Origin of the sequence: Acidovorax sp. (genome assembly GCF_046314175.1) — a bacterium.
In the GTDB taxonomy this organism is placed as follows: domain Bacteria; phylum Pseudomonadota; class Gammaproteobacteria; order Burkholderiales; family Burkholderiaceae_C; genus Acidovorax.
In genome coordinates this window covers 1-55,873 of the sequence record NZ_JBKBXG010000013.1, presented here as the reverse complement: position 1 = coordinate 55,873, position 55,873 = coordinate 1, and the positions used below count along the sequence as shown (strand labels likewise).

The 55,873-nt window shown below is 64.7% G+C and carries 53 protein-coding genes and 1 pseudogene (1 of these 54 cut by a window edge); 19 read left to right on the top strand and 35 right to left on the bottom strand.

Translation table 11 applies throughout. The annotated features are described in order from the left end of the window. The 5 genes from leuS to ACK4OE_RS05515 all read right to left on the bottom strand — a co-directional run. A protein-coding gene (leuS, locus tag ACK4OE_RS05535; RefSeq protein WP_409883609.1) for a leucine--tRNA ligase crosses the window boundary here: on the bottom strand, positions 1-1,063 show its start. 1,661 nt of this gene lie to the left of the window's left edge; 1,063 of the gene's 2,724 nt are visible here — the first part of the coding sequence; it begins with the start codon at positions 1,061-1,063; its stop codon lies off the left edge, out of view. A gap of 124 nt (positions 1,064-1,187) precedes the next feature. Then, entirely contained in the window at positions 1,188-1,637 is a 450-nt protein-coding gene (locus ACK4OE_RS05530; protein WP_409883606.1) for an ExbD/TolR family protein, read from the bottom strand. Positions 1,638-1,660: 23 nt separating this feature from the next. After that, complete coding sequence (locus tag ACK4OE_RS05525) at positions 1,661-2,344, bottom strand: MotA/TolQ/ExbB proton channel family protein (protein ID WP_409883604.1); 684 nt, start codon at positions 2,342-2,344, stop codon at positions 1,661-1,663. 14 nt (positions 2,345-2,358) lie between these two features. Beyond that, a complete protein-coding gene (gene dapB / locus ACK4OE_RS05520; RefSeq protein ID WP_409883602.1) occupies positions 2,359-3,207 on the bottom strand; it encodes a 4-hydroxy-tetrahydrodipicolinate reductase in 849 nt (282 codons plus the stop codon). Positions 3,208-3,283: 76 nt separating this feature from the next. Beyond that, the gene (locus ACK4OE_RS05515; RefSeq protein WP_409883600.1) at positions 3,284-3,844 is read right to left on the bottom strand and encodes an outer membrane protein assembly factor BamE; all 561 of its coding nucleotides are present in this window, start codon (positions 3,842-3,844) and stop codon (positions 3,284-3,286) included. A gap of 88 nt (positions 3,845-3,932) precedes the next feature. Between ACK4OE_RS05515 and fur the strand changes: the two genes are divergently transcribed. Beyond that, positions 3,933-4,349: a ferric iron uptake transcriptional regulator gene (gene fur, locus ACK4OE_RS05510; RefSeq protein WP_409883598.1), complete on the top strand. Its 417-nt coding sequence runs from the start codon at positions 3,933-3,935 to the stop codon at positions 4,347-4,349. Positions 4,350-4,542: 193 nt separating this feature from the next. On the opposite strand, the gene hprK is transcribed toward fur, so the two are convergent. The 4 genes from hprK to ACK4OE_RS05490 form a co-directional block, all read right to left on the bottom strand. Then, positions 4,543-5,499, bottom strand: a complete 957-nt coding sequence (hprK, locus tag ACK4OE_RS05505; RefSeq protein ID WP_409883596.1) for an HPr(Ser) kinase/phosphatase — start codon at positions 5,497-5,499, stop codon at positions 4,543-4,545. Between the two features lie 37 nt (positions 5,500-5,536). After that, positions 5,537-6,004: a PTS sugar transporter subunit IIA gene (locus tag ACK4OE_RS05500; protein WP_409883594.1), complete on the bottom strand. Its 468-nt coding sequence runs from the start codon at positions 6,002-6,004 to the stop codon at positions 5,537-5,539. A 123-nt stretch (positions 6,005-6,127) separates the two neighbouring features. Beyond that, positions 6,128-6,463 carry a ribosome hibernation-promoting factor, HPF/YfiA family gene (hpf, locus tag ACK4OE_RS05495; protein WP_409883592.1) on the bottom strand — a complete coding sequence of 112 codons (336 nt, stop codon included), beginning with the start codon at positions 6,461-6,463 and terminating at the stop codon, positions 6,128-6,130. 224 nt (positions 6,464-6,687) lie between these two features. Then, on the bottom strand, positions 6,688-7,914 hold the full coding sequence (locus tag ACK4OE_RS05490; protein WP_409883590.1) for an MFS transporter: 1,227 nt from the start codon (positions 7,912-7,914) through the stop codon (positions 6,688-6,690). Positions 7,915-8,196: 282 nt separating this feature from the next. Between ACK4OE_RS05490 and ACK4OE_RS05485 the strand changes: the two genes are divergently transcribed. Next, on the top strand, positions 8,197-9,120 hold the full coding sequence (locus ACK4OE_RS05485; RefSeq protein WP_409883589.1) for a phosphoribosylaminoimidazolesuccinocarboxamide synthase: 924 nt from the start codon (positions 8,197-8,199) through the stop codon (positions 9,118-9,120). A gap of 23 nt (positions 9,121-9,143) precedes the next feature. Here ACK4OE_RS05485 and ACK4OE_RS05480 read toward each other — a convergent pair whose 3' ends face one another. Then, positions 9,144-9,980 (bottom strand): META domain-containing protein, encoded by an 837-nt coding sequence (locus ACK4OE_RS05480; RefSeq protein WP_409883588.1) that lies wholly within the window; start codon positions 9,978-9,980, stop codon positions 9,144-9,146. Positions 9,981-10,043: 63 nt separating this feature from the next. Beyond that, a complete protein-coding gene (trxA, locus tag ACK4OE_RS05475) occupies positions 10,044-10,952 on the bottom strand; it encodes a thioredoxin (protein WP_409883586.1) in 909 nt (302 codons plus the stop codon). 330 nt (positions 10,953-11,282) lie between these two features. Between trxA and purE the strand changes: the two genes are divergently transcribed. From purE to ACK4OE_RS05455, 4 genes are all read left to right on the top strand, one after another. Continuing rightward, positions 11,283-11,777, top strand: a complete 495-nt coding sequence (gene purE / locus ACK4OE_RS05470) for a 5-(carboxyamino)imidazole ribonucleotide mutase (protein ID WP_409883584.1) — start codon at positions 11,283-11,285, stop codon at positions 11,775-11,777. Then, positions 11,774-12,943, top strand: a complete 1,170-nt coding sequence (locus ACK4OE_RS05465; protein WP_409883582.1) for a 5-(carboxyamino)imidazole ribonucleotide synthase — start codon at positions 11,774-11,776, stop codon at positions 12,941-12,943. The genes purE and ACK4OE_RS05465 overlap by 4 nt, the downstream gene beginning before the upstream one ends. A gap of 16 nt (positions 12,944-12,959) precedes the next feature. Next, a complete protein-coding gene (locus tag ACK4OE_RS05460; protein WP_409883580.1) occupies positions 12,960-13,976 on the top strand; it encodes an L-threonylcarbamoyladenylate synthase in 1,017 nt (338 codons plus the stop codon). Positions 13,977-14,049: 73 nt separating this feature from the next. Next, positions 14,050-15,003 (top strand): SGNH/GDSL hydrolase family protein, encoded by a 954-nt coding sequence (locus ACK4OE_RS05455; protein WP_409883579.1) that lies wholly within the window; start codon positions 14,050-14,052, stop codon positions 15,001-15,003. 120 nt (positions 15,004-15,123) lie between these two features. Here the strand turns inward: ACK4OE_RS05455 and ACK4OE_RS05450 are convergent, their stop codons facing one another. The 3 genes from ACK4OE_RS05450 to dacB form a co-directional block, all read right to left on the bottom strand. Continuing rightward, positions 15,124-16,422, bottom strand: a complete 1,299-nt coding sequence (locus tag ACK4OE_RS05450) for a lipase family protein (protein ID WP_409883577.1) — start codon at positions 16,420-16,422, stop codon at positions 15,124-15,126. Positions 16,423-16,547: 125 nt separating this feature from the next. Beyond that, complete coding sequence (locus ACK4OE_RS05445) at positions 16,548-16,817, bottom strand: SemiSWEET transporter (protein ID WP_409883574.1); 270 nt, start codon at positions 16,815-16,817, stop codon at positions 16,548-16,550. A gap of 67 nt (positions 16,818-16,884) precedes the next feature. Beyond that, positions 16,885-18,348, bottom strand: coding sequence for a D-alanyl-D-alanine carboxypeptidase/D-alanyl-D-alanine-endopeptidase (gene dacB / locus ACK4OE_RS05440; protein WP_409883572.1), 1,464 nt, complete (start codon positions 18,346-18,348; stop codon positions 16,885-16,887). 78 nt (positions 18,349-18,426) lie between these two features. On the opposite strand from dacB, the gene ACK4OE_RS05435 reads away from it, so the two are divergent. The 5 genes from ACK4OE_RS05435 (at position 18,427) to corA (ending at position 22,699) form a co-directional block, all read left to right on the top strand. Next, positions 18,427-19,443 carry a DMT family transporter gene (locus ACK4OE_RS05435; protein WP_409883570.1) on the top strand — a complete coding sequence of 339 codons (1,017 nt, stop codon included), beginning with the start codon at positions 18,427-18,429 and terminating at the stop codon, positions 19,441-19,443. Further along, on the top strand, positions 19,440-20,153 hold the full coding sequence (tsaB, locus tag ACK4OE_RS05430) for a tRNA (adenosine(37)-N6)-threonylcarbamoyltransferase complex dimerization subunit type 1 TsaB (RefSeq protein ID WP_409883569.1): 714 nt from the start codon (positions 19,440-19,442) through the stop codon (positions 20,151-20,153). The genes ACK4OE_RS05435 and tsaB overlap by 4 nt, the downstream gene beginning before the upstream one ends. Positions 20,154-20,158: 5 nt before the next feature. Then, on the top strand, positions 20,159-20,665 hold the full coding sequence (gene rimI, locus ACK4OE_RS05425; protein WP_409883567.1) for a ribosomal protein S18-alanine N-acetyltransferase: 507 nt from the start codon (positions 20,159-20,161) through the stop codon (positions 20,663-20,665). Between the two features lie 58 nt (positions 20,666-20,723). Next, a complete protein-coding gene (locus ACK4OE_RS05420) occupies positions 20,724-21,530 on the top strand; it encodes a uracil-DNA glycosylase family protein (protein WP_409883564.1) in 807 nt (268 codons plus the stop codon). A 182-nt stretch (positions 21,531-21,712) separates the two neighbouring features. Then, positions 21,713-22,699: a magnesium/cobalt transporter CorA gene (corA, locus tag ACK4OE_RS05415; protein ID WP_409883562.1), complete on the top strand. Its 987-nt coding sequence runs from the start codon at positions 21,713-21,715 to the stop codon at positions 22,697-22,699. A gap of 288 nt (positions 22,700-22,987) precedes the next feature. Here the strand turns inward: corA and ACK4OE_RS05410 are convergent, their stop codons facing one another. The 8 genes from ACK4OE_RS05410 to ACK4OE_RS05375 form a co-directional block, all read right to left on the bottom strand. Further along, a complete protein-coding gene (locus ACK4OE_RS05410) occupies positions 22,988-23,755 on the bottom strand; it encodes a 5'-methylthioadenosine/adenosylhomocysteine nucleosidase (protein ID WP_409883560.1) in 768 nt (255 codons plus the stop codon). 72 nt (positions 23,756-23,827) lie between these two features. Beyond that, positions 23,828-25,507 carry a long-chain-fatty-acid--CoA ligase gene (locus tag ACK4OE_RS05405; protein ID WP_409883558.1) on the bottom strand — a complete coding sequence of 560 codons (1,680 nt, stop codon included), beginning with the start codon at positions 25,505-25,507 and terminating at the stop codon, positions 23,828-23,830. Positions 25,508-25,600: 93 nt separating this feature from the next. Further along, positions 25,601-27,013, bottom strand: coding sequence for a Re/Si-specific NAD(P)(+) transhydrogenase subunit beta (gene pntB, locus ACK4OE_RS05400; RefSeq protein WP_409883556.1), 1,413 nt, complete (start codon positions 27,011-27,013; stop codon positions 25,601-25,603). Between the two features lie 34 nt (positions 27,014-27,047). Further along, on the bottom strand, positions 27,048-28,646 hold the full coding sequence (locus ACK4OE_RS05395) for a Re/Si-specific NAD(P)(+) transhydrogenase subunit alpha (protein WP_409883554.1): 1,599 nt from the start codon (positions 28,644-28,646) through the stop codon (positions 27,048-27,050). Positions 28,647-28,706: 60 nt separating this feature from the next. Further along, the gene (locus ACK4OE_RS05390; RefSeq protein WP_409883553.1) at positions 28,707-29,438 is read right to left on the bottom strand and encodes a hypothetical protein; all 732 of its coding nucleotides are present in this window, start codon (positions 29,436-29,438) and stop codon (positions 28,707-28,709) included. Between the two features lie 203 nt (positions 29,439-29,641). Continuing rightward, positions 29,642-30,706, bottom strand: a complete 1,065-nt coding sequence (gene fba / locus ACK4OE_RS05385) for a class II fructose-bisphosphate aldolase (RefSeq protein WP_409883551.1) — start codon at positions 30,704-30,706, stop codon at positions 29,642-29,644. 92 nt (positions 30,707-30,798) lie between these two features. Next, positions 30,799-32,199 (bottom strand): histidine kinase dimerization/phospho-acceptor domain-containing protein, encoded by a 1,401-nt coding sequence (locus ACK4OE_RS05380; RefSeq protein WP_409883549.1) that lies wholly within the window; start codon positions 32,197-32,199, stop codon positions 30,799-30,801. Then, the gene (locus ACK4OE_RS05375) at positions 32,196-32,900 is read right to left on the bottom strand and encodes a response regulator (protein ID WP_409883548.1); all 705 of its coding nucleotides are present in this window, start codon (positions 32,898-32,900) and stop codon (positions 32,196-32,198) included. Before ACK4OE_RS05375 ends, ACK4OE_RS05380 begins: the two co-directional genes overlap by 4 nt. Positions 32,901-32,977: 77 nt before the next feature. Here ACK4OE_RS05375 and ACK4OE_RS05370 point away from each other — a divergent pair, with 77 nt between their 5' ends. Further along, a complete protein-coding gene (locus ACK4OE_RS05370; protein WP_409883546.1) occupies positions 32,978-33,724 on the top strand; it encodes a phosphatase PAP2 family protein in 747 nt (248 codons plus the stop codon). Positions 33,725-33,796: 72 nt separating this feature from the next. On the opposite strand, the gene pyk is transcribed toward ACK4OE_RS05370, so the two are convergent. The 3 genes from pyk to ACK4OE_RS05355 all read right to left on the bottom strand — a co-directional run bounded on the left by pyk (position 33,797) and on the right by ACK4OE_RS05355 (position 37,551). Next, entirely contained in the window at positions 33,797-35,233 is a 1,437-nt protein-coding gene (gene pyk, locus ACK4OE_RS05365; protein WP_409883544.1) for a pyruvate kinase, read from the bottom strand. A 111-nt stretch (positions 35,234-35,344) separates the two neighbouring features. Further along, entirely contained in the window at positions 35,345-36,157 is an 813-nt protein-coding gene (locus tag ACK4OE_RS05360; protein WP_409883542.1) for a CPBP family intramembrane glutamic endopeptidase, read from the bottom strand. A 2-nt stretch (positions 36,158-36,159) separates the two neighbouring features. Then, positions 36,160-37,551, bottom strand: coding sequence for an aminopeptidase P N-terminal domain-containing protein (locus ACK4OE_RS05355; protein ID WP_409883540.1), 1,392 nt, complete (start codon positions 37,549-37,551; stop codon positions 36,160-36,162). A 230-nt stretch (positions 37,552-37,781) separates the two neighbouring features. Here ACK4OE_RS05355 and ACK4OE_RS05350 point away from each other — a divergent pair, with 230 nt between their 5' ends. After that, a complete protein-coding gene (locus ACK4OE_RS05350; protein WP_409883538.1) occupies positions 37,782-38,546 on the top strand; it encodes a hypothetical protein in 765 nt (254 codons plus the stop codon). Between the two features lie 13 nt (positions 38,547-38,559). On the opposite strand, the gene ACK4OE_RS05345 is transcribed toward ACK4OE_RS05350, so the two are convergent. After that, positions 38,560-39,336 (bottom strand): nucleotidyltransferase family protein, encoded by a 777-nt coding sequence (locus tag ACK4OE_RS05345; protein ID WP_409883536.1) that lies wholly within the window; start codon positions 39,334-39,336, stop codon positions 38,560-38,562. Further along, positions 39,333-39,722 carry an S-adenosylmethionine decarboxylase family protein gene (locus ACK4OE_RS05340; RefSeq protein WP_409883534.1) on the bottom strand — a complete coding sequence of 130 codons (390 nt, stop codon included), beginning with the start codon at positions 39,720-39,722 and terminating at the stop codon, positions 39,333-39,335. Before ACK4OE_RS05340 ends, ACK4OE_RS05345 begins: the two co-directional genes overlap by 4 nt. Positions 39,723-39,845: 123 nt before the next feature. On the opposite strand from ACK4OE_RS05340, the gene tkt reads away from it, so the two are divergent. The 3 genes from tkt (at position 39,846) to ACK4OE_RS05325 (ending at position 45,907) form a co-directional block, all read left to right on the top strand. Further along, positions 39,846-41,900: a transketolase gene (gene tkt, locus ACK4OE_RS05335; RefSeq protein WP_409883533.1), complete on the top strand. Its 2,055-nt coding sequence runs from the start codon at positions 39,846-39,848 to the stop codon at positions 41,898-41,900. An 81-nt stretch (positions 41,901-41,981) separates the two neighbouring features. Beyond that, entirely contained in the window at positions 41,982-42,980 is a 999-nt protein-coding gene (gene gap, locus ACK4OE_RS05330; protein WP_409782232.1) for a type I glyceraldehyde-3-phosphate dehydrogenase, read from the top strand. Between the two features lie 395 nt (positions 42,981-43,375). Beyond that, the gene (locus ACK4OE_RS05325; RefSeq protein ID WP_409883632.1) at positions 43,376-45,907 is read left to right on the top strand and encodes a membrane-bound PQQ-dependent dehydrogenase, glucose/quinate/shikimate family; all 2,532 of its coding nucleotides are present in this window, start codon (positions 43,376-43,378) and stop codon (positions 45,905-45,907) included. Positions 45,908-45,946: 39 nt separating this feature from the next. Here ACK4OE_RS05325 and ACK4OE_RS05320 read toward each other — a convergent pair whose 3' ends face one another. Further along, on the bottom strand, positions 45,947-47,125 hold the full coding sequence (locus ACK4OE_RS05320; RefSeq protein WP_409883532.1) for a mechanosensitive ion channel family protein: 1,179 nt from the start codon (positions 47,123-47,125) through the stop codon (positions 45,947-45,949). 430 nt (positions 47,126-47,555) lie between these two features. Here ACK4OE_RS05320 and ACK4OE_RS05315 point away from each other — a divergent pair, with 430 nt between their 5' ends. After that, the gene (locus ACK4OE_RS05315) at positions 47,556-47,933 is read left to right on the top strand and encodes a DUF4398 domain-containing protein (protein WP_409883531.1); all 378 of its coding nucleotides are present in this window, start codon (positions 47,556-47,558) and stop codon (positions 47,931-47,933) included. Between the two features lie 98 nt (positions 47,934-48,031). Further along, the gene (locus ACK4OE_RS05310; RefSeq protein WP_409883530.1) at positions 48,032-48,973 is read left to right on the top strand and encodes an OmpA family protein; all 942 of its coding nucleotides are present in this window, start codon (positions 48,032-48,034) and stop codon (positions 48,971-48,973) included. Positions 48,974-49,055: 82 nt separating this feature from the next. On the opposite strand, the gene ACK4OE_RS05305 is transcribed toward ACK4OE_RS05310, so the two are convergent. After that, positions 49,056-50,075, bottom strand: coding sequence for an aldo/keto reductase (locus ACK4OE_RS05305; RefSeq protein ID WP_409883529.1), 1,020 nt, complete (start codon positions 50,073-50,075; stop codon positions 49,056-49,058). Between the two features lie 109 nt (positions 50,076-50,184). Next, on the bottom strand, positions 50,185-50,430 hold the full coding sequence (locus tag ACK4OE_RS05300; RefSeq protein ID WP_409883528.1) for a hypothetical protein: 246 nt from the start codon (positions 50,428-50,430) through the stop codon (positions 50,185-50,187). A gap of 267 nt (positions 50,431-50,697) precedes the next feature. Between ACK4OE_RS05300 and ACK4OE_RS05295 the strand changes: the two genes are divergently transcribed. Then, positions 50,698-52,011, top strand: a complete 1,314-nt coding sequence (locus tag ACK4OE_RS05295; RefSeq protein ID WP_409883526.1) for a flavin-dependent oxidoreductase — start codon at positions 50,698-50,700, stop codon at positions 52,009-52,011. 144 nt (positions 52,012-52,155) lie between these two features. On the opposite strand, the gene ACK4OE_RS05290 is transcribed toward ACK4OE_RS05295, so the two are convergent. The 5 genes and pseudogenes from ACK4OE_RS05290 to ACK4OE_RS05270 form a co-directional block, all read right to left on the bottom strand. After that, positions 52,156-53,109, bottom strand: coding sequence for a Gfo/Idh/MocA family oxidoreductase (locus ACK4OE_RS05290; RefSeq protein WP_409883524.1), 954 nt, complete (start codon positions 53,107-53,109; stop codon positions 52,156-52,158). 16 nt (positions 53,110-53,125) lie between these two features. Continuing rightward, positions 53,126-54,037 (bottom strand): class III extradiol dioxygenase subunit beta, encoded by a 912-nt coding sequence (locus ACK4OE_RS05285; protein WP_409883631.1) that lies wholly within the window; start codon positions 54,035-54,037, stop codon positions 53,126-53,128. 99 nt (positions 54,038-54,136) lie between these two features. Next, positions 54,137-54,505 (bottom strand): annotated as a pseudogene (ligA, locus tag ACK4OE_RS05280) (protocatechuate 4,5-dioxygenase subunit alpha); the annotation flags it as partial. Between the two features lie 2 nt (positions 54,506-54,507). After that, positions 54,508-55,434 carry an amidohydrolase family protein gene (locus ACK4OE_RS05275; protein ID WP_409883523.1) on the bottom strand — a complete coding sequence of 309 codons (927 nt, stop codon included), beginning with the start codon at positions 55,432-55,434 and terminating at the stop codon, positions 54,508-54,510. An 83-nt stretch (positions 55,435-55,517) separates the two neighbouring features. Beyond that, the coding region (locus tag ACK4OE_RS05270; protein ID WP_409883522.1) for a 4-carboxy-4-hydroxy-2-oxoadipate aldolase/oxaloacetate decarboxylase at positions 55,518-55,873 on the bottom strand (356 nt) is incomplete at its 5' end.

Sequence of the window (55,873 nt, the reverse complement as noted above, 5' to 3'; positions counted from 1 at the left end):
CGCGCTCGTCGTGTGCGGGCACGCCCATCACGGCGCCGTCGCCATAGCCCATCAGCACATAGTTGCCCACCCAGACCTCGACCTTTTCGTCGGTGAGCGGGTGGGTGACAAACAGACCCGTGGCCATGCCCTTTTTCTCTTGGGTGGCCAGCTCGGCTTCGGTCGTGCCGCCGCTCTTGCACTCTTCAATGAACGCCTTGAGCGCGGAATTCGTCTTGGCGGCATGGGCCGCCAGCGGGTGCTCGGGCGCCACGGCGCAGAACGTCACGCCCATGATGGTGTCGGCGCGCGTGGTGAAGACATACATCTTGCCGTCGCCAATCAGTGCGCCGTCATCACCTTTGATGTCGTGCGTGAAGGCGAAGCGCACGCCCTCAGACTTGCCGATCCAGTTTTCCTGCATCAGCTTCACGCGCTCGGGCCAACCGGGCAGCTTGTCGCCGGTCACAAAGTCGAGCAGCTCTTCGGCGTAGTCGGTGATCTTGAGGTAGTAGCCGGGGATTTCACGCTTTTCTACGGTGGCACCGGTGCGCCAGCCCTTGCCGTCAATCACCTGTTCGTTGGCCAGCACGGTCTGGTCCACCGGGTCCCAGTTCACCACCTGGGTCTTGCGGTAGGCAATGCCCTTTTCCAGCATCTTCAAAAACAGCCACTGGTTCCACTTGTAATAGGTGGGGTCACAGGTGGCGACTTCGCGGCTCCAGTCGATGGCCAGGCCCATCGCCTGCATCTGCTTTTTCATGTACGCGATGTTTTCGTACGTCCACTTGGCAGGTGGAACGCCGTTTTTCAGCGCCGCGTTTTCGGCGGGCAGACCGAACGCATCCCAGCCCATGGGCATCAACACGTTGTGGCCGTTCATGCGCAGGTAGCGCGTGAGCATGTCGTTGATGGTGTAGTTGCGCACATGGCCCATGTGCAGCTTGCCGCTGGGGTACGGCAGCATCGAGCAGGCGTAGAACTTCTTCTTGTTGTTGTCTTCCGTCACGCGGTAGGCGTCGGTGGCGGTCCAGTGGTCGTGCGCGGCGCGCTCGACGTCTTGGGGAGAGTATTTGTCTTGCATGAGGGCTCGGGGGTGAGAGAAGTGGGCAGCCGCGGGGCCGCGCTGGGGCGATTTTAGGCTGTCATGCCCGCGAACCGGCTGGCCAGCGGGACGAGCGCCTTACGGGCAGCGTCAAACAGACGCCTCAGGGTGCTTTGGCAGGAGCCGAGGGCGCACCAAGCGCTTGGGGTTCGGCTACAAAACCGATGCGCTGCAGCCCGGCCAAGTGGGCCGCACCCATGACCTCGACCACACGCCCATAAGGCACTGCAGCATCGGCGCGCAGTTGCACTTCGGTATCGGGTCGCTCGGCGCCGATGCGACGCAGGCGCTCGGCCAAGGCGGGCTGGGACAGCGGTTGATCGTCGAGAAAGGCCTGGCCGGTCGCATCGACCACCAGCGTGACGAACTGCGGCGCAGCCCCGGGCGTGGCGCCCTCGGAGCGTGGCAGGTCGAGCCGGATGGAACTGGCCATCAACGGCGCAGTGAGGATGAAGATGACCACCAGCACCAGCATCACGTCCACCAGCGGCGTCATGTTGATGTCGCTCATGGGCTGTGACCCCTTGGTGCGTTCGAGTCTTCCGAAGGCCATGGCTGTAGTCGAACGCTTGGAACTCAGGACTTCAAATCGGCGGGCTGCGTCGTGTCGATGAGCAGCTCCCGCAAATCACGCGCAAAGCCTTCCAGGTCGGCTTCGATGCGCCCGATCAGGCGGCCAAACACGTTGTAGGCCAGCACGGCGGGGATGGCCACGGCCAGTCCGGCGGCCGTCATCACCAACGCCTCGCCCACGGGGCCGGAGACTCGGTCGATGGTGATCTGCCCGGCACCCGCCATGGCAGTGAGCGCATGGTAGATGCCCCACACGGTGCCCAACAGCCCCACGAACGGCGCGGTGGAGCCCACCGTGGCCAGCAGCACTTGACCAAACTGCAGGCGCCCGAGCACCTCATGCAAGGCATCGCGCAGAACGCGGGTGAGCCGCTGCGACAGGCTGCCTGCGGCGGCCAGGGTGGCCTGCCCGGCGGGGCTGGAATAGCTTGCTATTGAATTTGCAGCAACAACCAGAGGCAGGACAAGCGCTGAGCGGTCAAATGACTGCAAACGCTGCGCCGCAACGTCGATGGAAGGTGCCTGCCAGAACGCCGCCGTACAGCGAGCCACATCGGCACTGGCCTGGCGCATCAACCGCAGCTTCCAGACGATGACAACCCAGCTGGCCACCGACATGGCCAGCAGTACAAGGGCCGTTCCCTGCGTGACGGCGTCACCCTGGCGCCACCAGTGGAGTGCGTCCATGGAGTGCCGCCGGCCTAGTTGCTGTTGTTCAGACCTAGCACGTCAAACATGTCAAACATGCCCGTCTTGTACCCGGCCAGGAAGCGCACCGCCCGCAGGCTGCCTTGCGCGTAAGTCGCCCGGCTGGAAGATTTGTGCGTGATCTCGATGCGCTCGCCGATGCCCGCGAACAGCACGGTGTGGTCGCCCACGATGTCACCGCCGCGGATGGTGGCAAAGCCGATGCTGGACGGGTCGCGCTCGCCCGTCACACCTTCGCGGGCGTACACGGCGCATTCCTTCAGATCGCGGCCCATCGCATCGGCAATGACCTCGCCCATCTTGAGCGCGGTGCCCGAGGGCGCGTCCACCTTGTGGCGATGGTGGGCCTCGATGATCTCGATGTCATAGCCCGTGGCCATGGCCTTGGCGGCCATCTGCAGCAGCTTGAGCGTGACGTTGACGCCCACGCTCATGTTGGGCGCCATGACGATGGCCGAACTCTCGGCAAATTGGGCGATGGCCGCCTTCTGCTCATCAGAAAACCCCGTGGTGCCGATGACCACCTTGACACCGAGCTGGCTGCATACCGCCAGATGGGCCAGCGTGCCTTCAGGACGCGTGAAGTCGATGAGCACGTCCGCATTCTTGAGGCCGGCGGCAATGTCTGCCGTGATGGCCACGCCGCTGGCATGGCCCAAAAACGCGGTGGCGTCCGAGCCAATGGCAGGGCTGGCCGCCACGTCCAGCGCACCGGCCAGCACGCAGTCGTCACTGGCGCGAATGGCCTCGATCAGCATGCGGCCCATGCGGCCCGACGCACCCGCAACGGCCACGCGGCAGGGAGTGATGGCGGTCGCGGCGGGCAAAGTTGTCCCTGTCATGAGAGTCCTGTACGTTGGGTACGTTGAAGGGGCAGCAGGCGGGACAAGACCCGCGCTGCGTGCGGGGCCGCAAAGGTCAGCGCTTGGGCGCTTCGAGCGGCGGGTAGCTGATGGATGCGGGCTCCAGCGGTGCAGCGGTTGGCGCCGTAGTGGGGCGAGCCGATGCTGGGTACTTGGCCAGTTGCTCCGGCGTTGCCTCCAGCACCGGCACTTTGCCCTTGGCGCCCCGTGAACCCAGGGTGGCCACAAATTCGGTCTCGGTGGGCATTTCGTCGCCCTCGGAACGCTGCAGCACATCGCCGGTGAAGAACACTGTCAGCTTGCGGGTCTGGAGGTCTTCGTTAGGACGCTTGAGGGTGAACACGTATTCCCAGCGGTCTGCATGGAAGAGGCTGGTGACCAACGGTGTGCCAAGGATCTCACGCACCTGCTGACGGCTCATGCCGGGCTGCAGGGCTTCAACCTGTTCGCGCGAGACGAAGTTGCCTTGCACGACGTCCACCTTGTAAGGCTTGACCAAGCTGGTAATGCGGTTACTGGCGCCATCGAAGCTGCTGCAACCCGCCAGGGCAGCCAAGCTGGCACCGATCAACAGGACCAGGCCCAGACGGGCGCTGCAACGGGCTTTGACGGGCATGGATAAAAGGGCTGAGGATATGATCGCCCCATTGTAGCGGCTGACCTTGCGAACCCGAGGAGGAGGCCCGTACCCGAAGGAGCATGCCATGACCAATATCGACGAACTCAAAAGCACGGGACTCAAGGCCACGCTACCCCGCCTCAAGATTTTGGAGATCTTCCAGAAAGGCGCGCAGCGCCACATGACGGCGGAAGACGTGTTCCGCGTGCTGCTGGAAGAGCGCTCGGACATTGGCCTGGCCACCGTGTACCGGGTGCTCACACAGTTCGAGCAGGCGGGCATCCTGATCCGCAGCAATTTCGAGAGCGGTAAGGCGGTGTACGAGCTCAACGAAGGCCAGCACCATGACCATTTCATCTGCACGTCCTGCGGCAAGGTAGAAGAGTTTTACGACCCCGAGATCGAAAAGCGCCAGCAGATCGTGGCCAAGGCCAAGGGCTGGGTGGTGCAGGACCACACCATGGCTTTGTATGGCCAGTGCGCCAGCTGCGCAAGTAAATAGCCCCCCCCCTGGAAACTAGCTCCCCCTGAGGCGCTTCGCGCCATCCCCCTGAGGGCGACGCACCCGGTGGCCCGGCAAAGCCGGTTCCACGGGTGCGCGGGCCTTGGGGGGGCGCCAGCTTGGTGAAACCAAGGTCAAAAGCGGCACGAGCGCTTATCCAGCAAGCGCTGACAGCTATCAAACACGCAGCAGTCTAACCACCGGTGTCGCGTTCCATGGCGCGGCGGTGCCGCTCCACAAACTCCTGATAGGTATCAATTCCGCGCAGTTGCAAGATGGTGTTGCGCACGGCGGCTTCCACCAGCACGGCGATATTGCGGCCAGCCACGACCTGGATCACCACCTTGAGCACGGGCACGCCCAGCACGTCTTGCGTGAGCGGCTCATACGGCAGGCGCTCGTAGTCGCGCTCCAGCGTTTCCTTGCGCACCAGGTGCACGATGAGTTTGAGGCGCATCTTGCGGCGCACAGCCGTCTCGCCAAAGATCGCGCGGATGTCGAGCAGGCCTATGCCGCGCACCTCCAGCAGGTTTTGCAGCAGCTCGGGGCACTTGCCCTCGATGGTGGTCTGGTTGATGCGAAACAGGTCTACCGCATCGTCGGCCACCAGGCCGTTGCCGCGCGAGATCAGCTCCAGGCCCAGTTCGCTTTTGCCCAGGCCGGACTCGCCCGTGATCATCACGCCCAGGCCCAAAATGTCCATGAACACGCCGTGCATCGTGGTACGGTCGGCAAAGTGCTTGGACAGGTAGGCCCGCAGCACATCGATCACAAACGCCGACGACTCGTGCGTGGAGAACATCGGGATCTGCGCGCGCTCGCACATCGACACCAGGGCGTCTGGCGCCACCTGGCTATCCGCCAGCACCAGGACGGGCGGCTCCAGCGTCACGATGCGGGCAATGCGGCGCTTGCAGTCGTCCGGCGACGCACTGCTCAGGTACGCGATTTCGCGCTCGCCCAGAATCTGGACGCGGTAGGGATGGATGTAGTTGAGGTAGCCGACCAGATCGGCACCAGAGCGCGCAGAGCGCACGGCCACTTCATCAAAACGCCTCTCAGAGGCCCCGAGGCCCGCCACCCATTCCCACTTCAGGGGGCCGCGAAATTCCTCGAAAAGGACATCGGCACTGACAACGTTGGGCTTCACGGCGGGTCAGCGAAAAGAGCGCAGTAGCCGCAAAAAATCAGGCCGCTTGCGTCGACTGCCAGCCAGCAATCATGCCGTGCAGCTCGGCGGCGTCGGTGCAGGCCTTGAGCCTTTCACGCAGCGCAGAGTCACTCAGCAACTCGGCAATCTCCGACAGGATTTCAAGGTGCTTTTGTGTCGCCGCCTCGGGCACCAGCAAAAAAATCAGCAGACCCACCGGCAGTTCGTCCGGCGCATCGAACCCAATGGGGTTGAGCAGCTGAAACACGGCGGCCATCGGCGCCTTGAGGCCCTTGATGCGGCCATGCGGAATGGCTACACCATGGCCCAAGCCGGTCGAACCGAGGCGTTCGCGCGCGAAGAGGCTGTCAGTGATCAGCGCGCGCGAGAGGCCGTGCTGGCTCTCGAACAGAAGACCCGCTTCTTCAAAAGCACGCTTCTTGCTAGTGGCATCGAGGCTCACGAGCACTTGAGCGGAGGGCAGGATGGAGGCGAGTCGGTTCATGGTCAAGGGTAACAATTATGCACATATTGGCAAAAACCCTGACTCAAAAGCCAGGAGCAACAAAAAAACCGCCCAAGGGGGCGGCTGCTGTGCCTGTCAGTCGGCTGACTCAGGGCTGGCTCATCAAGCGTGCATTTCGCGCTTGGCGGCTTCGTGGTGATGGTCTTGCAGGCGATCCTTGTGGCGCACCACCTGGCGGTCCATCTTGTCGACGAGGTCGTCGACCGCGGCGTACAGATCAGCGTGTGAGCTTTCGGCAAACAAGTCGTTGCCCTTGACGTGGATGTTGCATTCCGCTCGCTGCCTCTTTTCCTTCTCCTTCTGCTTCTCTACTGTCAGCAGTACCTTGACATCGACAACCTGGTCAAAGTGGCGGGTGATCCGATCCAGCTTGCTGGTGACGTAGTTGCGCAAGGCGGGGGTAACTTCGAGGTGGTGACCGCTGATCGTCAAGTTCATAAATAAGTCTCCTATGGCTCTCTGTGGAACAAATGCCGCCCTGGATCAGAGGAGCGGCGCGGCGAACTTGCATGCATCCATCGACGTGAGTTCACTATGCCCCTGCCCCCACCGAAAAGCAATCCCATACCGCCCTTGCCTGCTGGGTTATGCCTGGCAAGGTGCCAAGCCGCCCAAATGCGCGCACAATGGTTGAGTTACTACCCAGCCCCCTGCAAACGCACCTATCTTGCAGACGCCGTGGCCCCGCGCAGATGCAGCCTGCCCACCACCACGATGGACAACAGACTGGCGGTGATGCCCACCACAGCGGCCATCCAGTAGTTCTGCACCAGCCCCTGCGCGTCGCGGCTGATCAGCAGTCCACCCACCACCGAAGCCACACCCATGGCAGCCGACTGAACCGATGCGTTCAGCGTCATGAAGGTGCCGCGCAAGGGCGCCTGCGCGGCCGAGGCCACGATGGCCATGCCGGGGATCATCCGCCCGCTCACAAAAGCAAACATCAGCGTAGACACCACCAGCACGCCCCACAGCGGCAGCCCCTCCACAAGCGTGATGCCCAACAAGCAGGGCGCCGCGGCCAGTGCCAGCCAGCGAAACGTGGGCACCTTGCCGCGCCGGTCCGTCAACCCGCCAAAAAGACGGGCCGTGAACAGTGTCGCAACCCCTCCGCACAGGTACGCCCACGGGATCTGGTCGGCTCGAACACCTGCGTTGGTCTGCATGTAAATGGTGATGTACGGGATGACCGTAAAACCCGTAAACATTAGCAACGCCGAGAACAAAAAGGCCCAGCGGTGGTTCGGGTCCGCCAGCACCTGCCCGATGCCGCCCAGCGCGGTTCTGCCGCTGGCCGCGTGTACATGGGCCGTCAACACGGGCATGGTGCGCGCAGCCAAAATAGCCAGCACGCCCACCATCACGGCAATGGCGATAAAGGGCGCATTCCACCCGCCGTGCTCCGCCAGAATCAGGCCCAGCGGTACGCCGGCCACGGTGGACACAGAAAACGAGGTCATGATGATTCCCATGGCCCGCCCGCGCCGCTCGAATGGAACCACATCGGCCACAATGGTTTGCGACAGCGCCGACAGCACCCCACCAAACGCACCCGCCAGAACACGCGCCACCATCAGCGCGCCATAGGTGGGCGCCACGCCACACGCGAGGGTGGCCAAGCCAAACAGCGCATACAGCACCAGCAGCAGGCGCTTGCGCCCGAACCGGTCGATATAGGTCGATGCCAGCAAGCCCGATGCCCCCGCCGAAAGCGTGTAGGCCGAAACCAGCAGGCCGAACTGCGCATCGCTGATGGAGAACAACTGCGTGAACTGAGGCCCGAGCGGCATCATGATCATGAAGTCGAGGATGTGCGTGAACTGGATGCCCGCGAGGGTAAGCAACAGCCACAGTTCGCGGCGTGGGGTGAGAGCGGAGTTGGACGGCAAAGGGTGTCGCCTGCGGCGGCCATGTCAGATGCGGGGCTGCACAGTGTGCCGCAAGGCCGCTCACCACGCAGGGCAGCATGTGCCGGGGATTGTATTGCGCCCGTGTGCCCCCTTCTTCAGCGAGAGACCCTGTCCAACGGGCTAGCGTCGCTGTTGCCACCCTGCGCAAGCTCTGGCCCGGCGCGTAAAATCCTGCGGTTGCGCGGAATCACAGCTTCTGCGACGCCTCCCCCCCGTTTTCCGGCCTGCCTGCAGCGGAACCTGCCCGCCCACACCGACACCATGACCCAGCCCAGCTCCAACGCCCTGCACACCTCTGCCCTGACTTCGCTGCCCCTGCTGGCGCGCGGCAAGGTGCGTGACAACTACGCCGTGGGCGACGACCGCATCCTCATGGTGGCCAGCGACCGCCTGTCGGCGTTTGACGTGATCATGGGCGAGCCCATTCCTGGCAAAGGTGAGTTGCTCACGCAGATGGCGCTGTTCTGGTTCGACAAGCTGGGCCACATCTGCCCCAACCACCTGACCGGCGACGCCCCTGAGAGCGTGGTCACCCCCGCAGAGGCCGATCAGATTCGTGGCCGCTCGATGCTGGTGCAGCGCCTGAAGCCCATTCCGGTGGAGGCCGTGGTGCGCGGCTACCTGGCGGGCAGCGGCTGGAAGGAATACCAGGAGTCGCGCTCGGTATGCGGCGTGCCGCTGCCCGAGGGCCTGACCAACGCCGCCAAGCTGCCCGAACCCATCTACACCCCCGCCGCCAAGGCTGCTGCGGGCGAGCATGACGAGAACATCACGTTCGAGCAGACCGTGGCCATCGTCGGCCCTGAGCTGGCCGCGCAGATCCGCGACCTGAGCATTGCGATCTACAAGGCTGCGGCCGAGATCGCACTGACCAAGGGCATGATCATTGCCGACACCAAGTTTGAGTTTGGCCTGGCACCTGATGGCACCCTGGTGCTGATGGACGAAGTGCTCACGCCCGACAGCTCACGCTACTGGCCGGTGGAAGGCTACGAAGCCGCCCTGGCGGCGGGCCAAAACCCGCCCAGCTACGACAAGCAGTTTGTGCGCGACTGGCTGGAACAGGCCCAGGTCAATGGCAAGCCCTGGGACAAAACCCCGCCCTCGCCCCGCCTGCCTCAGGCGGTGATTGAAAAAACCGCCGCCAAGTACCGCGAGGCGCTGGAGCGACTGACTTCGCAGTAAAGCCAGCAGAGCAATGCTTGCTGTCAGCTCAGCGGCGTTTCGGTGGCCTCAAAGCGCAGCACGGGCTTGCCCTCTGCATCGCGCAGCAGCAGTTGCAAGCCCTGCTGCCGAAAACTCTCAACCAGGGCCAGGGCGCTGAAAAACCGCTCTTCCACGCCGCTGGAATCCAGGCACAGCGCAATATTGGACACCACCCGCCCAAACCGCAGCTGCCCTCCCTGCACCTCATAGTCGGCCAAAAACCGGTTGCACCCGCCCGACCCCGTGGCGCGGGGCTCGTCGGTTTGTAGCACCAGGTGCGGCCCCGGCGCACCCTCCGCAGGCCGGGGCACGGGCTCGCCGTTGATCTCGGCAAGCCGCCAGTACGTCAAGCCGAGCGGCGCGCTGGCCTCCACGCGGGCCAGCTGGGGCAACAGACGCAATAACTGTATGCTCACGTGGCGGTAGGCGGAGTCCTGAGGAACCGGATTGCGCATGTCCGTGGTCCATAGCACGCGCCCTTCCAGCGAAATGGTGGCCCGGACCTCATACCGGCCCTTGTGCACAAACCGTGACGACGGGTAGGGGATGCGGATGGCAAAGGGTGGCTGTCCCGCGGGCTCGCGCCGCTGGCGGCCTAGAACCACGGGCGGCATGTCCGGGTTGGTGACGTCGAGCAGCGTGGCTTCAAAGACCGCCTCGGGGGGCAGGATTACCCGCTCTCGGGTCAGCGCGACGCCGGTGACCACCGCATCCGGCTCTGGCGGACGAGTGGCGCAGCCTGCAAACAGCAGGCACAACACCATCGCTGCACCGAGCTGGACCCTGTAGAGGAGGCGCGTGGACAGGGCCGTCATCACGTCATGCGGGGAGAGGGCCATGCACCGCTCACTTTCCGCACCGCGCTTGAAGGTGACAACAATTGCCCGTGAATACCCAGCAGGTCAGCTCAGCACCACGCTCGACAGGCGGCGGCGATAGGTGGCGACGACCGGGTCATCGGGCGGGATCTGGCCGTCGGCCACCTTCACCTTGGGCGGCTCAATGATTTCAAGGATGGACACGTAGGTCTTGCGCGCCAGCTCTTCGCCCCAGGCTTTGTCGCGCATGAGGATTTCTAGCAGCTCGTCCATGGCGTCCGTCCAGCGCTGGTCGGCCATGAGCCAGCGGGCGCGGGCAAAGCGGGTGTCAAAGTCGCGCTTGTTGGCGGCAATTTTTTCATCAAATTCGGCCCCAGCGCTTTCTCCATAAGCGCTGGCAGCTACAAAATCAAGAGCATCCATCCAGGCTTTGAGGGCGCCCAGCTTGCGCGAGGCGGGCGCCTTGGCAATCACGGGGGCAAAAGCCACCTTCGCATCGTCCTCACGGCCCAGTTGCAGCAACAGCTTGACGTAGTCAAAACGCACGTCGTCGTTGGACGGGTCGGTGACCACGGCGTGCTGCAGCTTCTCCAGCGCGGTGCCGGTGTCGCCTTCGGCCAGGGCTTCGAGTGCTTCTTCTTCCTCGGCTTCGGCCACGACCTCTTCGGCAGTGGGCACGTGTTTGTCGAGAAACTCTCGCACCTGGCCTTCGGGCAGGGCGCCCATGAAGCCGTCCACAGGCTGGCCGTTCATGAGCAAAACGCAGGTGGGAATGCTGCGGATGCCGAACATGCCCGCCAGCTGCTGCTCCTGGTCCGAGTCAATCTTGACGAGCTTGAAACGGCCGTCGTAGGCGGTCTCCAGCTTCTCCAGCACCGGGCCCAGCGACTTGCAGGGGCCACACCAGGGCGCCCAGAAGTCCACCAGCACGGGCACGTTCATAGAGGCGGCAACCACCTCGGCTTCAAAGTTCTCTACGGTGACGTCAATCATGGGGATGGGCCAAGGGCCGGTGTAACGGGTTCGCGCTATTTTGGCCCATCGAAATGTCCGGGTGCCAAGAAGGGGGGCGCAAAAAGTAAAATCGCGGGTTCTACCTACAGCGGTGCAGGCGAGTTAAACCGAGATTGCTCATTAGGACGCAGGTGGTTGGCGAGGCGAGTTGCGAGGCAGTTTGGTCACTGGGGAGGAGCCGATAGCCCCGCTATCGGTGACGAAGCAGAGGCCAAAATGGCCGCAAATCGACCGCCAGACACTGCGTAGGCACGAAGTGCCGCCTAATGAACAATCTCGGTTCAACCCGCCACCTGACACCCCAACACCATGAAACCCATCCAGATCGGCGTGGTCATGGGTTCCAGCAGCGACTGGGACACCATGCAGCATGCAGTGCAAATTCTTGAGCAGTTCGGCATCGCCCACGAGGCCCGCGTGGTGTCGGCCCACCGCATGCCCGACGACATGTTTGCCTACGCCGAGGCCGCTGCGGACAGGGGCCTCAAGGCCATCATTGCCGGGGCCGGGGGCGCAGCCCACCTGCCCGGCATGATCGCCGCCAAGACGACCGTGCCCGTGCTGGGCGTGCCCGTGGCCAGCCGCCACCTGCAGGGGGTGGATTCGCTGCATTCCATCGTGCAAATGCCCAAGGGCATTCCTGTGGCCACGTTTGCCATCGGCACGGCGGGCGCCGCCAACGCGGCCCTGTTTGCCGTGGCACTGCTCGCCAACGAAAGCCCCGAACTGCGCCAGCGCCTGGAAGCCTTCCGCGCCGAGCAGACGGAGGTGGCGCGCAACATGACCTTGCCGCCTGCCGCATGAGCGCCAGCACTAAACCCATCCTGCCGGGATCAACGCTGGGCGTGCTCGGTGGTGGCCAGCTGGGCCGCATGTTTGTGCACCAGGCCCAGGCCATGGGCTACTTCACCGCCGTGCTGGATGCCGACCCCACCAGCCCGGCCGGGCTGGTGAGCCACCACCACATCCAGACCGGCTATGAAGACCCGCAAGGCCTGGCCGAGCTGGCCCGCCTGTCGGATGCAGTCACCACCGAGTTCGAAAACGTGCCCGCTGCCGCTCTGGCCGCGTTGGCCGCGCAGCGCCCCGTGTCGCCCGCCGCCGACGCCGTGTCGGTGGCGCAAGACCGTGCGCGCGAAAAGGCCCACTTTGTGGCCTGCGGCGTGCCCTGTGCGCCGTATGCGGTGATTGAAACGGCTGAGCAACTGGCTGCCGTTTCTTCTGATCTGTTACCCGGTATTCTGAAAACCGCCCGCATGGGCTATGACGGCAAGGGCCAGGTGCGCGTGAAGACCGCAGCGGAACTGGCCGCCGCCTGGGACTCGGTCGGCAACGTACCGTGCGTGCTGGAGAAGATGCTCCCCCTGGCCCTGGAATGTTCGGTGATCGTGGCGCGCGGGGCCGATGGCGCCACCGTGCACCTCCCCGTGCAGCGCAACCTGCACCGCGACGGCATTCTGGCGGTGACGGAAGTTTTTGAACAAAATCTGCCTCTAGCGCTTATCCAGCAAGCGGTAGAAGCTGCGATTTCGATAGCGAACGGCCTTCACTACGTCGGCGTGCTCTGCGTGGAATTTTTTGTGCTGCAGGACGGCAGCCTCGTGGTGAACGAGATCGCCCCGCGCCCGCACAACAGCGGCCACTACAGCCAGAACGCCTGCGATGTGTCGCAGTTCGAGCTGCAGGTGCGCACCATGGCCCGCTTGCCGCTCACGCAGCCGCGGCAGCACAGCCCCGCCGTCATGCTCAACCTGCTGGGGGACCTGTGGTTTGCGCACGGCGACGCTGAGCAGACGCCCCCTTGGGCCGACGTGCTGGCGTTGCCCGGCACGCACCTGCACCTGTATGGCAAGCGCGACGCCAAGCGCGGCCGCAAGATGGGCCACCTCAACATCACCGCCGCCACTGCCGAAACGGCACGTGCCACTGCGCTGAAGGCTGCTGCCCTGCTGGGTATTGCACCGTTTTGATGGCGGCCTCCCCACCATGATCCTTAACGGCACCCAGCCCGAATCCATCGCCGCCGCAGCGCGGGCCGTGCGCAGCGGCGCCCTGCTCGGTCTGCCCACTGAGACGGTGTACGGTCTGGCGGCCGACGCCAGCAGCGATGCCGCCGTGGCGCAGATTTTTGCGGCCAAGGGCCGCCCCAGCGACCACCCGCTGATCGTGCATGTGGCCAACGCCGAGGGCATTGCGCACTTCGCCAGCGAGGTGCCGGGATTTGCGCAAAAGCTGGTGAATGCCTTCTGGCCCGGCCCGCTCACCCTCATCCTGCCGCGCCTGCCCGGTGTGGCAACTGCGGCCACCGGCGGCCAAAACAGCGTGGGCCTGCGCTGCCCCGCGCACCCCGTGGCGCATGCCCTGTTGTTGGCCTGCGCGGCGCCCGGCGAGGACGAGACGCAGGGAGGCCCGCCGGTGTGGGGCGTGGCCGCGCCCAGTGCCAACCGCTTTGGCCGTGTGAGCCCCACCACTGCCCAGCATGTGCAGGACGAGCTGGGCGCCGGGCTGCTGGTGCTTGACGGCGGCCCGTGCGATGTGGGCATCGAAAGCACCATCGTGGACTGCACGCGCGGCGTGCCCGTGCTGCTGCGCCCCGGCGCCATTACACGCGCGCAGATTGAGGCGGCCTGCGGCATTGCACCGCTGTCCAAGGACGACATGCCCGCGCTCACGCCCCGCGCCTCGGGCACGCTGGAAGCCCACTACGCGCCCAATGCCAAGGTCCGGCTGATGGATGCCAAGGCCCTGCAAACCGGCCTGGACCTGCTAGGGGCCGAAGCCGCCCACATCGCGGTCTATGCCCGCGCCGCGCTGCGCACCAAATCCTCCCGGCTTGTCATGCGCCGCATGCCTGACGACGCCATCGCCACCGCCCAGCAGCTGTTCGCCGTGCTGCGCGCTTTTGACGACGACGGCGTGAAACTGATCTGGATCGAGACGCCGCCCACCAGCCCTGACTGGGAAGGCGTGCGCGACCGTTTGCAGCGCGCTGCTGCCGCCTGACCCTGCGCGACGCGCGCTTTACATGCGTTGACGTTGCACCGCTAAACTACCCCCCCCTTTTCTGGAGAAATACATGGCAGCAAATTGGATGCGCCGCACCGTACTGGTCGCCGCATGTGCGTCGGCCGCGTTGCTTGCGGCCTGTGGTTCAAGCACCACCGAATCAGCCATCACCCCCGAGCGCTTTATCGCGTTTGGCGATGCCAACACCGACGTGGGGCAAAAAGGCTCGCTCTACACCGTCAATGATGGCAGCGTGAACAACTGGACGCTGCAGCTGGTGGGCAACTACGGCAAGGCCCTCACGCCTGCGGCGACAGGCGGCAAGAGCTACGCAGTCGGCAACGCGCGTGTGGCCGCCAAGCCCGACGCGACAGGCAACGCCAGCACACCCACCATCACCGAGCAGATCGACACCTTTTTGGCAGGCAACAGCTTTGGTGCCAACGATGTAGTGATTCTGAGTGGCGGTATCAGCGATGTGATCGCCGGCATGGCCGCCGTCAACGCGGGCACCCAAACCGAAGCCGCCATGGTGGCAGCCTCCCGCAAGGCCGGTGAAGACATGGCCGCACAGGTCCGCCGCCTGGTTACCGCAGGCGCAAAGTACGTGGTGGTGGCCGGCACCTACAACCTGAGCAAGACCCCCTGGGCCAAGACCATTGGCCGCGAGGCCCTGCTGGCAGACGCCAGCAGCCGCTTCAACGATGGCCTGCTCGTAGGCATCGTGGACCTGGGCGCGAACGTGTTGTATGTGGACCTGGCCTACTACGTCAACCTGTACGCCGACGTACCTGCCAACTTTGGCTTCAACAACGCGACGGCCGCTGTGTGCACGTCAGTGGACACAACCAACGGCATTGGAATTGGCGCGGGCCGGGTCAACTCGGCTTTGTGCAACAGCTCAACGCTGCTGTCGGGCGCCAATCAGTCCTCGTACGTGTTTGCTGACCCGGTGTATCTGACGCCCTCGGCACATCGCCAGTTTGGCACCTATGCGTATGACCGCCTGAAGGCGCGCTGGTAAATCAGCTGCAGTGGAGCGCTGCTCCCGCTGCAGACTGACAGCAGGCATAAAAAAGCCGACCCCCGGGTCGGCTTTTTGCTGTGCGCCCTGCCCCGCGCAAACGGGGCAGATGCCTTCGGGCTACTTGACGGTTTCAAACACCGCACGGGCCTGCGCATGGCAGAACGGTGGCTCGTAGGTGCCGTGGTAGCTGCCGTAGTAGGCCGCGAACTCGGGGGAGGTGGGGTCCGTGGGCGCCTTGCCGCCAGGGCCGAAGGTGGCCTGGATGGCGGGGTCCACATCCACCGATGTGACGTTGGTGAGGCCTCGGCTGTCAAAGTCGGCCTTCATCACCACCTGGTGGATGGCGGGAGGCACTGTCGGATCGCCCGCGCCGCCGCACAACAGCGTGCGCGCCTTGGGGTTCCAGCCCAGCAGGTCGTTCTTTTTGGCAGCCAGGTACAAGGGGTGGGTGGTGCTGGTTTGCGAACCCTTGATGAAGTCGGACTGGAACACCGCATCACGTGCCTGGTTGGGCGCACCACCGGGCAGCATGCCCGTGGTGACCAGCGTGGTGTAGTTCAGCGTGGGGTTGGGCAGCAGGTTCTCGATGTAGCCCGAGTAGGGAGCCTTGAACGCCAGCTTCACGTCGCTGTAAACATCGCCGTACACCTTTTGCCATGCAGTCACGAGGTACGGCACGAAGAACTGCACGCCCGCAATCGCGTCAGGTATGCGCAGCGACCCCGACATGTTGTAGGGACCTGCAAGATGGGCGCCAGCCACCACATTGAATTCGGTGCCGTAGTCGCGCTCGGCCGAACGATGCGCCGCCATCGACGAATGCCCGCCCTGCGAGTAACCGGTGAACATGACCTTGCCCGACAGGTTGGCGCCCACAGTGCCTGCAGCGTTACGGGCTGCGCGCACCGAGTCGATGACCGAGGTGGCTTCCGAGTCGGCATGCAGATAGGGGTGATAGCTGTAGCCCGACTTGGCAAAACCCAGGTAGTCGGTGGCTACCACGGCGTAACCCTGTGAGGCGTACATGGCGGCCAGCAAAAAGGTCTCGCTGTCTTGCGGGTTGGCCAAGGTGCGCGGCTTTTGTACGTCAGTGCCCTTGGCGTAGGCCACCAAGGGGGCAGCGCTGGTGCAACTGCCTGCGGGCACCAGCATCACGCCCGAGGCGTTCGTGCTCTCGCCGCTTTTGACGCCTACGGTAGCGTAGTTGAGCGACACCACTTTCACATCACATTTGGCTTTGCCGCTGATGGCCTGCAGGCCGCTGGCGGCGGTGCCCGCGTCAATCTGGGCGGCGGTCAGCGTAGTCAACGTGGCTGGCGGGTCGATGAGGGCGCCGCGTGCCGGGTCGTCAGAGCCACCGCAGGCGACAAGCAGGACCGCAGCGGCGGCAACACAGGTAAGGCGGAAATACGTCATGAATGGGACCCTTGGACAGTGAGGAACGACGCATCGTGCGCGCACCTGCACTGCAGCATCCATTGGGGATAACGCGGGCCACACTGCACCGCAGACGCCTAGGCGACAGCTGCCGGCCTGATCCCTCACCGGGGGCGGCGCTCTCCGTATACCAGCTTCATGCCCAAAATGGCACCCGCCAGCACCAGGGTGATGGCGGGTGCCACCACGATGGGCCAGGCCGCCAGCGCGAGGCCATACACCAGCCACAGCGCAATGCCCACAGTGAACACGCTGTACATGCCCAGGGAGATGCCGGTCACATCCCGTGTGCGAAACGTATGCAGCGCCTGCGGCACAAAGCTGCAGGTGGTGAGAGCAGCGGCCAAGTAGCCGATGAGGTCAGAGATGGGCATGGGGCATGGGGCATGGGCGATGGGGCGACGGAAGGCTGCAGACACCGCAGAACGGGCGCAGGATTATTCACTGGTCCCGGGCGGCCCAATCGGTCAGCGCGTCCAGCACAGGGCGGGCGCCACCCGCATTCGCGTGGTTGACCACCGCCACCAGCACATACCGGCGTCCGCTGGCCCCGTGCACATAGCCCGCCACCGCCATGACATCGCGCAGGCTGCCGGTCTTGAGGTGGGCCGTGCCCGCGCGGCTCTGGCTGCGTCGCAGGGTGCCATCCACCCCCGAGATGGGCAGCGAGGCCACCAGCTCCGGCATCACAGGAGACGCCCAGGCCACCTGCAGCATGCGGGCCAGCGCGTGCGCCGTGATGCGCGCGTCGCGGCTCAGCCCCGCGCCGTTGTCGGCCAGCGGTAGCTCCGCATCGCCCATGCGGGCGACCCACCACTGGCGCAGGGCTTCGCGGGCGCCGTCGAAGGTGGCCACACCGTTCTTTTGCAGTGCAAGGGTCAGAAACACATGCTGCGCCATGACGTTGTTGCTGTATTTGTTCACGTCGCGTACCACCTCGGCCAGCGCTGGCGAGGTGACCACAAACGCGGGTTTGAGACCCAAAGGCAACTTGCCCTCGCGCACACTGCCCGTGAGCTTGCCGCCCAGCTCGCGCCACATGCCCTCCACCGCCCGCGCCGCGAAACCGCGTGGGTCGGCGGCAGCCACGGGCCACACCCGCTCCCCACAGGCTGCGGGGTACACGCCTTGGAATCCCACCTTCACCGGGTCGCCCAGCTCTGCCCGCAAGGCTCCACGCCAGTCACCACACTCGGTACCCGCCGCCGCCAGTGCCACGGTGGCCTGGCGCTGCACCCCCGCCAGCGGCGGGTCGTACTGGATGCGCGCCAGCCCGGCCGCGGCATCGGGCACAAAGGTCATCACCGACGACTTGTAGTTCAGCAGCAGCGCGTCGGGCGCAGCGTTGTAGGGGCGCAGGGGCTCGCCGTCAAAACGCGCCGGGTCGTGGTCGGGCACGTCGAACGCGGTGCGGTCCAGCACGATGTCGCCCACGATGACCTGAATGCCCTGGCCCTGCAGGCGGCGCATCAGCAGCCACAGGCGCTCCATGACCAGTTTGGGGTCTCCCTGTCCCTGGATGAAGACATTGCCCCGCAGGCTGCCGTCCTGCACCGTGCCTTGCACGTACACCGGGGTGTTCCACACGTAAGCCGGGCCCAGTTGCTCCAGCGCCGCGTAAGTGGTCACCAGCTTCATGACCGATGCAGGGTTGACAGGCACCTGGGCCCGGTGTGCCAGACGCGCGGGGGTGGGCCCGCCCTGGGTGTCGACCACCACCACCGACAGGGCATCCCGCGGCAGCTTCGCGCGGGCCAGGGCCGCTTCTACCGTGGCGGGCAGCGGGATGGGAGTAACCGGGGCGGTCTGGGCCAGAACGGGCTGTGCCGTGATCGCCACGACGGCCAACACACCCGAAATGCCACGGAGCGCCACTTGGCGCCAGAGGTCAGAAAGAAAGAACATGGCGGGAGTCTATAGCCCACCCTCCGGCAGCCAACCCCGTGGGGAGCGCCGTATAGGCCACACACCGATAATCCCCCGATGCGTCTTTCTCCTCGCGCCATCGGCCTGCTGGCGGCGGTTGTCACCGTCATCATCTGGACAGGCTTCATCGTCATTGCCCGCGCCTCGGCCCAGCGCACGCTCACCCCGTTCGACATTGCCCTGCTGCGCATCACCGGCGCCAGCCTGGTGCTGCTGCCGTGGGGCTGGTGGATGGTGCGACGGCGCAAGGCATCGCAAGGCGTGCAGGCAGCACCCTCCAGCCTGCTGGGCATTTCCCCCTTGCCATTGCGCACCACCGTGCTGCTGGGCACGTTCGGCGGGCTGCTCTACGCGCTGCTGGCTTATTCAGGGTTCTTTCATGCACCCGCAACCCATGCGGCGGTGCTCATGCCCGGCAGCCTGCCGCTGTGGACCGCGCTGCTGGCGGCTGTGGTGCTGCGCGACCACATCACCCCGCTGCGCGCCGCCGGGCTGACGTTGATCGTGGCGGGTGACTTGCTGGTGGGTGGGCGCAGCCTGCTGGCCGCCTTTTCGGGCGGCGATGTGTGGAAGGGCGACGTGCTCTTCATGATGGCCGCCTCGTGCTGGGCCACCTACAGCGTGCTGGCGCGGCGCCATGCGGTGGACGCTGTGCAGGCCACCATTGCGATCACTGCCTTTGCCTGCATGGTGTACGTGCCCGCCTACGCCGTGCTGGTGGCACTGGGCGCGGTGACCAGCCACTTGGCCATCGCGCCGTGGAGCGAGATCGTCTTTCAGATGGTGTTCCAGGGCGGGGGCTCGGTGGTGATCTCGGGCATCAGCTTCACGCGCATGATCCAGCACTTCGGCCCCGTGAAGTCGACCATGATCACCGCGCTGGTGCCCGGCCTCTCGGCCATGGGCGCCGTCGTTTTTCTGGACGAGCCCATGTACTGGAACCTGTTCGCCGGACTGATGCTAGTCACCGCCGGTATCCTGCTGGGCGTGTTGCGCAAAAGCCAGGGTGCCGCGCCCCCCGTCCCTGTGGTGCCTGCCGTGCCGCCCTCGCAACAATCTCCCACCGCTTCATGAATCTGCTCGCCTTTGATACCAGTACCGACACCCTTTCCATCGCCGTTCAGCATGGCGATGCTGTGGTGCAGCACACCGGCCCGGGCGGGCCGCAGGCGTCGGCCAACATGATTCCCGAGGTGCGCCGCTTGCTGGCAGAGGCGGGGCTGTCGTTCGACACGCTGGACGCCATCGTGTTCGGGCGCGGCCCGGGGTCCTTCACCGGCCTGCGCACTGCGTGTGCGGTGGCGCAGGGGCTGGCATTTGGCGCCCGCGGCGGCCTGGGCCTGCCGGTGCTGCCGGTGGACACCCTGCTCGCCCTGGCCGAAGAAGCCCGCCAGCAACATGGCTGCACGCAGGTGGTTGCTGTGCTGGATGCGCGCATGGACGAGGTCTACCACGCACGCTGCGAGTGGCTGGGCAGCGCGAGCGGCTGGCAGACCGATGCCGACTTTGGCCTGGGTGCGCCAGAAACGGTGTTGCCCCCCGCCGGGTGGACAGTGGCGGGCAACGCACGCGCGCCGTACGGTGATCGTCTGGCACCCACCGCCCACCACGTGGCGGCGCTGCCCACCGCCACGGCCCTGCTGCGCCTGGCGCCCGCCCTGTTGGCCGCTGGCGGCGGCATGCCCGCCAGCGATGCGCTGCCCCGCTATATCCGCGATAAAGTGGCGCAAACCACGGCCGAACGCGCCGCCCTGCGCGCCAACCCACCCGCAGCCCAACCCTGACCCGCATGAGCGCTTTACCCACGTCCTCTGACGACGACGCACTGAATAAGCGGCCTGAACTGAGCCTGGAAGCGCGTTTTGAAGCGCTGACGCTCGCACAGCTCGACGCGGTGCTGGCGGTGGAGCATCGTGCCTACAGCCACCCCTGGACGCGCGGCAATTTCACCGACGCACTGGCTTCGGGCTACCAGGCCCAAGTGCTGATGGCCGGGGACCACCTGCTGGGCTACTTTGTAGCCATGATGGGCGTGGATGAAGTGCATTTGCTCAACATCACCGTCACGCCCGAGTTCCAGCGCCAAGGCTGGGCACGGGTGCTGCTGGACGCACTGGCCCTTTGGTCGCGCGGGCGCGGCGCGCAGTGGCTGTGGCTGGAAGTGCGTGCCAGCAATCTGCGCGCCCAGCACATTTACGAGGCCCATGGCTACCGCCGCGTTGGCGAGCGCAAACGCTACTACCCCGCTGACCAGGGCCAACGCGAAGACGCGGTGGTAATGAGCCTGCCGCTGTGATCCACTCGGACACGCTCCTTACTGCCACCCGACAACCGCTACACCACCGCCCGCCTGTATGAGCCTTCACCTTGATGCGCGACAACGCGCCATGCTGCAAGAAATGGGCGTCACCGTATGGGGCCCGCCTGAAGCGGCGACCGCTGCCCCCGTGCTGCCAGGCAGCACGGCCGCTGAACGGGCATCGCCCCTGCCCATGGCAGCCGCGCCAACGCCCGCCGCCCCTGTTGCAGCTCGCCCTGCAGCCCCGGCGGCTGCGCTCAGTGCAGCGCCTGCAACCGCAGGCCACCGCAATCCCCCTGCAACGGCCCCCGCCCCTGCTCCGCCCGTGGCAGCATCAGCCACGCCCGCGCTCAAGCTGCATCCCGCCGTGGCGCTCTACCCCGGCGCCGACCCGGCACAAACGCCCGCCGGGCTGGGTGCAGGCTGGCTCATCGTGACCGAAAGCCTCACCCCCGCCGACCCGCTGGGGGGCGACGCCGGGCGCTTGCTAGACAACATGCTGCGCGCCATGCAACTGCACCGCCACCCGCGCGTTTACCTGGCGGCCCTGGAGCGCGCAGCCCCCGGCGTTGATGCGCAGGGTGGCGACATCACTGCGGCATTGGCCGACACCGTGGCCGCCATTGCGCCTGCGATGGTACTGGTCCTGGGCCATGTGGCCGCCCGTGCGGCGCTGGGCCGCACCGAGCCGCTAGGCCGCCTGCGCGCCGAACCCCACCAGATGGCAGGTTGCCCCGCCGTGGTCACGTACGACCCGGCGTTCTTGCTGCGTTCGCAAGACAACAAGGCGGCCGCGTGGGCCGACCTGTGCCGTGCGCTGGCCACGGTGCGCGCAGCGTCAGCCCCTCGCGCAGAGGGCTGACAGGCACAGCCCTGTCACCATGCGGTGCCATAATCCGCCGCTTGCTTATTTTTACGGAGACAGCTCCTTGGAAACCTACCCCAGTTGGTAGCTTTCAGCTCCCCGGCCTGCTTGACTGCTGTGGGGTTGAAAGCACCCCACGACCTCACACCGCAGACGCCATATAACAAGGGAGTGAGCCCATGCTCAACATCTTCACGCTCGCCAATGGCCGGCTGTTTCAGGAAGAAATCGAGTCCCTGGAAGAGCTGACCCGCTTTCAGCCCATCTGGGTGGACCTGGAAGCCCCCACGCTCGAAGAAAAACGCTGGATCAAGCAGCACTACGGTCTGTCCATCCCCGAGGATGCGATGGACGAAGACATTGAGGAGTCCGCCCGCTTCTACGAAGAAGACAACGGCGAGCTGCACATCCGCAGCGACTTTTTGATCGACGACGACGAAGACCCCCGCTCGGTGCGCGTGGCCTTCATCCTGAACCAGCACAACGCCAACCTCAAAAGCCGGGGCGTGCTGTTTTCCATCCACGACGAAGACGTGCCGGTGTTCCGCCTGCTGCGCATGCGTGCGCGCCGCGCGCCGGGCCTCATCGAAGACGCCAAGGAAGTGCTGCTCAAGCTGTTCGACGCCGACGCCGAATACTCGGCCGACACGCTCGAGAACATCTACGACGAGCTGGAAAAGGTGAGCAAACAGGTGCTGGCCGGCGACGTGACCGACACCCGCGCCGGCGAGGTGCTGGCCGCCATCGCCCGCCAGGAAGACTTGAATGGCCGCATCCGTCGCAATGTGATGGACACGCGCCGCGCGGTGAGCTTCATGATGCGCAGCAAGATGCTCAACTCCGATCAGTTCGAGGAGGCCCGGCAGATCCTGCGCGACATCGAGTCACTGGACAACCACACGGCGTTTTTGTTCGACAAGATCAACTTCTTGATGGACGCCACGGTCGGCTTCATCAACATCAACCAGAACAAGATCATCAAGATCTTCTCGGTGGCCAGCGTGGCGCTGCTGCCACCCACGCTGATCGCCAGCGTGTACGGCATGAACTTCAAGTTCATGCCCGAGCTGGATTGGGCGTATGGCTACCCGTATGTGGTGGCGCTGATGGTGGCCAGTGCGCTGGGGCCTATGTGGTACTTCCGTAAACGCGGCTGGTTGAAATAGGTTTCCCCCTATGGCGCTGCGCGCCTTCCCCCTGAGGGGGACGCCTCCAGCGGCCCGGCAAAGCCGGTTCCGCGGTGGCGCTGGTATTGGGGGCGCGCCGGTTTCACGGCGCGGTGGCGGAACTGGTCGCCGCTGGCGTTACGACTCCCCCGGCCGACGCCCACCCGTTCGGGCTGAGCTTGCCGAAGCCTGTGCAAGGCCGATGGCGGGTTCGGCAGTCAATCCAGCGGAAGTGTGAGTCAAATTGGCATCCAGCGCTTATCCATAAAGCGCTAGTAGCTATCAATTTCATAGTTTCTGCAAAAACGCCAGCACCATGTGCTCGGCGTAGCGGCTGGCTACGGTCGTGACGAAGAGCGGAAAGTCCACGTGCGCGGTGTTGTCGGCGCGGTCGGAAATAGTCCGGGCGGCGGCGAAGGGGATGGCGTAGTCGTGGCACACCTGGGCGACGGCGGCGCCTTCCATTTCTACGGCCAGCACGTCGTGGCCGGCGTCGCGCAGGGCGCTGCGCAGGCGCAGGGCTTCATCGGCGGCGCACACAAAGCGGTCCCCGCTGGCGATCAGGCCGTGGTGGGCGCGGTGCGGGGCGCTTTCTGATGCGCTCCGCAGCGTAGATTTCAAGCCAAATTGGCCGCTAGCGCTTGATACACAAGCGCTAGCCGCTTCCAAAAGAAGAGCAGACAGTGCCACATCACAGACCAGTCGGCTGCGCGCGTAGCCGGGCACCTCCCAGCGCGGGAACAGGGGTGAGGCGTCCATGTCGTGCTGGAGGTAGTCCTGCGCCACCACCACGTCGCCCACCTGCACCCCATCCCCCACGCCGCCCGCGACCCCGGTGAACACGATACGCGCCACGCCAAATCGCTCGACCAGCGCCGTGGCCGTGGTGGCGGCCGCCACTTTGCCAATGCCAGAAAGCGCCAGCACCACGCGCCGGCCCTGCAGGTCACCCAGCCAGAAGGCACGGCCCGCGTGCATCAGGCGCTGGGGGTGCGACAGGTGCTGGACGAGCGAGCTTTGCTCTTCGGGCAGGGCGCTGAGGATGGCGGTGGTCATGGGCTCTCCAGTAAAAACAAAGGCGGCCGAAGCCGCCTGAGGGGTGAACAGGGGCGCGAAGGCCCCGAGGCATCACTTCTTGTCGCGCAGCTCGCGGCGCAGGATCTTGCCCACGGGGGTCTTGGGCAGCTCGGTACGGAACTCGATCACCCTCGGCTGCTTGTAGCCCGTGAGGTTGGCCTTGCAGTATTCCTTGACCTGCGCTTCGGTCAGCGCCGGGTCTTTCTTCACGATCACCAGCTTGACGGCTTCGCCCGTCTTGTCATCGGGCACACCCACCACGGCGCATTCGAGCACGCCGGGGCAGTTGGCCACCACTTCTTCGACTTCGTTGGGGTACACGTTGAAGCCGCTGACCAGCACCATGTCCTTCTTGCGGTCGACGATCTTGAAGTAGCCGCGCTCGTCCATGATGCCGATGTCGCCCGACTTAAAGTAGCCGTCGTTGGTCATGACCTTGGCGGTTTCGTCGGGGCGCTGCCAGTAGCCGGCCATCACCTGCGGGCCCTTGATGGCGATTTCGCCAGGCTGGCCGAGGGTGGTGACTTCGTTGCCCTCGTCGTCCAGCAGCTTCATCCAGGTGCCGGGAATCGGTACGCCGATCGTGCCCGTGAACTCCGTGGCGGTGACGGGGTTGCAACTGGCTGAGGGGCTGGTTTCTGACAGGCCATAGCCTTCGCAGATGGGGCAGCCCGTTTTCTCCAGCCACAGCTTGGCCACCGCGCCCTGCACCGCCATACCACCGCCCACCGAGACCTTGAGGTTCTTCCAGTTCACGGTGTTGAAGTCGGGGTGATTGGCCAGCCCGTTGAACAGCGTGTTGACGGCGGGGAAGCTGTGGAACGTGTGCTTGGACAGCTCCTTGAGCACCGCAGGCAGATCACGCGGGTTGGGGATCAGGATGGTTTTGCCACCGGTGCGCATGCTGAGCATCATGTTCACGGTGAACGCAAAGATGTGATACAGCGGCAGTGCGCAAATGCTGGTCTGCTGCTCGCCTGCGGGCACCTGCTTCATCACGGGGTTGTTCCAGGCTTCGGACTGGAGCACATTGGCGATCACGTTGCGGTGCAGCAGCACGGCGCCCTTGCTCACGCCGGTGGTGCCACCGGTGTACTGCAGCAGGGCGATGTCGTCGGGTTTGATGTCGGGCTTTTTGAGCGTGCCGCGTGTGCCCTGGGCCACCGCGTCGTTAAAGCGCACGGCACCGGGCAGGTCAAACGTGGGCACCATCTTCTTGACGTTGCGCACCACGTAGTTGACGAGTGCGCCCTTCAGCAGTCCCAGCTGGTCACCCATGGCAGCCAGCACCACATGCTTGACCGGCGTGTTGGCAATGCAGCTTTGCAGCGTGGCCGCAAAGTTCTCGATGATGACGATGGCCTTGGCGCCCGAGTCCTTGAGCTGGTGCTCCAGCTCGCGTGGCGTGTACAGCGGGTTCACGTTGACCACCACAAAACCGGCGCGCAGGATGGCGGCCACGGTGACGGGGTACTGCGGCACGTTGGGCATCATGATGGCCACGCGGTCGCCCTTGGCCAGGCCCAGGCCCTGCAGGTAGGCCGCAAACGCGCTGGAGAGCGAGTCGGTCTGGGCGTAGGTCACGTCCTTGCCCATGAAGCTGTAAGCCACCCGGTTGGCGTACTTGGTGAAAGCCTCGTCCATCAGGGCGACGAGGGAGGGGTACTGCGAGGTGTCGATGTCAGCAGGGACGCCTTGCGGGTACGCGCTCAGCCAGGGGCGATCAGTCATTTTCATTGTCTCCTATCGGTTTTATGGGTGTCATGAGAACCGTGCTGATTTTTCAGCACGGTCGTGCTTTTTACTGCGAGGGAATTATGCCTGTCAGCTCTTGAGCGCTGCGAGGACCTCATCGAGCATTTTCTTGGCATCGCCGAACAGCATGCGGTTGTTGTCCTTGTAGAACAACGGGTTGTCCACCCCCGCATAGCCCGAGGCCATGGAGCGCTTCATCACGATCGAGGTGCGAGCCTTCCACACCTCCAGCACCGGCATGCCTGCGATAGGACTGGAGGGGTCATCCAGAGCGCTAGGGTTCACGATATCGTTGGCGCCGATGACCATGACCACATCGGTATCGGGAAAGTCACCGTTGATTTCGTCCATCTCCATCACGATGTCGTAGGGCACCTTGGCCTCTGCCAGCAACACGTTCATGTGGCCGGGCATGCGCCCCGCTACCGGGTGAATGCCAAACCGCACCGAAACGCCCTTCGCGCGCAGGGTCTGGGTGATCTCGTTCACGGTGTGCTGTGCCTGGGCCACCGCCATGCCGTAGCCGGGCACGATGATCACGCTCTTGGCATCGCGGAGCAGCTCGGCGGTCTCGGCACCGCTCACGGGCACCACCTCGCCCTGGGGCTCTGCAGCCTCGCCCTTCTTGGACGGCGTGCCCGCGCCCGAGCCGAAGCCCCCAGCGATCACGCTGATGAAGTTGCGGTTCATGGCGTTGCACATGATGTAGCTCAGGATGGCGCCCGACGACCCCACCAGCGCACCGGTGACGATGAGCAGGTCGTTGGACAACATGAAGCCCGTGGCCGCCGCCGCCCAGCCCGAGTAGCTGTTGAGCATGGACACCACCACCGGCATGTCGGCACCGCCAATCGCCATGACCATATGGATGCCGAACAACAGCGCAATCGCCGTCATCACCATCAGCGGCACCATGCCCTGCTCCACCGTTTCGGCGCGCAGGAACTCCCGACCGAACCAGATCACAACCAGCAGAGCGGCCAGGTTGAGCCAGTGGCGTCCGGGCAGCAGCAGCGGCTTGCCACCGATCTTGCCGTTCAACTTGCCAAAGGCAATCAGCGAGCCACTGAACGTGACGGCGCCGATCAGGATGCCCAGATAGATTTCCACCTCATGGATGGTCTTTTCTGCCCCCTCCAGCTGAATGGAGGTATCGACGTAGCTGGCAAAACCCACCAGGCACGCGGCCAAACCCACCAGGCTGTGCATTAGCGCAACCAGCTCGGGCATCTGCGTCATCTTGACCACCCGGGCGGCAAACAGGCCGATGCCGCCACCAATGACCAGCGCCGCGATGATCCAGGCTATGCCGCCACTGCTGACCCGCGGGCCGAACACCGTTGCCAGCACCGCCAGCGCCATGCCGACCATGCCAAACAGATTGCCGCGGCGCGAGGTTTCGGGGTTGGAGAGCCCGCCCAGGCTCAGGATGAAAAGAATGGCCGCACCCAGGTAGGCCATGTTGGCAAGACTTTGGGACATGTTCTGTGCTCCTTGTTGTTCTTGTTGTGATGGATTACTTGCGGAACATGGCGAGCATGCGGCGGGTGACCGCAAAACCGCCGAACATGTTGATAGCCGTGAGCACAACGGCCGCAAAGGCCAGCCAGAGGATGAGCCCGTCGGGGCGCCCGTTGACCCCTGCCTCGGGCGGCGCGATCTGCACCAGGGCACCAATGGCAATGATGCTGGAGATGGCGTTGGTCACACTCATGAGCGGGGTGTGCAGCGCGGGCGTGACGTTCCACACCACCATGTAGCCGATGAAACAGGCCAACACAAACACGGTGAAGTGGCCAAGGAAGGCCGCCGGAGCGTAGGCACCGATGAACCAGAAGGCCACGGCAGCGACGGCAAACAGGATGGCGAGCGTCTTGGCGGGCAGCGGCGCACGGGCGCCATGGCCATGGCCGCTCTTCTTTTGCTCCACGGGCGCTGCGGCCTTGAGCGCAGGCAAAGGGGCCTGCTTGAGCGGTGGCGCGGGCCAGGTGATAGCGCCTTCCTTGACCACGGTGAGGCCACGGATGGCGTCGTCTTCCATGTTGACCACAGCCACGCCGTCTTTGGCCTTGCACAGCTCCTCGGTCAGGCGCAAAAGGTTGGTGGCATACAGGGTGGAGGACTGCTTGGCCAGGCGCGAGGCCAGGTCGGTGTAGCCCACGATGGTCACGCCGTGGCGCACCACCGCCTCGCCGGGCACGGTCAGCTCGCAGTTGCCACCCTGCTCGGCGGCCATGTCCACAATCACGCTGCCGGGCTTCATGCTCTGCACCATCTCGGCCGTGATGAGCTTAGGTGCGGGTTTGCCGGGGATCAGCGCGGTGGTGATGATGATGTCGACGTCCTTGGCCTGCTCTGCGTACATCTTGCGCTGAGCGGCCTGGAAACCCTCGCTCATGACCTTGGCGTAACCGCCGCCGCCAGAGCCCTCCTCCTCGTAGTCCACCTTGACGAATTCACCGCCCAGCGATTTGACCTGGTCGGCCACTTCTGCCCGGGTGTCGTTGGCGCGCACGATGGCGCCCAGGTTGGCCGCCGTTCCAATGGCTGCAAGGCCCGCAACGCCAGCGCCTGCAATGAACACCTTGGCGGGCGGCACCTTGCCCGCAGCCGTGATCTGGCCGTTGAAGAAGCGGCCAAATACATTGGCCGCCTCGATCACCGCGCGGTAGCCGCTGACGCCGGCTGTGGAGGTGAGCGCGTCCATCTTCTGTGCGCGCGAGAGCGTGCGCGGCAGGCAGTCAATGGCCAGCACAGTGGCCTTCCTCGCGGCGAGTTGCTGCATCAACTCCGGGTTCTGGGCAGGCCAGATGAAGTCGATGAGCGTGGTGCCCTCGCGCATCAGCGCGATCTCTTCGCTGCTAGGCGGGCGCACCTTGAAAACGATGTCCGACGCAGACCACAGTGCTGCCGCATCGGGCAGCACCTCGGCGCCCGCCGCACGGTACGCATCATCGCTAAAGTTGGCAGCCTCGCCGGCCCCCGATTCGATGGCTACCTGGAAACCCAGCTTGATGAGCTTCTCGACCACGTCTGGAACGGTAGCAACGCGCTTTTCAAGCGGAAAGGTCTCCCGTGGCACGCCGATACGCTGCGGGGGGGGGCTAGTCTGCATGTGAGGTCTCCTCTAGTGTCGTAACTGTTTTCCGCCATGCCGCCAGGGAGAGCGCAGGCGCTAAGGCGTAGAAACGGGTGCAGGGAACGGGAACGGCGGGATGGCCAGGAAACCGTCCACCATACCGACGCTCAGGCGCGCAGCCTGGGCAAGGTCCTCTACCCAGCGCTGCGCGGGGCGTCCCGAGGTCAGGAATTCTTCGTTGTTCTGGGTTTTGGGGCGCAGCAGGCGGTGATCCACCAATCCGTCCAGTTCCACCAGCACGCCACCTTCAGTGGCATAGCGATAGCTGAAATAGGAATACGGCTGCTTGAGCGCGATCTGCCGGCTATCAAGCCATGTGACCAGCTCGGGGCTGTTCTTGTCGAGCCACTGGGCACTGCTGGCCCAGCGCTTGAAACGCAGGCAGTCCGCACGAACCGGGCTGCTGGCAGCTGCGTCGTCCACGATCACGTCCCTCTGCTGTGGGCAATAGCCTGACCATGCGACGGGCCGGGTCAGGTCACCGCTGCGGTTGGTCTGCACGCGCAGGACGGCCAACAATTCCCCTTGCGCGCCCCGCAGGCCAACGGCGCGGGTCTGCAGTGGCACGGTAGCGCCGGGGCCTGGCAACAGGGGCAAGGCGACATCGGTGGCCCCCAGGTCTTGCCAGGCACCGGGCGGCAACACCAGGCGCGAGCGACCCACGGAGTATTCCGCCTTGGGCGGCACGGTCATGGGGGCACATGCCCCCAGCATCACGGCGCAAGACAGCGAGAACAGGAACCGAAACTTGGGAATCGTCAAAGTCATGAGGGGGTAGGCCTTTGCACGGCTCGGCCAGCGCATACTGACCACGAGCTTACATGAAGATATTCTTATGGCTGTCGCCTTTGTCTGATGTAGAGGGCGCTCTCCACCCCGCAAAGTCTGACATGCCAACAAAAAAGCCCGGCGATGGCAATCGGCCGGGCTCGGGGCTTGCGCCAGGGATCAGAGTCCCGCCAGGAAATGGTTCAATTTACCACCTGGGCCAGTTCGCCGCTCGCGTACTTGGCGGCCACCACCTGCAGGCTGTGGCCCTTGATCGTGGCGGCCTGTCCTTCGCAGCCGAATTCGAGGTAACGGGCCTTGCACACTTGCTTGGCGGCTTCGCGGGCGGGCTTGAGCCACTCGCGCGCGTCAAACTTTTCCGGGTTTTCAAACAGGAACTTGCGCACCGCGCCGGTCATGGCCAGGCGGATGTCGGTGTCGATATTGATCTTGCGCACACCATGCTTGATGGCTTCCTGGATCTCTTCGACGGGCACTCCATAGGTTTCCTTCATCTTGCCGCCGTACTGGTTGATGATGGCCAGCAGCTCGGCAGGTACCGACGAGGAGCCGTGCATCACCAGGTGGGTGTTGGGAATGCGCTTGTGGATTTCCTTCACACGACTGATGGCCAGGATGTCACCCGTGGGCTTGCGGCTGAACTTGTAGGCGCCGTGGCTGGTGCCGATGGCAATGGCCAGGGCGTCGAGTTGCGTGGCCTTGACGAACACAGCGGCTTCTTCGGGGTCGGTCAGCATCTGGCTGTGGTCCAGCTTGCCTTCGGCGCCAATGCCGTCTTCCTCACCCGCTTCACCGGTCTCCAAGTTGCCCAGGCAGCCCAGCTCGCCTTCGACCGTGACGCCCACCTTGTGCGCCATGTCGACCACCTTGCGGGTCACATCGACGTTGTACTCGAACGATGCGGGCGTCTTGCCGTCTTCCATCAGCGAGCCGTCCATCATCACCGAGCCAAAACCGAGGTCGATGGCGCCTTGGCAGATCTTGGGCGAGGAACCGTGGTCCTGGTGCATGACCAGCGGGATGTGCGGGTAGGCCTCCACAGCCGCCTGGATCAGGTGCTTGATGAAATGCTCGCCTGCATATTTGCGGGCACCTGCGCTGGCCTGCAGGATGACGGGCGCACCGACTTCGTCTGCAGCGGCCATCACGGCTTGAACCTGTTCCAGGTTATTGACGTTGAAAGCGGGGATGCCGTAGCTGTGGGCGGCGGCATGGTCGAGCAGTTCGCGCATCGAAACGAGGGGCATGGTCGTGGTGTCCGTTCAGGGTTGATTGGGGAGGCTTGGGGAGGCGCTGTAAGCCCCGCAATGCGGTGGTAACCGCTTGGTAACCGTCAATTTTAACCGGCGTGGGGCACCGGGTGCCGGGGCAAATCCAGCCGGTAGCAGGTGGTAAAGGGCTTCGGTGCAGGAGCGGGGCCAAACTGCCCCCCGTGAACATCTGCGACCCGGCGCAAGATTTCATGGCCCAGGTGCAGGCTGTCCACCTTGCGCGCCACGCTCTTGGCAGCCCCATCGCCTGACGCACGCGCGCCGTCATCACACACCTGCAGCCAGGCATCTCCCCCGTCAGAGCCACCCACCTGCATGGCAATGTGTGTGCCTTCGGGCGTGTGCTTGAGGGCGTTCTCCACCAGGTTGCGCGCAGCAATGTCCAGTAGCACGGCATGGCCGGCCACATGGAGCGCTGGCGGTACTGATAGCGCAATGTCGTCGCCGCGCTGCCACGCCGCCTGCGCGTAGTCGGCACACACCGTACGTGCCAAGGCACTCAGGTCCACCGGTGCCTTGGCTTCGTGCAGCTCGGCGCGGCTCGCCCGCGCCAGCGCCAGCAACTGGTTGAGCACATGGCCTGCACGCAGAGCGTCCTTTCCGATGCGGTCCACCGCTTGCGTGCGCGCCTCGGCGTCCAGCTCGCCCCCCAGCGCGCTGGCCTGTAGCGCGATGGACGACAGCGGCGTGCGCAGTTCGTGCGCCACTTCGTTGGCGAGTCGGCGCTCGCGCACCATCGCGGCCTGCTGCCGGTCCAGCAGGGTGTTGATGGACGCCACCACCGATTCAAACTCGCTCCACGCATGGCGCGACGCCAGGCGCTGCGTACTGGCAGGGTCAAGGGCAGCCACATCGGCCGACAGGGCGTACAACGGCCGCAACCCCCGCCACAGCGCCAACCCCAGCGCAAGCGACACCACAGGCAGCAGCCACAGACCGGGCTCGATCATCTGCTCGGCAATGTCCTGGGCCAGTTCATCGCGCTCTCGCAGCTCCAGCAACACCATGACCTTGCGAGATCGCGTAGCGTCCCATTGTGAAAAACTGCGCCACACGGCCCCAGGCGTCCCGAGCGTGAGGTTTGCGAACCCTTCAGCATCGGAGAACCGAGGCGCGGGCGATGTTCCACTGTGGGCCAGAAGATGGCCTTGCGCATCCCACTGCGCCACGCTGATGGACTGCTGGTAGTCATGCGACTTGAGCCACGGCGTGGGCGCACGCTGCGTGACCTGCGCGCCCGCCATAACTTCCGTGGCGCGCAGATTCAGAAGCAGTGCGGTCACGCTGGCAAGATGCCCATCGGTCAACTCGTCGGCCTCGTGCACTCCCGTCTGGTAACCGATGAAAACAAAACTGCCCCACACCAACGCAAGGGCTCCCAGCGACCACAGCAGGAGCTGCCGGGTGAGCGATGGGCGCCGCGTCCGCTGACGCACCGGCGTGCGCGACCCGTCGTGCGGCGCCGTCACTGTGGTACGTCCTGGGGCATGAAATAGCCCACGCCGCGCATGGTTTGAATACAGGCGCTGCCCAGCTTTCGGCGCAAGTGGTGGATGTGTACCTCCACCGCATTGCTCTCGATGGCGGCATCCCAGCTGTACAGCCGCTCCTCAATCTGCAGGCGCGAAAGCACGCGCCCGCGCGCCTCCAGCAGCACCAGCAGCACAGAGAACTCCCGGGGCGACATCTCTACAGTCCTGCCCGCTTGTCGCACCGTGCGCGAGGCGGGATCAACTTCGATGTCACCGTGTCGAATCGTCGGTGAAGTACGCCCCGCTGCGCGGCGCAGCAATGCGCGCAGACGGGCGTCCAGCTCATCCACATCAAACGGTTTGGACAGGTAGTCGTCTGCTCCCAGATCGAGCCCGGCGATGCGCTGATGCACCTGATCGCGCGCGGTCACGATAAGTACCGGGGTAGATGGGTCGGGCAGCGCCGCCGACTGGGCGCCAACTGCTGGGGGACTCAACCGCAACCGGCGCAGCAGCTCGCTTCCGTCGCCATCGGTCAGTCCCAGGTCCAGCAACACCGCATCAAACCGTTCGGCGCGCAGCGCGGCCCAGGCTGACACCACGCCATCACAGACATCCACCGCATAGCCGCGCTGCTGGAGGTTGGTGCGCAGGCCGCTGGCTATGCCTGCATCGTCTTCGACCACGAGTATTCGCATACGGCCATTGTCGCCGGGCAAAGCACCGTGCGCATTCCCTTAAGACCGCGTTAAGTGCGCCGTAGCACCATCACGCCATGCCGCCTGTTCCAGTGCCCCTATCGCGCCCCGACCGCCCCCGTGTTCTTCTGTACTGCACGCTGGCCTCCCTGGTCTGCGTGGTGGCCTGGGATGCCGGCGGGCTGGACTTGGCATTTGCACACGCCTTTGGCACCGCGCACGGGTTCCCGATGCGGGACCAGTGGTTTTTTGTGCAAGTGTTGCACGAAGGTGCACGCCGCCTGGGATGGTTGCTGGTGATGCTGCTGGCCCTCAGTGTCTGGTGGCCGCGCGGCGTTCTGCGTCGCATCGATGCCAGCGAGCGCATGCAAATGGCGGTGAGCGCACTGATCGCATTGGCCATGGTGAGCATCACCAAGAACCTCAGCACTACCAGCTGCCCCTGGGACCTGTCGGAGTTCGGCGGCGTGGCACGGTATGCGTCGCACTGGGCGCTGGGCGTGGTGGATGGGGGTGGTGGCCGTTGCTTTCCGGCAGGTCACGCCAGTGCAGGGTTCGCATTTCTGGGTGGCTACTTTGCGCTGCGCCGCCAACAGCCGCGCGCTGCACGCTGGTGGCTTGTCGGCGCGCTGGCGGCGGGGTTGATTCTGGGTGGAGCCCAGCAGGTTCGCGGGGCGCACTTCATGAGCCACACGCTATGGACAGCGTGGATCTGCTGGGTCGCGGGCTGGCTGTGCGACTTGGCGGCATCGGCGCTGCGCTCACGCTGCCCGCCGCCCCCGGACGCCAGACCTCCGGGTGACACCACCCAACGGCTCGCGTGATCACAACTCCACCATCCCAACCCCTCCTTGCCCTCGGGGCTGGCGCGGCGAAAGGCTGACGAAACCCGTGGCTCAGTTAGCGACGCAAATTTTCAGCATATTGGTCCCCCCAGGTGCCCCCATGGGTTCGCCGCAGGTGATGGCGTAAACATCGCCCTTTTGCACGATGTTGCGGCTCTTGAGATGCCCCTCGGCCTGCTCCAGCGCCGTATCGCGGTCAGCGCTGGTGTCCATGAGCAGCGGGCGCACATTGCGGTACATCGCCATCTTGCGTTGCGTGGCCACCTTGGGCGTCAGCGCATAGATGGGGATGTGGATGCGGTGGCGGCTCATCCACAGGGCGGTGGCGCCACTATCGGTCATGGCCACGATGGCCTTGGCACCCAGGTGGTGGGCGGTGAACAGCGCGCCCATTGCAATGGACTGGTCGATGCGCCCAAACGTCTGCCCCGTGAAATCGGCGTCCAGCTGCGGGTCTTCCGCCGCTTCGGCAGCGGCGCAGATGGTGGCCATTTCTTCCACGGTTTCGAGAGGATAGCGGCCTGCGGCCGTTTCTGCACTCAGCATCACGGCGTCGGTGCCGTCCAGCACGGCGTTGGCCACATCGCTCACCTCGGCGCGCGTGGGCACGGGGTTGGTGATCATGCTTTCCATCATCTGCGTGGCGGTGATGACCACCTTGTCCAAGTCCCGCGCCATGCGGATCATTTTCTTTTGCAAGGCGGGCACGGCAGCATTGCCCACCTCTACCGCCAGGTCGCCGCGCGCCACCATGATGCCGTCACTCACGCGCAAGATGGCTTCCAGGTGCGGAATGGCCTCGGCGCGCTCGATCTTGGCGATCAGGCCCGGCTTGTGGCGGTATTCCGATGCGGCCACGTTGCAAAGCTGGCGCGCCATCTCCATGTCGGTCGCGTTCTTGGGAAAGCTCACCGCCACGTAGTCGGCCTGAAAACTCATGGCCGTGCGGATGTCTTCCATGTCCTTGGCGGTGAGGGCCGGTGCGGTCAGGCCCCCACCCTTCTTGTTGATGCCCTTGTTGTTGGACAACTCGCCACCCAGCTTGACGGTGGTGTGTACTTCTTCGCCGCGCACGGCATCAACGATGAGCACAATCAGGCCGTCGTTGAGCAGCAACAGGTCGCCGGCTTTCACGTCGCGCGGCAGCTCCTTGTAGTCCAGACCCACGCCGTTGATGTCGCCCGGCTCGGTGCGCGACGCATCGAGGATGAACTTGGCGCCCGGCTCCAGGTACACCTTGCCCTCGGCAAACTTGCCCACGCGGATCTTGGGGCCCTGCAGGTCGGCCATGATGGCGACCTCGCGGCCCGCGCGCTGGGCAGCGGCCCGCACGGTGGCGGCACGGTCAATATGGTCTTGCGCCTTGCCATGGCTGAAGTTCAGCCGCACCACATTGACGCCTGCACGGATCATGGCCTCCAGCAGCGCCGGGTCGCTCGATGCGGGGCCCAGGGTGGCAACAATCTTGGTGGCGCGGCGGGTAGGCATGGGTTTGTCTCTTTCTCTCGTTCGTGTGGTGGATGTAATCGAATTTCAATTTTCACACGAAGCGGTTACATGCGAGTTACCCCTCGCCCACCGTCCAGGCCCAGCCCGCACTCAGAGCACAGGGTACGACAGCAAATGCGCCAGCACATGCGCGATGAGGGCCGCCTCCAGCCCGTGGCGCGCGTAGAGCCAGCCGGCCACCAAACCAAAGGCCGTGTTGCCCACCAGCACAAACGCAATCACCTGCGGGGTCAGCATCCCGGTCATGGCCTGTGCGGCGGGCAGGTGGCCCACAGCAAACAATACGGCGCTGAACAGCACTGCACCTGCAACCAGCGCTTTGCCCGGCTTGCCCTGCCCGCGCTGCACCACACGCCAGCCCAGCCACAGCAGCAAGGTCATCAGGCCCCAGCGCATCAACAATTCTTCCGTGATGCCACCGTACAGCAGCTTGACCACCAACGGCATGGAGCTGGAGGGGTCTGCAGGCTGCAGCGCCAAGGGTGCCACAAGGGACAGCCCCCACAGCCATGCGGCACCCGCCATCCCGCCCAGCACGCCGGGTTTGCATTGCGCGCTCAACGCCGCTCCCACCGGCTTCCCTCCCATCCATGCGGACATCGCGGGCGCATACAGACCCACCCGGGGAGCCAGCCACACGCCCACCGCTACGGCAATTGCCAGCAGCACCGCAGTCTGCAGCCCACTGAGCAGGACCACTGCCCAAAGCGGCAGCGGCAGCAGCGCCTCATTGGCCTTCAGCGGCGGGAGCAGCGCCCAGACAACGGCCACCACACCCGGCATGCCCAGCAGCCAGAGAGCGCCACCCAGTTGCCACTTGGACGGCAACGCACCAACTGCCGAACCCGCAGAGGCAGCCCCGTGCGCCAACATGGTCTTCTCGACCTCGGTGTCCGTGCGCACGCTCAGGCGCGCATCAGCGCTTCGATCTCTTCGGCCTTGACCGGCACGCCCCGCGTGATCAGCTCACACCCGGTGTCGGTCACGATCGCATCGTCTTCAATGCGAATACCGATGTTGTGGAACTGCTCGGGCACCCCGTCTGCAGGGCGCACATAGATGCCCGGCTCGATGGTAAGCACCATGCCTGGGCGCAGCACGCGGCTGGGGCGGTTGGTGATGGTCTCGCCCGACAACGGGTCTTTGCGCTCGCTCACCTGGCCTACTTCGCCGGGCTCCACGTAGCTGCCGCAGTCGTGCACATCCATGCCCAGCCAGTGGCCGGTGCGGTGCATGTAGAACTGGAAATACGCGCGCTTGTCGATCACATCCTGCGCGGTGCCCACCTTGTTTTTGTCGAGCAAACCCAGGTCGAGCATGCCCTGCGCAAGCACGGCCACCGTGGCGTCGTGCGGGTCGTTGAAGCGCGCGCCCGCCTTGGTGGCGGCCACGGCGGCGTCCTGGCTGGCCAGCACCAAGTCATACAGGGCACGCTGAGGCCCGGTGAAGGTGCCATTGGCCGGAAAGGTGCGCGTGATGTCGCTGGCATAGCCATCGAGTTCACAGCCCGCGTCGATGAGCACCAGCTCGCCGCTGCGCACCGGCGCGCCAGCGGCCTGGTAGTGCAGCACGCAGGCGTTGGCCCCTGCGGCAACGATGGAACCGTAGGCCGGGTACTGCGAACCCGCCTCGCGGAAGGCGTGCAACAGTTCGGCGTCCAGGTGGTACTCCCGCACGTCCTCACCCGCGCGCAGCATGCGGGCTGACCGCTGCATGGCACGGACATGGGCCTGCGCACTGATGGCACTGGCGCGGCGCATGAGGTCCTGTTCGTGCGCGTCCTTGACCAGGCGCATTTCATCGAGTGGTGTGCACAGGTCGTTCTGCAGGGCGGGGCACAGCGCGCCGTAGCGCACGCGGGCGCGCACCGCATTGAGCCAGCCCTCTACCCGCGCGGCCAGTCCGCTGTGGATGGCGAAGGGGTACCACACGCAGCTGCGGTTCTCCAGCAGGCGCGGCAGTTTGGCGTCCAGCTCGGTGATGGAGTGCGCCGCATCCACGCCCAGCGCGGCGGGCGCGGCGGCGGGGCCCAGGCGGTAGCCGTCCCAGATCTCACGCTCAAGGTCTTTGGGCTGGCAAAACAGCGTGCTGCGGCCGTCGTGGCTGATCACAAGGCACGCGCCGGGCTCGGTAAAACCGGTCAGGTAATAAAAGTAGCTGTCGTGGCGGTACAGAAAATCTGTATCGCGGTTGCGCGGGCGCTCGGGCGCTGTGGGGATGATGGCGATGCCGCCCTCGCCGAGTTGGGAGGCAAGGCGGGCACGGCGTTGGGCGTAGAGGGAGGTCTGTGGGCTCATCCGCGCATTTTGGGCCCATCCGGGGACGGGCGGCCCCATTGTGGGTGAATCCCCCTGGCCAAATCCAGCATTGCACAGGCGCATTGCGGGTTGAGGCGATCCCGCTACACCGCCGGGGATTCGTGATCACAGCACCGCTGTGCGCCGTGGCAGACTCTGGCCAGCCTGGGCGCACCGGCTGCCTTGCCGCACCTGGCAGTGCCGACACCTTCACACAGCCTTTGAACACCATGTCCGCTTTGTTCTCCACCCTGCTGAACTTCTTTCTGGCCACTTTGCTGCCCATGCTGGCGCTGGTGTTGACGTGCGCGCTGCTGATCTACGGGGTGTATGTACGCTGGATCGACATACCGCAGAAGTTGCTGCTCGCCCCCCGTGCGCTGCACGTGCTGATTGCGGCGACCCTGCTGTGCAATGTCTGGGTGGGCGTGCGGTTCTACCTGTCGCACAGCGCGCAGCAGGCGTGGCACGACAGCGCCTCGGTCCGCGCCAGCCGCGAGCGCTTTGTGCTGCCGCAGGACTTTCAGTACGGCGAGGTGCTCATCCCCGCCGGCAGCCTCATCAATCGCCGCGACCCGTTCGACAAGGGCGAGCCCAACCGCCCGTTGGCACTGCATGGGCTGGAGGCCGTGCGCTTTGCGCAACCGGTGGAGATCGCCGGGGTGTTGGCCAGTGCGCTGCAAATATTGCCCATGCGCGTAGAGCTGGCGGAGGACCAGCGCCTGGGCCCCGTGTACCGCTATGACAACGCCAGCCAAGGCTGGGTGCCCAACACCGTCATCAAGGGGGTTGCCTGCAAGAAGGGCCAAATCGCGTTATTTCAGGTGCCGCATGTGCCCTACGACGTGCAGGCCGAGGTAGGTAAGCCCGCGCCCGACGGGCCGGATGCGCGGTTTCTGCCCAGCCAGTGGCTGCTGCGCACCTGCGAAAACGGCCCACCCATTGCGCTGGAACCCGCCTACAACAAACCGGCCACCGCTGCTGCAGCGCAGTAGCCTGCGCGGCCACTTACCGGTTGAGTTCGGCCAGCCGCTCCGGCGTCCCCACGTCCGTCCACCGCCCAGTGTAGAGCGAGGCAGACACCCGGCCCGCGTCCATCGCCTGGCGCAGCAACGGGGCCAGCGCGGCTTTGATGCCGCCGGGGTTGCCGGCAGGGATGTCGCACCAGGGCTGCGCAAAAAGCTCGGCGCGCAGCAGTGCGATGGTGCTGTAGGTGTAGCGCGGCGCGGTGTCGTTGGCAGGCAGATTCAGCGCCATGCCGCTGGCCGACAGGCCAAAGTCGCCCCGCAGGTTGTGCGCCGGGTTGGGCACCAGCCACAGGTGGGCCAGATGGTCGCTGGCGGCAAAGGCCTGTACGGCAGCGCTGTCGAACACGAAGTCGGGCGCAAACACATCGCCCGCTGCCAGCCAGAACAGGGGGCCCAGCTGGGGCAACGCACGCGCAATGCCCCCCGCAGTCTCCAGGGCCTCGCCAAAGTCAGCGCCTTCGTGAGAGTATGAAATTGATAGCTGCTTGCGATTATAAGTCAAGCGCTGGAGGCCAAAAACACTTAAAAACTGAGCACTGATCTGCTCCCCCAGCCAGGCCGTGTTGATCACCACCTGCTCCACCCCGGCATCCTGCAGCGCCTGCAGGTGCCACTGCAGCAGCGGCTGGCCTTGCACCTGCAGCAGGGGTTTGGGCGTGCTGTCGGTCAAGGGGCGCATGCGCTCGCCGCGCCCGGCGGCCAGCAGCATGGCAGGGACCTGAGGGGACAAAGGGGATGGAGGGGCGTTGGCGTTCATGCTGCGGACAAGTTGACTTCACCGCGCTGCAGCACATGCCGATCCACGGTGGTGGGTTCGAACAAAGCCAGCAGCGCATCCATCAGCGCGTGCGCTTTGCCCGAATGGTCCGCGCCGAAATTGCACACGTACACATCCAGCGTCACGGCGCGCCGCTCGGGCCAGGTGTGCACACACAGGTGCGACTCTGCTAGCAAAATAGTAGCGGTTACCCCGCCTGGGCCCTGCGCCGTGGCGGGAAACCCATGAAACAACTGCCCCACAGCCTGCAGCCCGGCCGCACGCACGGCGTCCGTGCATGCGCGCCCCAGTGCAGCAGCGTCCAACAGCCAGGCCGGGGCGCAGTGGCAGCCATGAAGATCGGCGGTGAGGTGCAGTCCTTGCATGGCCCGCACTGTAGTGCATCAAACCGCTACGCACGCCGCAGTGCAGGCCTGGTGCCTGGGGCTCGTGGCCGGGCCGGTAAAATGCCGGGTTTCCCCCGAACTTCCACCCTGAACACACCCCCCATGGCCAACACCCAGCAATCCCAACAGATGGCAAATGCAATCCGCGCATTGGCCATGGACGCAGTTCAACAGGCCAATTCCGGCCACCCCGGCGCCCCCATGGGCATGGCTGACATCGCAGTGGGCCTTTGGGCTCGTCATCTCAAGCACAACCCGGCCAACCCCCAGTGGTTTGACCGCGACCGTTTCGTGCTGAGCAATGGCCATGGCTCCATGCTGCTGTACGCGCTGCTGCACCTCACGGGCTACGACCTGCCAATTGGCGAACTGAAGAACTTCCGCCAGCTGCACAGCAAGACTGCTGGCCACCCCGAAGTGGGCATCACGCCCGGAGTTGAAACCACCACCGGCCCGCTGGGCCAGGGCATTACCAATGCCGTGGGCTTTGCTTTGGCTGAAAAACTGCTGGCCAGCGAGTTCAATCGCGAAGGCCATTCCGTGGTGGACCACCACACCTACGCGTTCCTGGGCGACGGCTGCCTCATGGAAGGCATCAGCCACGAAGCCGTGTCCCTGGCAGGCGCCTGGAAGCTCAACAAGCTGATCGCGCTGTATGACGACAACGGCATCAGCATCGATGGCCAGGTCGCGCCCTGGTTTGCCGACAACACCCCCCTGCGTTTTGTAGCCAGCGGCTGGAACGTGATTGGCCCCATCGACGGCCATGACGCCGACAAGGTCGACGCCGCCATCGAAGAAGCCAAGAAGCAGACCGAGCGCCCCACCCTCATCGTGTGCAAGACACACATCGGCAAGGGCAGCCCTAACCGCGCCAACACCGCCAAGGCGCATGGCGAACCGTTGGGTGCTGAAGAGATTGCCCTCACCCGCGAAGCGCTGGGCTGGACCAGCGAGCCTTTTGCGATTCCCGAAGAGGTGTATGCAGACTGGGATGCCAAGGCCAACGGCCAGGCGTTTGAGTCGGTGTGGAACGAGCGTTTTGCCGCCTACAGCGCCGCTTGCCCTGAACTGGCTGCAGAGTTCAAGCGCCGCATGGAAGGCAACCTGCCCGCCAACTTTGCACAAGTGGCCGTGGACACCGTGGTGGCCGCCCACACCAAGGGCGAGACCGTCGCCAGCCGCAAGGCCAGCCAGCTGGCGCTGGAAGCCTTCACCGCCGCGCTGCCCGAGCTGTTGGGCGGCAGCGCCGACCTGACCGGCTCCAACCTCACCAACACCAAGAGCACCCCCAACCTGCGTTTTGACATGCAGGGCAACGTGGTGCAGACCGAGGTCGAAGGTGGCAAGAAGATCGGTGGCCGCCACATCAACTACGGCGTGCGCGAATTCGGCATGGCAGCGATCATGAACGGCATCGCGCTGCACGGTGGTTTCATTCCCTACGGCGGCACGTTCCTGACCTTCAGCGACTACAGCCGCAACGCCATCCGCATGGCCGCGCTGATGAAGCAGCGCGTGATCCACGTGTTCACGCACGATTCGATCGGCCTCGGCGAAGACGGCCCTACGCACCAGTCCATCGAGCACGCGGCCAGCCTGCGCCTCATCCCCAACCTGGACGTGTGGCGCCCCGGTGACACGGCAGAAACCGCCGTAGCATGGAGCGTGGCGCTGTCCAACCGCGACAAGCCCACTGCCCTGCTGTTGAGCCGCCAAAACTTGCCCTACGCACCCAAGCGCGACCTGGGCGACATCAGCCGCGGCGCCTATGTGCTGAGCGAGCCATCGGACGTGGGCCTCAAGAAGAAGGCCGTGGCCGTGATCATCGCCACCGGCTCGGAAGTGCAGCTGGCGCTCAAGGCCCAGCGCCTGCTGGCCGACCGCAAGATCCCTGTGCGCGTGGTGTCCATGCCCAGCACCACCACCTTTGACCGCGAAGACGCCAAGTACAAGAGCAGCGTGCTGCCCGCTGGCGTGCCGCGCGTGGCTGTGGAAATGGGCGTGACGGACGGCTGGTGGAAATACGGCTGCGCGGCCGTGGTCGGCATCGACACCTACGGCGAATCCGCCCCGGCGCCTGTACTGTTCAAGCACTTCGGGTTCACCGAAGAGAACGTTGCGGCCACAGTGCAGGCTGCGCTCAAGCGCAAGTGATTCGGCAAGGGGCCCCGCAGATGATGCGGGCCCCTTGTAGTTTTGGATTTTTGAACATCAACTTTGGAAAGACTCCACGCTATGACGATCAAGATTGGTATCAACGGCTTCGGCCGCATCGGCCGCAACGTGCTGCGCTCGGCCATCCAGAACTTCAGCGACATTGAAGTGGTTGGCATCAACGACCTGCTGGAGCCCGAGTACCTGGCGTACATGCTGCAGTACGACTCGGTGCACGGCCGCTTCAAGGGCGAAGTTTCGGTGGAAGGCAACACCCTGATCGTCAATGGCAAGAAGATCCGCCTGACGCAAGAGCGCGACCCCGCCAACCTCAAGTGGAACGAAGTCGGCGCCGACGTGGTGATCGAATCCACCGGCCTGTTCCTGGACAAGGTCACTGCGCAAAAGCACCTGGATGCTGGCGCCAAGAAGGTCATTCTGTCGGCCCCGTCCAAGGACGACACCCCGATGTTCGTATACGGCGTGAACCACACCAGCTACAAGGGCGAGGCCATTGTGTCCAACGCCTCGTGCACCACCAATTGCCTGGCCCCCGTGGCCAAGGTGCTGCACGACAAGTGGGGTATCAAGCGCGGCCTGATGACCACCGTGCACGCTGCCACTGCCACGCAAAAGACCGTGGACGGCCCTTCGAACAAGGACTGGCGCGGCGGACGCGGCATTCTGGAAAACATCATTCCCTCCAGCACCGGCGCTGCCAAGGCCGTGGGCGTCGTCATCCCTTCGCTGAACAAGAAGCTGACCGGCATGTCCTTCCGCGTGCCCACCTCCGACGTGTCGGTGGTGGACCTGACGGTGGAGCTGGAAAAGGCAGCCACTTACGACGAAATCAAGGCCGAGATGAAGGCCCAGTCTGAAGGGGCTCTGAAAGGCGTGCTAGGCTATACCGAAGACAAGGTTGTGGCCACCGACTTCCGTGGCGACACCCGCACCTCCATTTTTGATGCCGACGCCGGTATCGCACTGGATGGCACTTTCGTGAAAATCGTCAGCTGGTATGACAACGAATGGGGCTATTCGAACAAGTGCCTGGAAATGGTCCGCGTCGTTTCCCAGTGATCGATCTCCGGACGACACTGAAGACGAGTTGACGATAGTGTTGATGAAGAAGAAGTTGAAGAAGAGCTAAGACTGCAACTACCCGTTCAGGCCGACTACCCCACAAGGGCAGTCGGCCTTTTTTTGCGCCGTGCGTTTCGGGCCGTGCGCTTGTGTTCCCTACGGAACAGGCCGCCCGTTTCCTACACCCCACATGCGCGGCCCGACCTAGCATGAGTGCACCGGCCCCGGGCAACGGCACTCCCCATGCACGGCACGTGCAAGCGCGGGGCGCGGCACATGCAGCATGAATCGCCACGTTCCGACCGGTGATCGGGCCGACAGCCCACCACTTTCCACAAAGAAGGGAGCTATCGGTGCAACAACACATTCCTCATTCATGGGCAACGCGTTTGCTGGGTTGGGGCATCGGCCTGGCGGGCTTTGCCACCGCGGCGGCAGGGCTCTGGTTGGCGGTGCTGGGTGGCTCTTGGTACTACCTTGTAGGCGGGATCGCATGGCTGGCAACCGGATGGTTGCTGCTGCGTCGCAGCCCCGGGGCATTGGCTGTTTTTGCCGGCTATGTGCTCGCCACCCTGGCTTGGGCGCTGTGGGAAGCTGGGCTGGACTGGTGGCCCCTCGCGGCACGGCTGGATATTCCGTTTCTGCTGGGGCTGCTGCTGCTCACGCCCTGGGTGCGCCGGGGCCTTGTGGAACGCACGCCCCACAACCCTTCCGCGAACGCTGCGGCATCGTCCCACCACTCCCCTGCGGTAGGACTCAAGAACGGCGCCAGCCGCGTGCTGTGGCTGGCGCTGGCACTGTTTTCCGTGGTGGCTGTGGCCTCGTGGTTTCGCGACCCTCACCGAGTCACCGGCGAACTCGCCCCCGCCGCCGGGGCCACAACCGAGCAAGACGCTCTGCCCAAAGGCGAATGGCATGCGTATGGCCGCACAGGGTGGGGGCAGCGCTATTCACCGCTCGACCAGATCGACCCCGCCAACGTCGCAAGGCTGCAGGTGGCTTGGGAACATCGCACCGGCGACATGCGTGGCCAGCCAGGAGACCCCGAAGAAACCACCTTCCAGGTGACGCCCCTCAAGATCGACAACCGGCTCTTTCTCTGCACGCCGCATCAGTCTGTGATTGCGCTGGATGCCACCACTGGCGCCGAGCTGTGGCGGTATGACCCGCAGATCCAGGGCGAATTGGCCCTGCAGCACCTGACCTGCCGCGGGCTGTCGTATCAACCCGCAACGGGCACCACCGCTGCGCCGGCGACCAACGCATCTGCAACTGCAACTGCAGCCGATGCGAACTCATTGCCGCCCCTGGCTGCGACCAGCGCGCTGGCGCCCGCATCCTCCACGCCCTCGGCAGGGCAGCCCATTGCCGCCCGCTCTGCCCCGACCACCCGCGGCGACTGCGACGCCAAGCTCTACATGCCCACCGCCGATGGCCGCGTGCTTGCGCTGGCCCCCGGTACGGGAGCGGTGTGCACCAACTTTGGCAACGGCACGGGTCAGATCGACCTCTGGGCCAACATGCCCAATGTGAAGCCGGGCTCTTACTACTCTACATCGCCCGTGGTGGTGGCGCGGGGTCTGTTGATCGTGGGAGGGACGGTGCTGGACAACGTGTCCACGCAAGAGGCGTCCGGTGTGATCCGTGCATTTGATGCGGCGACGGGCGCTCTGGTGTGGAACTGGGACGCAGGCAACCCAGAGAACACCGCCCCCCTGCCGGTGGGCGAACGCTACACCCCCAACTCGCCCAACAGCTGGACCATCTCCAGCGTGGACGAGGCGCTGGGCATGGTCTACGTGCCGCTGGGCAACCAGCCGCCAGACCAGTGGGGTGGCAACCGCAGCGATGCGGCCGAGAAATACTCGTCATCGGTGGTGGCGCTCGACCTTGCCAGCGGGCAAGTGCGCTGGGTGTTCCAGACCGTGCGCCACGACCTCTGGGACTACGACGTGCCCTCCCAGCCCAGCTTGATCGACCTGACCGTGAACGGCCAGACTATTCCGGCATTGGTGCAGCCCACCAAACAGGGCGAGATCTTTGTGCTGGACCGCCGCACTGGCCAGCCCGTGCTGCCGGTGACGGAAGTCCCCGCGCCGCAGGGCGCTGCAGAAGGGGACTACACCGCGCTCACCCAGCCCCAGTCCGCCCTGTCTTTTGCACCGCCCGCGCTGACCGAAAAGGACATGTGGGGCGCCACCATGTTCGACCAGCTGGCGTGCCGCATTGCGTTCAAGCGGCTGCGCTACGAAGGCCGCTACACGCCGCCATCGGAGGAAGGCAGCCTCATCTATCCCGGCAACTTCGGCGTCTTCAACTGGGGCAGCGTGTCGGTGGACCCACAACGGCAGACCGTGTTTGCCACGCCGACCTACCTGGCATTCACGTCGCAACTGGTGCGCCGAAAGGACAGCGTCACGCACTACGTGCAGGACAAGGACGGCCCCAAGGGCAGCCTGCCCGCGCTCAATGAAAACGTCGGTGCGCCTTTCGCCGTCAAGATGGGACCATTCACCTCACCGCTGGGCCTGCCTTGCCAGGAACCCCCGTGGGGATACGTTGCTGCGGCAGATTTGACGACGGGCAAAGTCGCGTGGATGCATCGCAACGGAACGGTACGCGACAGCTCGCCCCTGCCACTGCCGTTTCGCATGGGGGTACCCAACCTGGGTGGGCCCATCATGACGGCTGGCGGGGTGGCATTTCTGTCGGGCACGCTCGACAATTACGTGCGCGCGTATGACGTGCGCAGCGGCGACGAGATCTGGCGCAGCCGACTGCCCGCAGGTGGGCAGGCAACGCCCATGACCTACCTGGGTGAAGATGGGCGCCAGTACCTGCTGGTGGTGGCCGGAGGCCACGGGTCTCTGGGCACCAAGGCTGGCGATCATGTCATAGCCTACGCACTGCCCAGACCCCAGTGACCACGCCCCTGTTGACGGATGGCGTTAACCCGTCGTCGTTCAGGTTCGCAGGGGTGCTTTTGCAGCGGCGCTGCCTGGCGCAGGGGTGGCCACTGAGGCTGCGCCTGTTGCAACAACAGGGACCATCCGCGCAGGCGGTGCCTCGGGGACGGTAGCGATGTGCAAGGTGCGTGTTGGGAACGCAAAGCCGACGTCCATCGCGGCAAACTCCCGCATCAGGCCCAGGTTGATGGATTGCTGCAGGTCCATATAGACACCGAAGGCCGGGTCTTTGACGATGTACACCACCTCAAAGTCGAGCGAGCTGTCACCGAACGACTTGAAATGTGCGCGGTCAAAACGCGCTGTGGGCTCAGCCTCTACCAGACGCTTCACCACGCCGGGGATCGCCTCCACTTTGTCTACCGGGGTGTCGTACGTCACGCCAAACGCGAAAACAATGCGGCGCTCCGTCATCGGGCGGTAGTTGTTGATGGTCTGCTTGAGCAGATCGGTGTTGGACATCACCACCTCTTCCCCCTGCAGGCTGCGGATGCGCGTGGTCTTCAGACCAATCATCTGCACCGTGCCGGCCACACCGCCCACCACCACAAAATCACCCACTTCGAACGGCTTGTCCACCGCAATCGCCAGCGACGCAAACAGGTCGCCCAGAATGTTCTGCATGGCCAATGCCACCGCAATGCCCCCCACGCCCAGGCTGGCGATGAATGCGGTGATGTTGACCCCCAGGTTGGACAGCACGGCCAGAAAGATGACGCTCCACAACAGCGTGCGCAGCCCCCACGACATGAGGGTGGCCGACGCGCCCACCTGTGTCATGCCGGTGGAACTGTGGCGGGTCAGATAGCGCTGCACACCAATGCCTATTGCACGCATGCCCCACAGCCCCATCTGCACGGCCACTGCCACAAACCACAACTGGCCTACGCGGCCCGCCCAGCGACCAGGCAGCTCCAAAAAGCTCGCACCCACCAGCACGGCCACCAGAAACATGAGCACGCGGCTGGTCCCTTCCAGCACCTGCACCACCGTCATGGCCGCTGCGCTGTCCGACTGGGTGGCCCATACATTGGCACGCCCGGTGACCAGGTGCAGCACAGCAAGAATGACCGTATAGGTGGCAGTCATCGCCGCCAGAGCAGCCAGCAGGCTCCACAGCGGGATACCGGCAAAAGTGGTCTCTTGGACCCAAATCAGAAAGGTGGATGGCTGCATGCAGAAACGCTCCTCTTCGTTGTGTAGTGATGGTGTGTGGCCGCGGCGCCATTGGCGATCTGGGGGCTGATTGCTTGGCCACCGTGTGGAGCGCCCGCTTGCAAGCGTGTGAACGTACGCACGCTGTGTGACAGCGCAAACGAATCTGTGCCGCAGAACGGGGTATTCAACGAAAGGGACTCACAAGGGTGCGCTGTGGCTGTGCGCACTTTGATCGAGACAGCGAAAGGGTGAGAGTTCCCGCTAATTCACCGAGCCGTTTGGCGCTTGCAAGTCTTCGTAAGACATACCTCACAGCAGTACAGATGCACGGACTACGCCTGACGGCACGTCGCACCCCAACAATGGACCGACACCAGAACACGCTCTGGCTAGTCGCCCGAGTTCTCGGCGCGCTCATCTCACAACCCCCAGAGGAGTCCACAACACCATGCATTCATCCGCACTGATCCGTACCGCCGCAGCGGTCCTCGCACTGGGCGCACTGGCCGCCTGTTCCTCCACCCCCGCGCCTACCGAGCAAATGGCTGTGACACGCACCACCGTGAACCGCGTGGCCGCAGCGCCCGCAGTGGCAACCAGCGCCCCCGTTCAACTGCAGCAAGCGCGCGAGAAGCTCACGCAGGCTGAAAAAGCCATGACGGCCGAAGACTATGTGTCGGCACGCCGCCTGGCCGCCGAGGCAGAAGTGGACGCTCGCGTGGCTGAGACCCGCGCCGACGCCGCGGGCAACGCCGCCAACCTGGCGCAGGTGCAAGACGGTATCCGGGCGCTGCAAGAAGAAATCAACCGCCGATCGCCCCGCTAAGGACCCGGGCCTGTGCGCCCGTCCTGGCTACTTCGCCTCATGCCACCTGTGGCGGAGGCCTCGTGACTGCCTCTCCCCCTTTCTAGGAACACCTGACCATGCATCCCTTTTTTCACCGAACCACTGCCGTTTGCACCAGCCTGATTGCCGCAGGCCTGCTCGCCGCCTGTGCCAGCACCACCCCATCGCCTGCGCTGGAAGAAGCCCGCACCGCAGTCAGCACTGCCGCCGGAGACCCCTCGGTCAACCAATACGCACAGCTGGAACTGAAGCAGGCCACCGACGCGCTGGCCAAGGCCGACCGCGTGTGGGCTGACGACCGCGACACCTCTGAGACCAACCACCTGGCCTACCTTGCCCGCCAACGTGCTGAGATTGCTACCAACACCGCCCGCGCACGCCAGCTCGACGCCAACATCAAGCAAGCCGGCAGCGAAGCCGACCGCATTCGCCTGCAGGCGCGCACCCAGGAGGCCGATGCCGCCCGCATGCGCGCCGACGCACAAACCCGCAATGCACAACTGGCCCAGCAGCAAGCAATGAGCGCCGAACAGCGCGCCGCGCAACAACAGGCCAACGCCACCGCAGCCATGGCCCAGGCCAGCGCCGCGCAAGACCGTGTGCGTGCGCTGGAAGCCCAGCTGCGCGACATGGAAGCCCAGCAAACCGAACGCGGCCTGTTGGTCACCCTGGGCGATGTGCTGTTTGCCTTCAACAAAGCCGAGTTGTCCGTTCAAGCCGGTCCGCGCCTGGACAAGCTGGCCAACTTTCTCAAGCAATTCCCAGACCGCAAGATGTTGATTGAGGGCTACACCGACAGCGTGGGTAGCGATGGCTACAACCAGGAGCTGTCAGACCGCCGCGCCCAGTCTGTGCGCGATGCTCTGGTGCAGCGTGGTGTGGACACCAGCCGCATCACCGCACGCGGCTACGGCAAGGCCCACCCCGTGGCAGACAACGCGTCGCCTGAAGGCCGCGCAATGAACCGGCGTGTAGAAATCGTGATTGCCGACGAAAAGGGCACCCTGCGCGGGCGTTAAGCCAGACAGACAGCGGGCGCACCGCGCGTCCGCTGATCGCAGCATCTAGCCCTGCACAACGCAGGGCCGAAGACCGCGCCGCTTACGCCGCGCGGTCTTCGAACGTTTCGGTATCCACTTCGCTCGCGCTCTGCGGGTTGTAGCGGTTGCCCACCACGGTGCGATGGTTGATCAGCGCATCCAGCCGCGCCATCGTGGCCGCATCCAGCTGCACGTTCACAGCACCCAGGTCGTCGTGCAGATGTTCCACGCTGGTGGTGCCCGGGATAGGGAGGATGTGTTCGCCCTTGTGCAACAGCCACGCCAGGGCCAGCTGTGCGGGCGTGCAACCCACGTCGCGTGCAATCGCCTGGTAGCCACCCAGCAGCTTCAGGTTGGCCGCATACGCCTCGGGCGCAAACCGCGGCATGGCGCGGCGGATGTCCTTGGCGTCCAGCGTGCTCACATCGGTCAAGCCACCGCACAAGAATCCGCGCGCCACCGGGCTGAACGCCACAAAGGCCACACCCAACTCTCGGCAGGCCTCCAGAACGGCAATCTCTGGGTTGCGCGTCCACAGCGAATACTCCGTCTGCACCGCCGTGATCGGGAACTCGGCATCCGCGCGGCGCAGCGTGGCAGCCGACACCTCGGAGAGCCCCACGGTGCGGATGTGCCCGCGCCGCACCAGCTCGCCCAGGGCGCCCACGCTTTCTTCAATCGGTACGCTCTTGTCCCAGCGGTGCAGGTAGTACAGGTCGATCACATCGGTCTGCAGGCGACGCAGGCTGTCTTCGCAGGTCTTGCGCAGCGTGTCGGGCCGCCCGTCGATCACGCGCACCAGCTTGCCGTCACCCGCCACATCCACACCTTGCATGCCGCATTTGCTGGCCAGCGTGAAGCGACTGCGGTGCGGCTTCATAACACGGCCCACCAGGGTTTCGTTGGCTCCAAAGCCGTAGAGCGTGGCCGTATCGAACAGCGTCACACCGGCATCAAGCGCCGCCAGTAGCACGCGCTCGCCTTGCTCGGCCGACACGGGCGCACCATAGGCGTGCGAAAGGTTCATGCAGCCCAGGCCGATGGCCGAGACGGAGAAAGGTCCGAGGGTTCTTTGTTGCATGGCACGAGCTTAAGGCAAGCAGTGCAGCCTGCGGGGCCAGTCGGTCTTGAATCAGGTGTGGCTCGGTGGCGTGACCACCGTGACACCGTTGAAAATCAGATGCACTCGACTAGGTGATCTTGAAAACGATCAGGGTCTTCTTGGCGCCCGACTTTTCCTCGAACGCCGCCCACTGCTTGATGCCTTTGACCAGCACCTGCGTGCTCACGTCGCGCACGGTTTTCTTCGCCTGGAGTTTGGGGGTGAGCCAATCCTGGATGTGCGCAAAGTGCGCCCCTTCTTGCCCGGTAGGGATCAGCATGTCCAGGCCTGCCACTTTGCCAGCGGCGGTTACTGTTATTTCGGTCGCGGGCATAGAGGGGCTTTGAAGGTGGGGCTGGGGCATGGCATCAAGCCAGTGCAAGCCTGTGGGTGAAGGGAGCAACTTTTGCTGAACCCAAAGTGCAGACAGCGAGTTGGCAGTGGGGCGGATTTTAAGTCCCAAGGGCCTGTTCCCCGGCTACCGGGGTTGCGTCGGACGGCGCGGGCCAACGCATCTGGCGGGTGGCACCCATCAGCTCCGGCATCTTCAATTCCACCAAAAGAGGCAAGTCCCTTCGGCTATTGCATGGACAATCCCCGCATGTCTGGCACCACTCCTTCACACACCTCTTCCCCCCGCCCCGTGCTGATTGCCGGCGGCGGCATCGGTGGCATGGCCACTGCCCTCACCCTGCACCAGATCGGCGTGCCCTGCATCGTTTTTGAAACGGTGCCAGAGATTCAGCCACTGGGCGTTGGCATCAATCTGCAGCCCAATGCGGTGCGGGAGCTGCACGACCTGGGGTTTGGCAACGACGTGCTGGACACGATCGGCCTGCAGGCGCGTGAATGGGCGCTGGTGGGCCGCAACGGGAACGAGGTGTACGCCGAGCCGCGCGGCCTGGAGGCGGGTTACCACTGGCCCCAGTATTCGGTGCACCGGGGGCAGTTGCAGATGATGCTGTTCAACGCCGTCAAAGCCCGCCTGGGCGACGGCGCCGTGCAGCTGGGGCAGCGCGTGGTGGGCTACCGGCAGGATGCCGACGGGGTGACGGCGATCATCGAGGCGCGCAATGGTGAGCGACATGAGGTGGCGGGCTCGCTGCTGATTGCCGCCGATGGCCTGCACTCGGCCGTGCGGGCGCAGATGCACCCCACGCAGCCGCCCATCCAGTGGGGCGGCGCCATCATGTGGCGCGGCACCACGCCGGGGGTGCCGGTGCGCACGGGCGCTTCGTTCGTGGGCGTGGGCTCGATGCGGCACCGCGTGGTGTTCTACCCCATCACGCCACCCGACCCGGCCACGGGCCTGGCCACCATCAACTGGATCGCCGAGATCACGGTGGACAACCAGGGCGGCTGGCAGCAGGGCGACTGGAACCGGCGCGTGGCGCTGGAGGAGTTCAGCCACCACTTTGACGGCTGGAACTACAGCTGGCTGGACGTGCCCGCCATGCTGCGCGGCGCCACCGACATTTTTGAGTACCCCATGATCGACCGCGACCCGGTACCCACCTGGGTAGACGGGCGCGTGGCGCTGCTGGGCGATGCGGCGCACGTGATGTACCCGGTGGGCTCCAACGGTGCCAGCCAGGCCATTGTGGATGCGCGCGTTCTGGGCGCGCAGTTGATTGCGCATGGCGTGGTCTCAGAGGCGCTGCGCGCCTACGACGACAAGCTGTGCAAGGACATCTCGGCGCTGGTGCTGCGCAACCGGGGCTCTGGCCCCTTTGGCCTGCTGGGGCTGGTGGACGAGCGCTGCGGCGGTGTGTTTGACCACATCGACGATGTGCTGCCGCGCGAGGAACGCGAAGGCTTCATGGCCCGCTACAAGGCGGCGGCGGGTTTTGCTATCGAGACGCTCAATGCGGCGCCGCCCACCATTGCGCCGGGGCAGCGCGTGGCGGCAGGCTGAGCAGTCCCAGGACGAGCACTTCGTCGCGCATAAGGGAGGGATTGAGGGGGGGGGAGTTGAGGGGGCGCCACGAGCCCCTTCAATATCAAATTGATAGCTACTAGCGCTTATTGGATAAGCGCTAGAGGCCAATTTTGCTTGAAATCAGCCTGCGTTCAGCTGCTGCTCCAACTGGTGCAGCACCTGGTAGCACGCCAACACCCGGTCCACGCTGGCATTGGGTTCGCGGCCTTCCTTGATGGCGGCAAAGAACTCGCGGTCCTGCAGCTCGATGCCGTTCATCGACACATCCACCTGGCTCACATCGATCTTCTCGTCCTTGCCGTTGAACAGGTCGTCATACCGCGCCAGGTAGGTGGCGGTGTCGCCGATGTAGCGGAAGTACGTGCCCAGCGGGCCGTCGTTGTTGAAGCTCAAGCTCAGCGTGCAGATGGCGCCATTGGCGGCCTTGAGCTGGATGCTCATGTCCATCGCGATGCCCAGCGTTGGGTGGATGGGGCCCTGGATGGCGTTGGCCTGCACGATGGGGCTGTTGGCCTGGTAGGCGAACAGGTCCACGGTGTGGGCAGCGTGGTGCCACAGCAGATGGTCCGTCCAGCTGCGGGCCTGGCCCAGCGCGTTGGTGTTGCTGCGGCGAAAGAAGTAGGTCTGCACATCCATCTGCTGGATGTTGAATGCACCCTTCTGGATTTGGTGGTGCACGTACTGGTGGCTGGGGTTGAAGCGGCGGGTGTGGCCGCACATCGCCACCAGGCCGGTCTGCTTTTGCATCGCCACCACGTCTTCGGCGCCCTTCAAGCTGTCGGCCAGCGGGATCTCAACCTGCACGTGCTTGCCCGCTTTCAGGCAGGCGATGGTCTGCTCGGCGTGCATTTGCGTGGGGGTGCACAGGATGACGGCATCCACTTCCTTGATGGCAAGGGCATCGGCTAGGTCGGTGGTGACGTGCTTTATGCCGTACTTGTCAGCCACTTCCTGGGTCTTGGCCAGGTCGCGACTGATGAGGGAGATGACTTCGACGCCGTCGATGTTCTTGATGCCGTCCAGGTGCTTGATGCCGAAGGCGCCTGCGCCTGCGAGTGCGACTTTGATGGTCATGGTTCGGGTACTTTCTTTATGAGTTCTCAAGAATCAGATGCCCCACCGCCGTGTTGCTGGCGGGCACGTGGAAGAAGCGGTGCGCCACCTTGGGCGCGGGGCCGCCCGCCACGTCGGACATGGCACCGCGTGCGATGAACCACATCACCAGCTCAATGCCTTCGCTGCCGGCCTCGCGCACGTATTCAATGTGCGGCACCTTGGCCAGCTCGGCGGGTTCGGCGATCAGGCGGTCGAGGAACTTGTTGTCCCATTCCTTGTTGATGAGGCCTGCGCGCGGGCCTTGCAACTGGTGGCTCATTCCGCCGGTGCCCCAGATCTGCACCTTGAGCGGCGCATCGTACGACTCGATGGCGCGGCGGATGGCCTGCCCCAGCGCAAAGCAACGCGCGCCCGAGGGCACGGGGTACTGCACCACGTTGACGGCAAACGGGATAACCTTGACGGGCCACGCCTCGGGCGAGCCGAACAGCAGGTTCATGGGCACGGTCAGGCCGTGGTCCACCTTGAGGTCGTTGACGATGGTGAGGTCAAAGTCTTGCTGGATGACCGACTGCGCAATGTGCGAGGCCAGGTCGGGGTGACCCATGACCTTGGGCACGGGGCGCGGGCCATAGCCTTCGTCGGCGGGCTCGAACTCTGCGGCCGTGCCGATGGCAAACGTGGGGATCATGCCCAGATCAAAACTGGTGGCGTGGTCGTTGTAGACCAGGAACACCACGTCGGGCTTGTTGTCGTGCATCCATTGCTTGGAGGGCTCGTAGCCTGCAAACAGTGGCTGCCAGTAGGGCTCGCCGGTCTTGCCCAGGTCGATGGCGGCGCCAATGGCCGGCACGTGCGAGGTGTACACCGATGCCGTGATGCGGGCATGCTCCACAGGGCCTGACGCATTGCCAGTAGTGGTCTGCTGCGTGGCGTGGTCGCCCATGATCTGTGCCGCCAGGGCCTCCTGGTGCGTCAGCTCCCATTGCTTCCAGGCGTCCGACTGGGCCGCGGGGCCCTGGGCATTGCCGCCTTCGCCGGTGACACGGTTGCCTTCGGCGCTGCGGCCACCGGCAATCATCATGTCGCGGTAGGCGTGCTCGCTCATGCCCGTCATGCTGCCCGCCATCTGCTGGAACGACAGGCCGTCCGTCGCGCCCAGCTTGGCCAGGAAGTAGATGTTGCCGCCCGTGCGCATGGCCCAGTTCAGGTCGCGTGCGCGCACGGCGGCGCGCTGCTCGTCGGTCATCGGCCATTCGGCCAGATAGGCGTCTTCGTCGGCCTTGAAGCGGGTGCGGTTTTCGGCCTTCATCAGGCTCATGCAGAACTGGTTGAGCCAGTAGCCCTTGCGGCTTTGCTCTGCGTCGAAGATGGTCGTGCCGGGCACGTCCAGATAGGGTTTGTCGAGCGCCATGGTTACTTCACCTCCACTTCTTCGGGCCAATACAGCCGCATCGGGTTGTCCACCAGCAGCTTCTTTTGCAGCTCGGCGGTGGGTGCGATGTGCGGTATGAAATCAACCAGCAGGCCGTCGTCGGGCATGTGGTCCTTGAGGTTGGGGTGCGGCCAGTCGGTGCCCCACAGCACGCGGTCAGGGAACTCTTCCACCACCTTGCGCGCAAACGGCACCACGTCGGAATACGCGTTCTGCTCGCCGTTCAATGCCTTGGGGCCGGTAATCGACAGGCGCTCGGGGCAGCTCACCTTGCTCCACACGTTGGGGTGCTGGCGCATGAATTTGAGGAACAGCGCGAACTCTTCGCTGTCGACGCCCTTGCTCACATCGGGGCGACCCATGTGGTCCACCACCACGGTGGTGGGCAAGGCAGTGAAGAAGTCCCACAGCTCGGGCAGGTCCACCTCCTCGAAGTAGATCACCACGTGCCAGCCGAGCTTGTGGATGCGCGCGGCAATCTCCATCAGCTCGTCCTTGGGCGTGAAGTCCACCAGGCGCTTGACGAAGTTGAAACGCACACCGCGCACACCCGCGTCGTGCATGGCCTGCAATTCATCATCGGTGACCGAGCGCTTGACGGTGGCGACGCCGCGCGCCTTGCCGCCGGAGTGCACCAGCGCATCGACCATGGCGCGGTTGTCCGCACCGTGGCAGGTGGCCTGCACCACCACGTTGCGTGCAAAGCCCAGGTGGTCGCGCAGCGCATACAGCTGGTGCTTGCTCGCGTCGCAAGGCGTGTATTTACGCTCGGGGGCATAGGGGAACTCTGCGCCAGGGCCGAACACGTGGCAGTGCGCGTCCACAGCGCCTGCAGGCACCTGAAAGCGGGGCTTACTGGGGCCGGTGTACCAGTCCAGCCAGCCGGGGGTTTTGGTGAAATCAGACATGGTTAGCTACTTTGCTATATAAAAAATAGCTGCCAGCGCTTTATGGATAAGCGCTAGAGGCCAAAAACACTTAAAAATCTTGATCAGTCGATGTACTTGAGGCCTGCCTTCTCCAGGCCGGGGCGCATGTTGTACATATCGAGGCCCAGCACGCCGCTGGCCAGCTTGGCGCGCTTTTCACCTTCAAAGCTCTCGCGCTTTTGCGCGGCGGCCAGGGTCTCGGCCGCACGGGCGGCGGGCACACACACCACGCCGTCGTCGTCGGCCACGATCACATCGCCCGGCGTGACCAGCGCACCAGCGCACACCACCGGGATGTTGACCGAGCCCAGCGTGGCCTTGATGGTGCCCTTGCTGCTGATGGCGCGGCTCCACACGGGGAAGTTCATTTCCTGCAGCGTCTTCACGTCGCGCACACCGGCGTCGATGATGAGCGCGC

What these genes read in the sequence shown, in the direction of transcription:
- ACK4OE_RS05355 (WP_409883540.1), bottom strand. Translation starts at nt 37,551, where the DNA reads ATGAGCCCACAGACCTCCCTCTACGCCCAACGCCGTGCCCGCCTTGCC.
- dacB (WP_409883572.1), bottom strand. Translation starts at nt 18,348, where the DNA reads ATGTTCTTTCTTTCTGACCTCTGGCGCCAAGTGGCGCTCCGTGGCATT.
- ACK4OE_RS05340 (WP_409883534.1), bottom strand. Translation starts at nt 39,722, where the DNA reads ATGCAAGGACTGCACCTCACCGCCGATCTTCATGGCTGCCACTGCGCC.
- ACK4OE_RS05305 (WP_409883529.1), bottom strand. Translation starts at nt 50,075, where the DNA reads ATGCAACAAAGAACCCTCGGACCTTTCTCCGTCTCGGCCATCGGCCTG.
- ACK4OE_RS05450 (WP_409883577.1), bottom strand. Translation starts at nt 16,422, where the DNA reads ATGACGTATTTCCGCCTTACCTGTGTTGCCGCCGCTGCGGTCCTGCTT.
- ACK4OE_RS05420 (WP_409883564.1), top strand. Translation starts at nt 20,724, where the DNA reads ATGAGCCTTCACCTTGATGCGCGACAACGCGCCATGCTGCAAGAAATG.
- ACK4OE_RS05275 (WP_409883523.1), bottom strand. Translation starts at nt 55,434, where the DNA reads ATGTCTGATTTCACCAAAACCCCCGGCTGGCTGGACTGGTACACCGGC.
- ACK4OE_RS05480 (WP_409883588.1), bottom strand. Translation starts at nt 9,980, where the DNA reads ATGGCCCTCTCCCCGCATGACGTGATGACGGCCCTGTCCACGCGCCTC.
- ACK4OE_RS05285 (WP_409883631.1), bottom strand. Translation starts at nt 54,037, where the DNA reads ATGGGCGACCACGCCACGCAGCAGACCACTACTGGCAATGCGTCAGGC.
- ACK4OE_RS05435 (WP_409883570.1), top strand. Translation starts at nt 18,427, where the DNA reads ATGCGTCTTTCTCCTCGCGCCATCGGCCTGCTGGCGGCGGTTGTCACC.
- ACK4OE_RS05300 (WP_409883528.1), bottom strand. Translation starts at nt 50,430, where the DNA reads ATGCCCGCGACCGAAATAACAGTAACCGCCGCTGGCAAAGTGGCAGGC.
- ACK4OE_RS05525 (WP_409883604.1), bottom strand. Translation starts at nt 2,344, where the DNA reads ATGGACGCACTCCACTGGTGGCGCCAGGGTGACGCCGTCACGCAGGGA.
- ACK4OE_RS05315 (WP_409883531.1), top strand. Translation starts at nt 47,556, where the DNA reads ATGCATTCATCCGCACTGATCCGTACCGCCGCAGCGGTCCTCGCACTG.
- ACK4OE_RS05375 (WP_409883548.1), bottom strand. Translation starts at nt 32,900, where the DNA reads ATGCGAATACTCGTGGTCGAAGACGATGCAGGCATAGCCAGCGGCCTG.
- ACK4OE_RS05345 (WP_409883536.1), bottom strand. Translation starts at nt 39,336, where the DNA reads ATGAACGCCAACGCCCCTCCATCCCCTTTGTCCCCTCAGGTCCCTGCC.
- ACK4OE_RS05445 (WP_409883574.1), bottom strand. Translation starts at nt 16,817, where the DNA reads ATGCCCATCTCTGACCTCATCGGCTACTTGGCCGCTGCTCTCACCACC.
- corA (WP_409883562.1), top strand. Translation starts at nt 21,713, where the DNA reads ATGCTCAACATCTTCACGCTCGCCAATGGCCGGCTGTTTCAGGAAGAA.
- ACK4OE_RS05530 (WP_409883606.1), bottom strand. Translation starts at nt 1,637, where the DNA reads ATGGCCTTCGGAAGACTCGAACGCACCAAGGGGTCACAGCCCATGAGC.
- hpf (WP_409883592.1), bottom strand. Translation starts at nt 6,463, where the DNA reads ATGAACTTGACGATCAGCGGTCACCACCTCGAAGTTACCCCCGCCTTG.
- tsaB (WP_409883569.1), top strand. Translation starts at nt 19,440, where the DNA reads ATGAATCTGCTCGCCTTTGATACCAGTACCGACACCCTTTCCATCGCC.
- purE (WP_409883584.1), top strand. Translation starts at nt 11,283, where the DNA reads ATGAAACCCATCCAGATCGGCGTGGTCATGGGTTCCAGCAGCGACTGG.
- fur (WP_409883598.1), top strand. Translation starts at nt 3,933, where the DNA reads ATGACCAATATCGACGAACTCAAAAGCACGGGACTCAAGGCCACGCTA.
- ACK4OE_RS05290 (WP_409883524.1), bottom strand. Translation starts at nt 53,109, where the DNA reads ATGACCATCAAAGTCGCACTCGCAGGCGCAGGCGCCTTCGGCATCAAG.
- ACK4OE_RS05310 (WP_409883530.1), top strand. Translation starts at nt 48,032, where the DNA reads ATGCATCCCTTTTTTCACCGAACCACTGCCGTTTGCACCAGCCTGATT.
- ACK4OE_RS05370 (WP_409883546.1), top strand. Translation starts at nt 32,978, where the DNA reads ATGCCGCCTGTTCCAGTGCCCCTATCGCGCCCCGACCGCCCCCGTGTT.
- ACK4OE_RS05295 (WP_409883526.1), top strand. Translation starts at nt 50,698, where the DNA reads ATGTCTGGCACCACTCCTTCACACACCTCTTCCCCCCGCCCCGTGCTG.
- ACK4OE_RS05410 (WP_409883560.1), bottom strand. Translation starts at nt 23,755, where the DNA reads ATGACCACCGCCATCCTCAGCGCCCTGCCCGAAGAGCAAAGCTCGCTC.
- ACK4OE_RS05390 (WP_409883553.1), bottom strand. Translation starts at nt 29,438, where the DNA reads ATGACTTTGACGATTCCCAAGTTTCGGTTCCTGTTCTCGCTGTCTTGC.
- ACK4OE_RS05405 (WP_409883558.1), bottom strand. Translation starts at nt 25,507, where the DNA reads ATGACTGATCGCCCCTGGCTGAGCGCGTACCCGCAAGGCGTCCCTGCT.
- fba (WP_409883551.1), bottom strand. Translation starts at nt 30,706, where the DNA reads ATGCCCCTCGTTTCGATGCGCGAACTGCTCGACCATGCCGCCGCCCAC.
- ACK4OE_RS05455 (WP_409883579.1), top strand. Translation starts at nt 14,050, where the DNA reads ATGGCAGCAAATTGGATGCGCCGCACCGTACTGGTCGCCGCATGTGCG.
- pyk (WP_409883544.1), bottom strand. Translation starts at nt 35,233, where the DNA reads ATGCCTACCCGCCGCGCCACCAAGATTGTTGCCACCCTGGGCCCCGCA.
- ACK4OE_RS05500 (WP_409883594.1), bottom strand. Translation starts at nt 6,004, where the DNA reads ATGAACCGACTCGCCTCCATCCTGCCCTCCGCTCAAGTGCTCGTGAGC.
- ACK4OE_RS05485 (WP_409883589.1), top strand. Translation starts at nt 8,197, where the DNA reads ATGACCCAGCCCAGCTCCAACGCCCTGCACACCTCTGCCCTGACTTCG.
- tkt (WP_409883533.1), top strand. Translation starts at nt 39,846, where the DNA reads ATGGCCAACACCCAGCAATCCCAACAGATGGCAAATGCAATCCGCGCA.
- ACK4OE_RS05465 (WP_409883582.1), top strand. Translation starts at nt 11,774, where the DNA reads ATGAGCGCCAGCACTAAACCCATCCTGCCGGGATCAACGCTGGGCGTG.
- gap (WP_409782232.1), top strand. Translation starts at nt 41,982, where the DNA reads ATGACGATCAAGATTGGTATCAACGGCTTCGGCCGCATCGGCCGCAAC.
- dapB (WP_409883602.1), bottom strand. Translation starts at nt 3,207, where the DNA reads ATGACAGGGACAACTTTGCCCGCCGCGACCGCCATCACTCCCTGCCGC.
- pntB (WP_409883556.1), bottom strand. Translation starts at nt 27,013, where the DNA reads ATGTCCCAAAGTCTTGCCAACATGGCCTACCTGGGTGCGGCCATTCTT.
- ACK4OE_RS05460 (WP_409883580.1), top strand. Translation starts at nt 12,960, where the DNA reads ATGATCCTTAACGGCACCCAGCCCGAATCCATCGCCGCCGCAGCGCGG.
- ACK4OE_RS05350 (WP_409883538.1), top strand. Translation starts at nt 37,782, where the DNA reads ATGTCCGCTTTGTTCTCCACCCTGCTGAACTTCTTTCTGGCCACTTTG.
- ACK4OE_RS05395 (WP_409883554.1), bottom strand. Translation starts at nt 28,646, where the DNA reads ATGCAGACTAGCCCCCCCCCGCAGCGTATCGGCGTGCCACGGGAGACC.
- rimI (WP_409883567.1), top strand. Translation starts at nt 20,159, where the DNA reads ATGAGCGCTTTACCCACGTCCTCTGACGACGACGCACTGAATAAGCGG.
- trxA (WP_409883586.1), bottom strand. Translation starts at nt 10,952, where the DNA reads ATGATTGACGTCACCGTAGAGAACTTTGAAGCCGAGGTGGTTGCCGCC.
- ACK4OE_RS05515 (WP_409883600.1), bottom strand. Translation starts at nt 3,844, where the DNA reads ATGCCCGTCAAAGCCCGTTGCAGCGCCCGTCTGGGCCTGGTCCTGTTG.
- ACK4OE_RS05320 (WP_409883532.1), bottom strand. Translation starts at nt 47,125, where the DNA reads ATGCAGCCATCCACCTTTCTGATTTGGGTCCAAGAGACCACTTTTGCC.